Consider the following 57,671-nt stretch of genomic DNA (forward strand, 5'->3'; position numbering starts at 1 on the left):
ATGAAGAAGTATAAAATGTAAGGAAGAATGAATTTTGTTGAATAATAATAAATTTGAAAAGCCTTATGTTGAGGATTTTTTAATTTTTATTGCTGTTTGTAATATTTTCGGTATAATAGTTGCTTACTCCACGATGATGCGAATAGCGCGTACATGGCACCCGTCGTTATTGTTATTTTAGTAAAAAGGTCCAAATGATTGTTAAATTTTAAGTATCTTGGTCATCTTTTATGAAATTGAAATAAGCCATATGCGTTGTACGGACTTCAAAATAAATACGACGGTAAAGAAATAAACTAAAAGAGAAGGAAGCTATGATGGGATCTCTATGGGATTTAAGAAAACGGTTGCGAAAGGATAATCCTCGGTGGGTCATTTTGCTCATTGATATGTGGTTTGTATTGGCGAGCTATATATTTTCAAACTACGTAGTCAATAATTTCAAAGGTGTCTTTGATGTGGCACTTATGTTGAAGAAACTTGTGCTCGTGCTGCCAGTGTACTTCGCTATGTTTTTGTGTTATAATACCTTTAGGGGAATCGTGCGTCAGACAGGAATTCGGGATACCATAAAAATATTTAAAACGGTCACCTCTGCCTATATCACATTGATGTTGTTGACCCTGGTTGTTAGAGCTGTTTTCGAAAAGGGGACAGTAGAGGATGATTACCTCCGTCTTTCGTACGGGGTATTAACGATGCAGGCCTGTATTTTAATGGTGATCATGGTAGGGGCGCGCGTGGTATACCGGACGATTTTTGAGTATCTGTTCCTGCCCGCAAGAAAAGGAGAAAATGTGTTGATTTTTGGAGCTTCACGTCCCGGGCTGGTGTCTTTCTCTTTGTTGAAAGAAGATCCCCGGATCAAGTATCAGGTTGTCGCCTTTGTAGAAGATAAGGTTTCACGCATCGGAAAACGCCTTGCAGGATTGAAAATAAAGGATATTACCGAAATTACCAAGGAGTATATCAGTAAACACGAAATTACGCAGGTAATCATTGCCGTGGAAAACAATGACCCCGAACGTTTGGAATATGTCTCGGACTGGTTTCAGAATATCGGGCTTGAACTTAAAATTATGCCATCGGCAAGGATTTTGCTCAACTCCGGCGCAAAACGGGAGATACGTCCTTTAAAAATTGAAGATTTGCTCGGTCGCAAGCCCATTAAGCTGGATCACCCGGAGATTGAAGAAGAAATGAACGGTAAAGTGATCCTGGTCACGGGAGCGGCGGGATCCATTGGTTCGGAGCTGGCCCGACAGATCGCAAGACGTCATTATAAAAAGTTGATCCTATTGGATCAGGCGGAATCTGCACTATACGATATCCAACAGTCGATAAAAGCAACACAACCTGAACATCTGCATTGCATTGTGGGGGATGTCCGCAACTACGCTTTTATGCAAAATATATTTGCACAATATAAGCCGGATCTTGTTTTCCATGCTGCGGCGTACAAACATGTGCCATTGATGGAAGCCAATCCCTACGAATCTATTCAGACAAATGTACTTGGAAGTAAGAATGTCGCTGATCTATGCATGCAGTATGGTACAAAGAAAATGGTGATGGTTTCGACGGATAAGGCGGTCAATCCGACAAATGTGATGGGGGCAACAAAACGAATGGCTGAAATCTATGTGAGTAGCTGCAGCGGAAGGGCCGAAACTAGTTTTATCATTACTCGATTCGGTAATGTGCTCGGATCAAATGGTTCGGTCATACCGCTCTTTGAGAAACAAATGGCAAGCGGTGGCCCATTGACCCTGACACATCCCGAAATTACGCGTTTCTTTATGACTATCCCTGAGGCCTGTCAGCTAGTACAGGAAGCCGGTGTCATGGGAAAAGGCGGTGAGATATTTGTCTTCGATATGGGCAAATCCGTTAAAATAATGGATCTGGCCAAACGGATGATCAAACTGAAAGGTTACCGCTATCCCGAAGATATTGACATCAAGATCGTAGGCCTGCGCCCGGGGGAAAAGATCTATGAAGAGCTTTTGGCCAATAATGAAAATACGGTAAAAACACATCATCCGAAAATTATGATTGCCAAAGTAAAACACGATGAACTTATCCTGAAGGCTGAACGGATCAATGCGGTCTGCCAGCAGATTGTGGATGCAGATCAGCATCTGCCGGATTTTATGGAATTGGTGGCAGCGATGAAGCGTATTGTTCCGGAATTTAAATCTCAAAATTCAGAGTACGAAGCGTTGGATAGCACGATTGAACAGGAGTATATAAATGATGTCCCCGTTTATTCGCTTATTAAGAAAGCATAAACTTAGGTAAAGCAATCTTAGCATAATATATACAAAAGTCCCATTGACGGGACTTTTGTGTATATTATGTTTATCCCCATCGATTAAAACTTGCCAATTCGCAAAAATCAACCTAATTTTAGCGAACTATTTAATTAAGGTAATAATGTTGGACAGATTAACTCGAACGGTACGCTGTCTATAATCAAGATATATGAATAAAAAGATCTTAATCACAGGAGGCGCAGGATTTATCGGATCCCATGTCGTTCGTGAATTTGTTGTAAAGTATCCAAATTATCAGATTATTAACTTGGATGCCCTGACATATGCCAGCAACCTTGAAAATCTGAAAGATATCGAGGACCGTCCGAATTATACCTTTGTCAAAGCGGATATTACGGATCAGGCAGCGATGAATGCTGTTTTTAAACAATATCAGCCGGATGGTGTGATTCACTTGGCGGCAGAATCCCATGTCGATCGTTCTATTGCAGATCCGACAGCATTTGTGATGACCAATGTGATCGGGACAGTAAATCTGTTGAATGCTGCCCATGCAATCTGGAAGGATAATTTTAGGGGAAAACGTTTTCATCATGTTTCTACGGATGAGGTATTTGGCGCGCTGGGAGAATCCGGTTTTTTTACGGAAGACACCAAATATGATCCGCACTCACCATATTCGGCTTCCAAAGCGAGCTCGGACCATTTTGTCCGTGCTTATCACGATACCTATGGACTGCCAATTGTGCTGACCAATTGCTCCAACAATTATGGACCCAATCATTTTCCTGAAAAACTGATTCCGTTGTGCATTCATAATATTTTACACGATAAGCCATTGCCTGTATACGGAGACGGTAAATATACACGCGACTGGCTTTTTGTGATCGATCATGCCAAAGCGATTGATCTGGTTTTTCATGAAGGTAAAGATGGCGATTCGTACAATGTGGGGGGCTTTAACGAGTGGCAGAATATAGACCTGATCAAGGAGCTTTGTCGACAAATGGATGTCAAATTAGGTCGGGAACAGGGGACGGCAGCTTCCCTGATTACCTTTGTGAAAGACCGTCCGGGCCATGACCTGCGTTATGCGATTGATGCAAGTAAAATAAATGCAGAGCTGGGCTGGAGTCCGTCAGTAACTTTTGAGCAGGGCCTGTCGCTGACGATAGACTGGTTCCTGTCCAATCAGGAATGGCTGGATCATGTGACTACGGGAGACTACCAGCACTATTATAATAATCAATATCACGGCGCTTAAATATGAAATATACAGAAACGAAACTATCCGGTTGTTTTATTTTGGAGCCTGTGGTATTCGAAGATGAAAGAGGTTATTTTTTTGAATCTTATAATGAAAACAGACTGGCTACCATCTTAGGTTATAATCCGCATTTTGTGCAGGATAACCAGTCGAAATCTCAATTTGGTGTTGTAAGGGGATTGCATATGCAAGCCGGAGACCATGCACAGGCAAAATTGGTCCGTGTACTGGAGGGCAGCGTACTGGATGTCGCTGTTGATGTTCGGCCCGGCTCCCCTACTTATGGGCAGCATGTTGCCGTGGAGCTCTCCGCGGAAAATAAAAAACAGCTATTTGTTCCACGTGGGTTTTTACATGGATTTTCAGTATTGTCCGGGCATGCGGTATTCGCTTATAAATGTGACAATAAGTATAATAAAGAAGCGGAGGATGGTGTACATCCATTAGATCAGCAGCTGGCGATCGACTGGCAAATTCCAGCGGAACAGATGATCTTGTCCCAGAAAGACAAAGAGGCACAAGGCTTCGCCGCATTATCCGATAAATTGTAATATAAGAATAGCGTGCTGACCGACATAAATGCTCCTGCTCGGAGGGGATAAACAGATCAGGATGCTTTAACCATAAAAAAGATTTTGATGAAAATCGTCATTACCGGCGCTTCCGGACAGCTAGGATCTGAATTGTATGAATTATTGGTCAATGATACCGAAAAAGAGTGCTACTTTTTGGACCGTAAGCAATTACCTTTGGATCAGATTATCCTGATTCAGGATATTTTGGCTATGTATCAGCCCGATTTAATTATTCATGCGGGCGCTTATACGGCCGTAGATAAAGCCGAAGAAGAATATGAAACAGCTAATTTGGTCAATCATTTAGCCTGTGAGGAGATTGCACAATACTGTCGCCTCCATGGCAGCAAGCTGATCGCGGTTTCAACGGATTATGTGTTTGATGGTAATTCTGCTGTTCCGCTAAGCGAAGATGCACCGACAGCACCGATCAATGTCTATGGCCGGACCAAACTTGCCGGGGAACGGGCTATTCAGAAATGGTGTCCCGAGTCGATTATTATCCGGACATCCTGGGTGTATTCTGCTTATGGGAAGAATTTTGTCAAGACGATGTGTCGTCTAATGGCCGAACGCGATCAGGTAAATGTAATCAATGATCAGATCGGTACCCCGACGTATGCAAAAGATCTGGCGATGGCGATTTTGAAAATCGCTGATGCACAGGACTGGAAAGCCGGAATCTATAACTACAGCAATGAGGGGGAGATATCCTGGTATGATTTCGCTGTAGCAATACGGGATTTCCGTTCGTTTGATTGTCAGGTAAAGCCAATTCCGACGAGTGCCTACCCTACACCTGCGCAACGGCCAAAGTATTCACTGCTTGATAAATCGAAGATTAAGGCAGCCTTTGACATAGCTGTACCGGATTGGAAGCTAAGTCTGGCTAAAATGCTGGCCGAGGAAATTAAAAATTAGAAAAAAGATTATTAAGCTGAAGGCTTATACAGCCAAATTTTAAATACGAAAGTCTCAATACGAATAGCTGGATAAAAATGAAAGGAATTATATTAGCCGGTGGATCGGGAACCCGTTTGCACCCTTTAACGCTCGCCGTGAGTAAGCAATTAATGCCCGTATACGATAAGCCAATGATATACTATCCATTGTCTACGCTTATGTTGTCAGGTATCCGCGAGATATTGATTATCTCGACTCCACAGGATTTACCAAACTTTCAAAAGTTGTTGGGAGATGGCTCCCAATTGGGCTGTCGCTTTGAATACAAGGAACAGCCAAGCCCCGATGGCCTCGCGCAGGCCTTTATATTGGGGGAGGAGTTTATCGGTGACGACAAGGTCGCATTAATTCTTGGCGATAATATTTTCTATGGATCAGGGCTATCGAAACTATTGCAATCCTGCGCAGATCCTGATGGCGGTGTCGTATTTGCTTATCCTGTACAGGATCCTGAACGTTATGGCGTAGTCGAATTTGATGCTGCGAAAAATGTAGTTTCTATCGAAGAGAAACCCAATCAGCCAAAATCCAGCTATGCTGTTCCCGGGATTTATTTTTACGACAACGATGTCGTGGCAATTGCAAAAAGTATCAAGCCGTCAGCGCGGGGAGAGCTGGAGATTACGGATATCAACAAAGAATATTTGCGCCAGGGCAAATTAAAAGTCGGCATATTTGACCGCGGTACCGCCTGGCTGGATACGGGGACTATACAGTCCTTAATGCAGGCAGGACAGTTTGTCCAGGTGATCGAAGAGCGTCAGGGGATGAAAATAGGTGCAATTGAAGAGGTTGCCTATCGCATGGGCTATATTGATAGGGCGCAGTTGCTTACTATTGCTGAGCCTTTGTGCAAATCTGGATATGGTGAGTATCTGAAACATATTGTTAAATGATCACTTGATACGATGTTCATCACCGACAACCATTTATAAAATAGTCCTGTGGTATGGATCCTGTTTACACGGAATCTTCTACAGGATATTTTTTTTGCCGTAATTCAATAAAATTAAAAAGAGAACCTTTGGTTTTCTTTCAAAAATAGCTATAATTGCATATAATCCATTTTATACAAACGCAATTATACCTTATGAAAAGTCTCAATCCGCTTTCCCTGTGCACTTATTTATTCCTTATCGCGATTTTACTGCCAATAGGCTTGTCGTCTTATATCGAAAAAAATTTCTAATATATTTATGGTTTTTTTCTTTTATAAAACAATTCTTTTTTATTAGTTGTTTTTGAAGTGATACAAATACGATAGAATCTGATCTAAATTGTGCTCGCATGATTCGAATTGACATGAGTTGTGTTCAGAACATGATATCAGCGCGCATATGACTGATTATAATACGGAATAATAACAAACATATGATTACTGTAGGCATCATAGATAGTGACGAACACGCAAGACAAGAAACGCAGCGTGTACTTAACAGCAAGAATAAAGTAGCGGCAAATCAGATCGAAGTTATTTTTGATATCGGCAAGGGTCGGGTGGACCGGGCCATGACCGCACCGGATGTGCTGATCCTGGATATTGAACACCAGGAACCGCTGATCGTCGAACATGTGAAAAGTATTTTTCCCAAAACTGAAATTGTGATATTAACCAACACCTGCGATGTCAAGACTGTACGTAGTTGCTTTAGACACGGTGCTGTCGGATACCTATTGAAACAAACCTGCATGGATTCGCTTCTTGCTGCAATTAAGATTACCTTAAACGAAGGATCCTTTGTAAGTCCGGGCGTAAATAGAGCCCTAATCGAGCAAAGTTTTAAATCAAAAAAAATTGAAGAGCTGCTTACTGCACGGGAACTCCAGATTGCCAATGGGATCATCGAGGGGTTGAGCTACAAAATGATCGCTCAAAAATATACCATTTCATTGGATACGGTGCGGATTTACATCAAACGAATTTACCGAAAGCTTCAGATCAACAGCAAAGGAGAGCTGATCGCCCAATTGACAGCCTAAGATTTCGTTACATGAAGATGTGACGGTGTATATTTTAATCTCATGGAATTTAGCCTGACTTTTATGGATATTTGAATCGTATGCTATGCCAATAAGAAACCGCTGGATTTTCCTGTTTCTTTTCTGCCATGCTGTTCTTCTCCAGTCCCGGGCGAGAGGTCAGCAACAGTACGATATTGCCTATTATTTTGAACGTGATACGATCCATATTACATCTTCACGGACATTCTCCAATAAGTTAAGTATCACCAACCATACCGATAGACCGATTGAATTAAAATCCGGTGCAGATAACACGGCTGCTCTCCGGGGTCTGATAAAATTACCCGGATCGATTCTTTTAAAGCCCAAGGAAACGAAAATTTTTCCGCTAAAATATATGGCCGATCGCCAGACCATTGTTCAGGGAACACAGGCCTTTACGATCGGATTGGAATCGGATGACCACACAGTAAAAATACAGGACCGCCAGTCCTTTTATACGCACTTGGATAGGGAACAGTCTTTCCTGATACAGACCGAACAGCCGGAATATTACCTGGATCAGGCCACGGGGCAGACGCAATTTTTGGTACGGGCCGTCAACCGGGGATTGGTACCGCTGACCGTTCAGTTGCGTTTTCCCAATCTTTCTCCCGATCTGGAGATCATCGGTGAAACCCTGCCGTTCACATTGGTCGCAGGAGGACAGTCTTTGCTGACTTTTACAGCCCGTTTGCGGAAGAAAAATATAAATACGGATTTCGATGTTGATATTCAGGCCGTCGAGGGTGGCGGTAGCGTATTGGCTTCCGGTCGTATCCGTATCATGACAGTGGGTAGCGTAAAGCGTTTCTTTTCCAATATGAATGTGCAAAATCAGCCTCTGGACAATAGAGCTGCCTTGCGTTATATCAATTTGGGGCAGGATATTTCGGTTTATCAGTTACAGGGTGACGGAAAAATTGATCTGAACAACAAAGATAGATTGAGCTACCGAATGAATCTTGATTATTATCAGAATCAACGTACTTTTAACCTATACGATACCTATCTGGATTACGATACCGAAAAGTGGGGGGTGAAACTGGGGAATATTTATGAGAATCTCGATCAGTTTATCAATGGACGCGGTATAAAAGGGACTTACAAATTCGATAAGCGACGTTCCCTCAGCCTTTATGCGATCCAGAACAATTACATGTTGTTTACAGAAATGGATAATCAGGTTCCCGGCGGGGAAATTGTTGGCGTTAAATATGCCATTCAGACCGAAAAAAATCAGGAGAACAGCATTGCCTTCTTACATAGCAACAACGATTATCGCGGCGTCCGCAGTGGTCTGTTTAGTGGTAAAAGTTTTATTGATCTGGGCAATAATAATAGCCTTTTCCTGGAAGGGGGAACAAGCATCGAACAGGTTGAAAGTGGAAATAATAGGCTAGCGGTAGCAGGGGGTATAAATTACAATAAGTCTTTTGGCAACTACCAGCTTACTAGTGTCAATTATTATAGTTCACCGTACTATGTGGGACTCCGCAGAGGTCTTACCCAGACAGATTCGCGTATTACTATGTCACTGGCCAACGGTCGAAACCTTTCTGCCCGGATCAGTTATATGGATAATAGTCCAAAATACCTTGCCGGAGACAGTAACTATTTTTTTCATAATGCTTCCGGGATACAGATTTATGAGTTGGGGTACCATACCAGCCTTGGAAAACTACAACTTGAACTCAGGCCTTATTTTATGGTCCAACAGGGTACTTACCAGCATTGGGGAGGGATTGCAACTGATCCGGTAAACTGGAAGTCGAATTCCCTTCGCACGGTAGCCGATCTCAATTTTTTTACCGCGAACCACCGGTTCTCGCTGCAAACGGATTATGGATATACTTATAGGAATACCTCCAATAGACCTATTGCGCCATTTCATTCGCTCCGTGTCAATGGTAATTACACGAATACGTTTTTCGGATTTAACACATTTATTCAGATCAACCCGTACTACTTAAGTGATCTTTTGACTACCAGCGCAAATTTGAATTACAGCATTTACTCGTTGGGCCCAAATACGCAATTTTACGCCTTTAATAACCAGCTTCAGGTACAGCTATCGACCATGTATAGCTATTATGGCTTCTCCCGAAGTAATAATCTTTCGGTGAATGGCAATGTCCGCTGGCAGATAAAAGACAACTGGAATCTGACGGCTGACCTATTCTATACGGCAATAAGCGGAAAATCGCTGTTTCTTGTGGATCCGAATTTACCGCCTGACCCTAACCCGCTGAACCGTTATTCGTTTGACAATAGGCAGATCCGCCTGGGAATAGAAAAGAATTTTGGCCGACGGGCCGGACAGAAAGGTCATAAGCTGGAACTGACTTTTTTCGAAGATGACAACAATAACGGTAGCCATGATGTCGGAGAAGCCAGAGCCGGGGCCGTGCTGGTGCGGGCCGGAAAGGAAGTGGCACAGACAGACGGGAACGGACGGGTCAAATTTGTTGATATGGAGCCCGGTCCCTATAGCATACAGGTGGAGAATAGTAAGGGCTGGGTTTCGCAGGGGCCGATAAATGTATTGATGACAAAAAACCGGCGGCTGGAAATTCCGCTCATTAAAACGAGACCTTTAAAAGGACGCATTAAGGTTGTTGAGAATAGGTATCTGAAAACAAGGCCGCAACTTGGCGGAATAAAAATCTCCGCAGCAGATCGCCGGGGGAAAACCTACAGTACATTAAGTTCAGAAAACGGCGATTATGTGCTGTATCTTCCATTGGGAAATTACAGTATAACTGTTGTTACCGAAGGAATGCCTTTCTCGATCGAAAATCAAAATTGTGAAATCGAAGTAAAAGCAGATAAGGATAACATAATTCCTGATTTTAACTATCGGGATGAACGCAGAAAAGTCGGTGTTAAGCGCTTTTAAGGAGCGACGAAGCTAAAAATAATATTGGCCGTATAGGCGCCGGCCGGCTTGTTGAGGAGCATACCTGTTGCGCTGGCGGGGATACTGTAAAGCATGTTGAGATTACGGTCTATCACGGGATCGGCATTCTGGATCAGCTGCTGGGCCGTGGTGGAAAGTGTTACGGTATTCATGCCGCTCTGACCTGCCATCGGACCGATGTTCAGTACATTTAAAGGAATACTGTTGGCTCCTGAGGTAAAACTTGGCGATGTGGCGCGTACGTAAAGATTATAGGAGCTTGTTGCGCTAAGTTTTAGATGATTGGACATATTGACGTTAACACCATTTTTATAGTCGTTGGCGGTTGTAAAAGACAGGTTAACAGCCTGCTGATTGGCAACGATTTCGGCAAGGTCGCTCACCACAATAGACAGGTTTCCGTTTGACTGAGCCAGTAGGCTGCCAATGGGATAGGCTGACATTAATTTGTTCCAGGTGTAGGTCAATGGGACGGAATAAGTGCCTGCCTGTATAAAATTTGTTTTCAGCTGATTTAATCCGATGCTATAGGTATAGGTCAACGATTGACTGTTGTTTGTGGGTACAGCAATACCGGCTGTATTGGTTAATGATTGATCCGTTGTGGATAAAGCCGCCGTTGTTGTATTTGCTGTTCCTGTTAAAGTCGTATTGACCGTCGAAACAGAAGTGACCGGTAGTGCATTATAAGCTGCAGTAGTGCTAAAGTTAAATTGTGTATTCCCTGTTTTGATGCTTGGGATGTAGGGGACAGTGGTCGATAGGGGAATGACAGTATTGCTACTGATGCCATTGGCAGCGCGATAATAGCTCAGATCATTGACCAGAATGCTGGTGGTGCCGATACTGGCCGGTGGACTTATAAAAGCCGGAACACTGATTGAGAAATCCTGGCTGGGGGGTGTGATGGTACCGCCTAAAATACCGGAGGCAGTAAGCGATAGCGTAGTTTTGTAAATGCCTGAAACCCATGTTTGATTGGCGGTAACGAAACGTGAGTTGATAATAACGGGGCCTGCAGAAAGACTTACGGTAGCCAGCGCACTGATTAAAACCTGATCGGCGGTTGATAACGTGACATCATTACTTAAGCCGAGCAGCGAAAGATTGTTGATTTTTTCCAGTTTAAGGTGCGCTACGTTTAAAGGAACTGTTCCGCCTGTTGTGCTGACAAAACTGGTGTTGTTAATTGCTTTGGTGCTGATTGTCGGGAGCAGGGCAAGTAATGTAAAAGAATATTGTCCGCCGGTAAAACTTTGGATGTAATCGGTACGTCCCTGAATGTTCGCTTCTGGCAGATTAATAGTGATCTGAGCCACGGCATGGGGGATGCCATGGCTCAAGGCGGACAGTAACGCAGCGAGACTAATATGTAATTTCTTTCTCCGCAATTTTTAAATCATATTGGCTCCCCGCATCGAGTATCGCAACAGCGAGGTACCGGCCGGGGGCAAGTTTATGGGGTAGATTTACGCGAACCCATTGTTCCGAATCGGGAAGCATGGCAATTGGCAGTGCGTCTACAGAGGTCTCTTCCCCGGTTGCTATATTGGTCAGCTCAAAACGTACATAGGCATCTTTATTGATCTGACCTGTATTTTTAACCTTGACTTCCATCCGACGGGCGGCTTGCCCCTGCTGAATGGTAACGGCGCCTTTATCTTCAAAAGCTAGAAATTCTAGATCGCCGGATTTTAATCCGGTCGGCGTATGGTATACCTGGATGCCGACTTCGATCAGGACGTTCATATGGAGTCCATTTGCCTGTGCTGCTTTTTGTTCTTTGACCTGTGTAAAGAAAAGCATGCTATGGCGCTGCCGTTTCGTTGCCATATTATCCGGGATTGTCATGGAAAGATTGACCACCTTCGTTTCCCCCGGGGCGAGCTGTACAGTGTTCTCAGATAAGGTAAGCCAGGAAGCATTTGACCCGGTATTATTCCCTGTGGCGTAATACCGTTTACTGCCCAACGAGTCGCGGTCCCAATCTTTCAGATTCGCGACAAAGGAAAGTGTGCCGGTAGAGGTATTACTGAAGGTAATGGGCTGACTGACGGTCTGTCCGGCTTCGCCGGTAAAAAATATGCGCGAAGGTGAAATGGAAATACCCTGTCCGTGGACCAGGGTATCGCATATCAGGATAATAAATACGGCTAAATATCTCACAAATAAAATGTTTAGTCAGATTTTTATTGTTGCGTCGCCGTATAAGTTACTGTCGTGTTATAGGTCGATCCCGTAAGGTTTAACAACGATGCTGGATCTGAAATGGTATATTCAACCGTATATATAGCACCTTTAGATGCCGTAGAACCATTGACCAGAGCGGATGCAGTAGTGCTAAGCGGTACATTGGGAACGGGTGTGCCGCCATTGGCCGTTGAAGCCGGTACATTAACTGTAACAATATCTAGATCCGGTCCTCCAGCCGGTTGAAATGTGCCCATTGCGGTTACAGAAAGATTATAAGGCTTATTACTGATCACCGTAAAATGACTGGCTTTAGTGACCGTTTTGGATGCGGCATAATCGGCAGCTGTTAAATAATCAAAATTTACAGTTGGGTCTGCGCCCAAAGTAATGGAGATCGCATCGGTAAGATTGATGTTGACGGTAACTGGACCAGAAGTTGCTGTAGGTTTTACTTGTGCTTTTGCTTGATGACCGAAGCATATGGCGGCGACGGTAATAAAGACGATGAATAGGTTCTTTTTCATAATTTCCTCGTTTTAGGGATATGTAACGTAAGTAAAGTTAATCACGATGTGATGGAAATACAATGTGGGGCAGTCACATGATGATGTTATAAATTCATTGGTCCGTCAGCTATTTCAACCCATGTTGGCGCTAGTGAACAAGGAAATTAATGGCGTTCTTTTTGGCAGTCAGCAGAAACTATAAATGAAACAGCCTATATTTGCGCTCAAATGTCTGAATCCAGGAGAATCTATCAAATAGATCTGTTTCGCTTTATTGCAGCATCTGCGGTGGTATTGTACCATTATTTATATCGGGGATATAAAGGGGGCAACATGTCCCTGCTGCATTTCGATGAGATCGGTGAATATTTTAAATATGGGTATCTTGGTGTTGACCTTTTTTTTATCATCAGCGGTTTTGTGATCGCCTTTTCCATCAAACATCGTTCGCTGCCCAAATTTTGCTATTCTCGTTTTAAACGCTTGTATCCAATGTACTGGATCTGTTTGATCATTACATTTATGACCGTTTATTTTTTTGGGGCGCCGCGCTATCTTGTGACATTCAAACAGCTTCTGGCCAACCTGACCATGATTCAGGAACTGTTTGGACAGGGAAATATCGATGGGGCGTATTGGTCTCTCTATGTTGAATTGAGATTTTACCTTATTATCGCGGTGTTTCTTGTCATAAGTAAATTTAGGCAGGTGAGTCTCGACTATCTTGTCTACTTCTGGTTGTTATTGTCAAGCTTGCGGCTGTTTGTTGGGCCATCAGAAATTTATGATACTGTCCATCACCTTTTCATTCTGGACTGGAGCGCTTATTTTATTGCAGGAATCATATTTTGCCAAATTTTTCTGCAGGGACCTGCGGTAAAGCACTTTATTGTATTGTCCTGGTGCATGTATTTGTCGATAGATGGCGCCATTGGCCGTATTCATTGGCTGGCAAGGACCTTTCATAGCGATTTTTCACCCTATATAATTGCGGTAACCATCATTGTGTTTTATATGGTCATGTTACTCGTGTCCTGTAAGAAACTACAATGTCTCAACTCGCCCAAATTTATCAAAATTGGGATGCTGACCTATCCCTTATATCTTATCCATCAGCATATCGGTTTTATTATTTTCAACCAGCTCCATGGCTACGTCAATAAATATGCGCTTGTTTCTGCAGTTACGCTACTGATGTTGGGTGTTGCCTACATCCTCAGCGATTGGGTAGAGCCTCGTATAATGAGGCTCTTTAAGCGTTAGCGATACAACCTTGATAACGGCTATGGCTGTCGGATGAGTGCGATCGCTTTTTCCAGCACTTCATCTTTGCCGGCTTTAATCCCGTCTATCGTTGGACTTACATCCACGTCCAATTTAACTCCCACTCGCTGTGTATCATCTCCATTTGGGTAATATATCCCGATACCACTAAACATAGTCCGTATTCCGCCGGGCAAGAAAAAAGGTGACACGTTGCCATCTGCTGCCGCTGTAGTCGAACCGATAACTAGGGCATTAGGATGGGTAGAATAGGCCATAGCATGGAATTCGGCACTACTTTGGGTAATTTCATTGACCAGGATCACCACTTTTCCTTTATAGTAATCGGGATTTGTGTTCCCGGTTTTTTGATCAACCAACGTATAAAACAGGCCAGGTGTGGAAATATCACCTACGGTGATTTTTGTAAATGTGGTGGCCCTAGGTAGTAAATAGCTGCAGACATCGTGTACAATAAATTCCGATGGATAATTGCGGCAATCAATAATCAATCCTTTGGTATTTTTAACATGCTCAACTAAGTCGGAAAGATAGTTCCGCTTGGCATTTCCGTTATTGAAATAGGCAATATCCCGATCAAGCATTTTGAAACAGGTATCTGTATTCCGGTACTTGCTGTATAGTGGCATTTTGTCCATGGGATAGGTTGGTACCGATCGGTTGTAAACTTTTTTACCATCCTGAATGGTCAGTTGTAGGGTACTGTCGTTGGAACGCAACAGATTGTTGGCAATATCTCTGCGTTGCGTCGGCAAATTGGATGCCGGATAGTATTTTAATTGCTCAGCAACGATACTTTCTATGGGTTTTCCGTTGATGCTGGTCAGGATATCGCCGACTTTTAATCCGGCGATATTTCCCCTTTCCTTATCATGAAATCCTGTAATAACAGCCTTATCCTGAATAAAGTCCGCATAACATGCTGCAATACGTTCACCTCTGAATTCGTCTATAATTTTATTCTTGCTCCAGATATTGGCATGTGTGTCATGAATATTGCCGATCAGTTCTAAGGTTGTCAGGGTGTAGGCTTTTGTGTTATCTGCCGCAACCATTTTTGGAATAAATTCATCCAATACTGTTTTCCAGTCTTTTCCGATCTGCTCTTTGTAAGGAAAATAGTATTGAATAAGATTCCAATAGCGATATAGGCTCAAAATACGATAGCCGGGATCTTTCATATCCATACCGGCATATGGGTTTTCATTATTGATGACAGGGTTTCCAATGCCACTTGCAAGTTCAATATAATAGTTGCTGCCATTTCTTTTGGCTTTGCGTACTTTTTGCAGTTCCAGTTGAAGCGTAGCTGAGAAACCGGAACTGCTGATCCAGCTGAGATCAGGCCTTAATTTGATTTCTCTATGCTCCTCCTGAGTGTCTGTCTGCGTGTCGTATGTTCCCAAAGACCGAATCCATGCTGTCAGCACCTGATCGCGTTGTTGCTGATTATGGGCTGCAAGTATTTTGGGAAGCACGCGAAAAAGAGCATAATCCCAATTGTAGTTACCGGCAGCAATCTGAGGATGATAATATTTAAGAAAACCCCAGATCAGTCCCAGATCTTTTAAGGCTTTTTGCTTGTTCTGGTCTAGTTCGAAAGTACCTATGTTGGAACCTTGATCAAATTCGTGATCCTCTTCTGCGGGGATTCTTGCTGGGGCGATGGGCTCCAGCGTTGCAATATCTTTGCCATCAATCTGAATGTTGAGATTGTCGATCCACATTTTTCCTTTTCCGATCAGGATGCCGCCAAAGACAATGGCTTTGGTTTTCGTGGGATCTAAATCCAGGGTAATTTCGTACTTTGTCCAATCCTGAGTGCCTTTTATCTGCTGTTTATTCATATTGTCGAAAGCGACTTTCGGATCTATGCGCATCCAGAACCCCGCAAATCCATCACTTACATTTTCGGTCTTTAGATACCCGCTCAAGGTGATCTTTTTGCCGGGATAACTGTAGGGGATCGTGATTCCGATATTGCCGAATCCGCCCTCACCGTCTAAATGTGTAAGAGAAACAGAATATTTCCCATGCTGGACAATACCTGAGTCCAATTGACCGGCATACTGACTGTTGGATGTTATTCCCCAGCCTATTGGCCGGCCATTTTTGACCTTCTCGAAATCTAGGTTCAGCTGCGGTTTGGCCGGTTTTACCTGTGCCATGCCGTTAAAATGTGCTATACATAATAGTGGTAGTATGCTTACCCGTCTAATCTGTTTCAAAATTGATCTGATCCTGGTCATAATCTTGTTTTTGGTCTAATGATGGCTATTGGAAAAGTTAATTTAGGTGTTCGATTTTTGTGCTTCCGATGATATTCTTGTCTGTATTTTTGATTATGCTATTGAGCAGGCTTTTCCCTTTGGACTTCACATTGATCTGGTCAATCTGCACGTAACCATAACTGATCTGACTGTTGTCGAGTGTTGCATTAAACTGATGGATAACAAAATCATATAGAATAGCAAAGGAATGCCCGCTTGCCTGTATGTCAAGATTTAAATCAGGGTGCATTTTTGTACTGTCTTTGGCAGCAAAGAACTGTACATGTGAGTTTTGACGGAATAATATCGGCTTTCGTGTGGCGTACATGGTTTGATCGGCAGATTTACCCAGGTGAACGGTTGCATTACAGTCTTCAAATAAAAGCTGGACATCAGGCCGGATCCATAGGAAAAATGCCTGTGGTGGTCCAGTCGGTATCAGTTTGACAAGTAGGGTATCCTGCCGAAGTGACAGCTGAAAGTTGTCGGGATTGGGATTATATATTTTAATCCTATCCGCTGACAGAATGTTCATTTTATTCTGATCAGCAGCACCTTTTAGGAATTTAACGTATCTAATGTGCTGTGGTACCTGTTCCATTAGTTGCATGGTCGAGTTTGAATTTACCCAAAGGGCGGAAATGAAGTCTCCGGTTTTACCGAGATCTGTATTCCATCTGATCTTACCGAAAAGTTGCGGAAACCAGGTCGCGAGCAGGAGCAGGAAAAATACTCCGAACAGTAGTTTTGTTGATGTTTTCATGATCTAGGATTTATTAAATACGGTTACAAAATCTTCCAGACTGATCTGGAGCTGTTTCATTTTTTTGACAAATTGGGGAATCTCCTTTTGAATCATTTCTTGCTGTTGGTTTTTTAAAATCAGCTCCTTCGCATTTTCAGCAACAAATAGTCCCCGGCCACGCTGATTGAACAGGATCAATTCTTCTTGGAGCTGTTCATAAGCCCGCATCACAGTTCCGGGGTTGACCTCTAAGATGCCCGCCAGCTCACGCACCGAAGGTACCCGCCCGCCCTCGGGCCATTTGCCATCGAGGATATCGAGCTGGATAAGTTCAAATAACTGCTGGTAGATCGGTTTTTCTGAGTTAAACTGCATCCTTATACCTGACCCTCCTTAAAAAGCTGCTTAATAGTATATAGACCTATAATGAGTAAAAAGAGCTGATAGATCATTTGTATCATACTGCTTCCGTACGTCAGGGCTGTAATATCCGAGTTATAGGTTCGAACAGAAAGCCACATATTCACCAGATAGATGCCGCCAATGAGCGCAAAAATTCCGACAAGTCCCAGGAAATTTATCTTCCAGATGCTAAGCAAGCCAATCATGACGACAATACTGATTACAATAAGCTTGCTGAAGGAAAATAGATAAAAAGACAGTGGTATGGGGTTAAAGTAAGCGTAGGGGTCTATATAGGGATATAACTGCCCGTTCTGTGCTAAAAGCTCCATGGCATCTTTGAAAAAAATCTGACGATAAATCTGGGCAATTGCGGTATCGAGCAGGTATATTTCAGAAAATAATACCAACAACATAACGAATGTGCCTAGGATCGGAACCATGGTATTTTCCCATGCAGATAAAGGGAGCAAATTGCGGGAAACGATAGTCCGTATTCTTTTGATATATTGAAATATGACGGGGATAACGAGCAGTCCGGGTATAAATATCAGCTGTTTGAAAGTGACAGATTTGCCCGAGATAAGTTTAAAGGCGGTATCAATGGAGAGAGTTTCCTTGCTATCGCGCATAATGTGTTCATAAAAAATACTGGTCGGATAGAGGTTCCCAAGAATAGCGAGTATAAATACCAAAAGTGCCATGGTACGGAAATCTTTGCGGTAGAGGTAATAGAATTCACGTAGACCTATTCCCAAACGGGTAAAATTAAACGTTGTTTTCATAGTATTGCATATTTTTTAAAAGATCCGGACAGCCATGGATTGCGGTAAACAAAAGTTCGATATCCAATGTAGAGTCCCGTTTCGAGGGATTGGTATATAACCCATAGTTGCCCAACATACCTTCATCCTGAAAGAGCAGCTGTTCATCTTCCATAGGCGTATTGGTAAAAAGAAACTGTTGGCCGATATCGTCCAGAGATTGATTAAGCACTAACTTTTTATGATCAACGATAAGAAGGTGGTCTATCACCCGGTCGATCTCACGAAATTGATGGGTGGAAATAATCAGCAACTGTTCTTCGGAGATATATTGACTGATCAATCTCCGGAATTGCTTTTTGGACAGAATATCCAATCCATTGGTGGGTTCATCCATAAATAGGTAGGGGACTTGAGTTGCCAGGGCAAAGGCGATTTCGACCTTTTTTTGTTGACCCATGGAAAGCGATTTGTGCGAGGTATCGGGGCTCACTTCAAATATGTCAAGGTAGTACAAGTATCGTGTATGATCAAAATTCGGATATAATCTGCCATAGATATTTCCCAGACGGTGTGCAGACCAGTCAGGCGATTCAAGGTGTTCAGCTAAATAATAGACCTGCTGACGACTTGTAATCTGACGTTCCTGTGTAGAGACGTTGTCTATGTATACCTGGCCTCGATCAGGAAATAGCGAACCTGCCAATAGTTTAAGTAATGTTGTTTTCCCAGCTCCATTTTTGCCCAAAAGACCGTATATCCCGGGGCGTTCCAGATCAAGGCTTAAACTATTTAGGACCTGATCTTTTTTTGTATAGCCAAAGCTAATTTGTTTTGCTATGATCATAATTTAGTTTTAGTGTATCGTAACACCGATACACTAAAGATAGAACAGAAAATGTTGACTTCCAAATTAAATTTGTTTTTTTATTCATTTAGATAATTCATCTCATGCTAGCTTTATCTGAAATGGTATGGAATACTTTTTTTACAGTATGTTTAAGGTTGATGGAAATTATTTCGCTGTACATCTGCTGCTTATGTTTAAAAATTTCGTTTTTTATATAAGCTGGATAAGGCTCGCCGTTTAATAGCGTCGGGCTTTTCTGTTTTTTATGGTATCATGTGCCCCAAACATGGAGTCGAAATGACGTACGTACGATTTTAGTAATAATATATTTTACAAGGGAGCGATCAAGAGCCCGTAAAAGACAATTGACCGCCATTGGGTGAAAGAAGAACTGTTGAGTAGTGCGTTATCTGCCAGAAAGCTAGTAGACAATATTTCCTTGATAGATAAGGGATCCCACCGGTGAAATACGCGAAATAGCTTCGGCCGAACAGCTTGCATCGATGAGTACGATATTTGCGTCGTCACCGGGCTTTGGCCATTGCTGCTGCCCTTTGTCATCTAATGGAATCGGGCCTGCTGTTGCCAACTTCAACATACGTGACAGACCATACTCAGTAACCTGTCCGTATACCTGGGCCGCCATATTGGCTTTTTGCAGAACACTTCCTGTCCCAAAGGTGTTCCAGTGATCGACAATGCTGTCGTTTCCGGTCATCACGGTGACCTTGTTTTCCAAGAGTGTTGGGATAGGCATAATCAAGCCAGCAAAAGGAATTGTAGAGACAATGCCGATCTGCGCTGCACCGAGCTGTTCCGCGATTTCCTGTTGTTTGGCTTTCTCGAGCCTTCCTAAAACAAAACAGTGACTGAGGTAGGTCTTTCCTTTTAATGCAGGATTTTCATTTACTTTTTTGATCAGATACTCCACTGTCTTCAATCCGGATTCGCCAGACTCATGCAAATGGATGTCAATTCCCTTGTTATGATCCAATGCCAACTGAACAGTGAAATCCATGGTTTTCTCGATGGCACCGTCAATGGTAAAGGGATCCACTCCACCGATAAAATCAATATTGGTTTTTGCAGCTTCTTTGAGGTAGGGAACAGAATCCGTGTAGTATACCCCATGTTGGGGGAAGGCAACCAACTCGGCCCCGAAACTGTTTTTCTTATTTTCCAGTGCAAGTTGTAGGTGATGCAAGGAATCTAATTTTGATGTAGGCTCTATATTGACGTGGCTGCGTGCGAAGGCTGTTCCTTTGGATTGCAGTAGTTCAATAAGCTTTTCTGCCTTATAAGTCGAGTTTTTCAGCAGTTCCGGAAGCAGCTGCTGCTCTAGTGCGATCATTCCTTTGACACCTCCGGCACCGCGGCGTACAGCTTGCCATTTATCCCCATAAAATGTTTTGTCCAGATGGATGTGCATATCGCTAAACGAAGGGAGCATCAGACGGCCTTTTGCATCTATGGCATTGGCATCGGTACTATTGGGGCCAATCTTTTTGATTTTTCTGCCTTCGATCTGTACAGTAAAAAGACCGGTTTTTGTTGCGATGACATTGCCAGTTCCATCATATTCAAAGCCTGTTTCCAATAAAACATTCTTTAGCGTATAACTTTTTTTGCCTTGACGCCCAGCTATAACTTCCTGCTGGGTAAACTGGCTACGGTCTTCTGCATGGAGCATGTTTGGGATCAATGTTGCTCCGGCAAGTGCAAAAGCAGAATTCCGGATAAAATCTTTGCGTGTAAGCGCTATTGGTTTCATTATTTCCTGTTTACGATACAATCTAACAGATCCATACAATGGATCGCCTCCTACAAAGTTATAGATCGAAACCTTTAGTATTACTGGGTAATTTCTGCCATTTCTTGTGCGATTTATCTTTTTTCCCGAAAATCACTTGGACTTACACCCGTCTGCTGCTTAAAAAAATTCGAAAAATAGGCTTGATCCGCAAATCCCAATTCGAATGTGACCTCTTTAATGGATGATTCCGTACTTTGAAGAAGGCGTTTTGCTTCTACACAGATCCGTTGATGGATGAGCTGGGTGGCGGATATTTTCAAATGTTTTTTGCACAGAATATTGAGGTAATTGGGGGAGATATGTAGCTTCTCGGCATAAAAAGCAACTAATTTCTGTTCCCTGAAAAATTCGTCTATCAACATATTAAATTTGGCAAGACGGGGGACGGATTGATAGACTTTAAATTCGGTAAATACATGCTCTGCTTCCCTGCTGACGATGGCGGCGATCACGGCGGCACGTGCTGTAATCAGGGGAATCAATGAATGCTCACGCTCCAGCTCTTTTTTGACCGATTCAAATTCGTAATGTAGCAGAAAGAAGGCTTCTTTAGTAAGGTCAATCACTGGATGGTTCTGGTAGTTGGTAAAGGAAAAGCGAAAGAAGGGCGCGAAATGCTCAAAAAATGAGCGTTCGATCATCAATTGGTAGCCAATTGTACCAGCATAAACGTGCCACTTATGCATTTGGCCCGGGAATAGCACATGTACCTGATGATTTTTAATCGGGTAGTCAATCGAATCAATCGTATGTACACCAGATGCGGTATCAAATAAATTGATAATAAAAAAATCGTGCTTATGGGGTTTTTCTATCAGCTTTTCGCCATGTAATTCATTGAAGAGCAGTTCTTCCCGGCCGGCGGTCTGTTCTTTGCGAAAACCGTCCAATCCAATGACCGGTGCCCGGCTATTAGCATTTCGTTTATCCATAGTACAATGTCTCAGACCTAAAATACGAAAAGCCCATAGCATTTGGAGCAATGGATTAAAATAAATCGGTTGATACCGACCGTCATGGTGCAGCAAACAACAATAGTCATTTTCCCAATTCTTTCCTAAATTCGGAATACATTTGTAATGGGTAAGGAAAAGTTGAACCAGGGATAGAGGTGAGATTTGGTTAAAAAAACAATTGTCCAATGAAAGTACTTATAATTGAAGATGAAGCGGAATTGAGGGAAACGTTGAAAGGCTCTCTTGTCAAAGAAGATTATATCGTAGAGACTGCAGGCGATTTTAGATCGGCGATGGATAAAGTCTCTGTCTATGACTATGATTGCATTTTGCTGGATATCATGCTTCCGGGAGGGAGTGGATTGCAGGTCTTGGATCTGCTTAAACAGGAGGGTAAATCGGACAATGTCATTATCATTTCTGCGAAGGATTCCTTGGATGACAAGCTGCGGGGGCTGGAACTTGGAGCCGATGACTATCTGACCAAACCCTTTCATATCGCCGAGTTAAATGCCCGGATTAAAGCGGTATTGCGCAGAAAACAACGCGATGGCAAAAATACATTGGCAATGGGCAATCTGCTGCTGGATCTGAATGATCGTAATCTTTCGATTGCCGGTGAACCTGTCGCGCTGAATAGAAAGGAGTTTGATATCCTTAACTATTTTTTGCTGAATAAAAACCGCCTGGTCAGTAAGAGTGCATTGGCCGAGCATGTTTGGGGAGATAATACCGATCAGGCAGATAACCTCGATTTTATCTATTCCCAGATTAAAAATCTTCGAAAGAAATTTTTGACAAAACAGGCGAATGTGGATTTTGAAGCAGTCTATGGAATAGGCTATAAACTTGTGGAAAAATGAAATTAGCTAATCAGACGCTCAAATATCTCTCCGTCTCCGTGCTGATGGTTATTGCACTGTGGTCGACCATTTTTTATTTGTTTATGCTGGAAGTGATCCACGATAATATTGATGAGGAATTGGAAAATCAAAAGCGCTTAATTATTCAGGAGCTGGCTTCCGAGGCAATTGTATCTCCGGATCTGGAATTTGGAATTAACAATTATAAGGTACGTGAAATTCCCGAACAGCAAGCGATCAAAATGCAGAATGTATACAAAGATACCATGTTGTATAAGCAGGATGATGATGATCCCGAACCAGAACTGGAGCCTGTGCGCATGCTGACAACGGCGTTTGAGCATAAAGGGCATTACTACGAACTTTCAATTATTAATTCGATGATCGAGGAGAGCGACCTGATCAAAAACCTGTTTTACTCTGTTCTGATTTTATTTTTCCTGTTGGTGGTCAGTATTGTCTTGATCAATAAGGTAGTTATTGAGCGATTATGGAGCCCCTTGTATTATTTTTTAGATCAGCTGACCAAATTTCGCCTTGGGAAATCGGATGACAAGCCAAGCATGGATACGAATATTGTGGAATTTAAAGACTTGCAGCTTGCCGTAACAACATTAATCCGACATAATGAGGAAATCTACGAACAGCAGAAACAGTTTATCGGAAATGCCTCGCATGAATTGCAGACACCTTTGGCGATAATGATCAATAAACTTGAAATGATGGTTGAGACAGAGGGCCTGCAGTCTGAACAGGCAAATGCAATTGCCGAGGTATTAAACACTGCGGAGCGGCTGGTACGATTGAATAAGTCGCTATTGCTGCTTACCAAGATTGAAAACAGGCAATTTTTAAACAACGAGGATCTTTCGCTTAATACGCTTGTGACAAACATCGTCGAGGAACTTGAAGATATGGCCACATTTAAAAATATCACGATACAGGTGCAGCAACAACTGGAACTTAATCTAAGCTTAGATAGTTCCCTGGCCAATATCATGGTGTCAAATTTGATCCGCAATGCTTTGTTCCATAATATAGAGGGTGGGGAAGTCGATATTACGATCACTGAAAATGCGCTGCTGGTTGCAAATACAGGTGTTGAGGGGCCTTTGGATGCTGAACAGGTATTTTCAAGATTTTATAAATCGGATGCTTCTTCAAAGGGTACGGGGCTGGGCCTTGCAATTGTTCAGGCCATCTGTCATCTCTATGGATTTGAGGTTTCATACCATTATGACCAAAGCAAGCATATATTTAAACTGAATTTTCCCTCGGCATAATTTTCATTCCCAAATCTTTACAGAATCAGGGCTTTACTTTGTAATACATTAAAAATAGTAAAGTCATGAACGTTAAAATGATATTAAGTGCAGGTATTCTTGCATTCTCAACAATTGGAGCTTTTGCGCAGGATATTCCCCAAAGTCAGGTGCCTGCTGTCGTGGTAAATAGTTTTCAGCAAAAATTCCCGAAAGCAAAAGGGGTTGACTGGGAACTGAAAGCGGGTCTTTATGAAGCCGAATTTGAAACAGGTTTGTTCGGAACAGACCACGAAGTCTGGATTCAGGGCAACGGTAAAATTGTGCGCCATAAGGAAGAACTTGCAAAAAATGATTTACCAAAGGCTGTGATTGCCCATGTGAAAAAGGAATTTCCGGGCTATCGTATCGACGATGTCAAAAAGATTACGGAGGAGCAAAAGGTTACCTATGCATTCGACGTGAAAAGTGGATCCAACGAATGGAAACTTGTTGTGGATCCCAAAGGGAATGTATTAGGAAAGGTAAGGGATTAATGATTGAAAGATTTATTGTAACGGAATATCTTCCTTAGATCTGTGTTTCCTGGTATTCAATTGTTTTGGCTCGGATGTCAATTTTTACCTTGTAAAACAGTCTGGATTGTGTTTTGTTGTAATAATAAATCTGATTTTCTTTTACCCAATTCGGTTTCGAAATCGAATCATATAGAGAGGAAGTACTTATTTGTTGTAGATGGTTATCAATTTGACGAATTGCTTTATTGTTGAGTTTGATTTTATAAATCAAATCGTAGTCCCGGAGTTCGTCATCGTAATCATCGCGTAAAACTTCTATATCACCTTCAAGGCAGAATCCAAGCAATGCTTCTACACGCTCTTTGCTAGGCTTTCTCCAATTGAATAGATATAACCAAAAGATAAAAATAGGAATCAGGAGGCTCAAAAAGATCCAGCTTACCCATTTTGATTTATTCGTGAATTGGTAGAAGATCAATAGTATTAGTCCTATCAGAATTGTAAAAAATAGGGCTAAAAAAACATTCATAAATTGTTATTAATTTGTGTTAACTACGAATTGTATGTAGCGAATATAAAAAATTTAGAAAAAAACACCTAGTTAGTGTTCGCAACTAGGTGTTTTTTATAAAATCGTCTTGTCTTTAAATTAGTCTTCGCCCTCTTCTGCATGGAGTTCGAAAGACAATTTCACTACATCATCACCGGGAAATTTGGCTGCGTAATCCGAGAGGTTCCAATCGTCACGCGTGATTTTTGACTTTATCGTTGAATCGCTGAATTTGCGAAGAACATAGGAAACTTCTTTCTCGCCTTCATTGTCTTTCCCAGCAGTAAAATAGGTTATGATACCCGTGGTTTCAGTAGCGCCATTCACGATTGTGCCGTCCTCATATTTTGTTTCTCTGGTCTGAAATATCGCTCCGCTTTCATTTGTGCTTTTTGAATTCAAGACAAAAGCTGCACCAGAAAGGAATGCTTTGTAATGATCTGCAGTTGCTTTGTCTTTGATGTACTGCCCCTGAATTTCTTTACCGCTGGCATCAAACTGTTTGAACTCGATTTTATAAATTCCTGCTGGTTTAAGATGAGCGTGTCCAGCTAGCGCTTTGCCGGTACCATCGAAGCTGACGGTCGTAGGTTCGACGTTTTCTTTGTCAGCAAGGTCATGAAAATGATTGCCATGTGCTTCACCTTTAACTTCTGTAAAAATCAGTTTATAGCTTGCTTTAACATCTGCGGCCTGTATGGTCAATGGCGACTCCAAAGTTGCCGTATTTCCGGCTTTGTCGGTTACCATAAAGTGAAAATGATATTGACCGGCAGGAGCTTCGGATGGGATGTCCATGTGCTCATGAAAAGTCGCATTTCTTTTGCCCACATATTTCTCGTCGGTATAAACTTTAGCAAACTTGAAGTTACCTCCGCCCTCCTGGTGGATCTCGATAACAATTTTGTCGATGAGTGCCTCTGCCATAATATCACCTTCTAGGTGGAGATCCGAGCCTGCTTTTACGGTTTTATTGTTGTCGGATCCGATTTCCATGGTGCCGATCTCGGGTTTCGTTGAAACAGGAACATCAGCATCGTCTTTCTTACAGGAAGACAGGAAGCCAAAGAAAAGTGCTGTAAACAGTAATAGGAAGTTAATGTTTCTAGTTTTCATCTGCATTGGATTTAAAATTTATGATATAAAATAATTGAAGTATAGTTGCGTGTTAATAAAGCGTTATTCAACGATGCGTACGCTGATTCCACGTTGTGTGCTCCAGCCGGATTGATCCGTCACCTGAATCATAAAATGATAATTTCCGGGATCGATGTCCGCAGGGACGTCGATCTGAAGTTGGGCATCATACTGTTGTGGCTGCCCGGGTATATTGACGGACTTGACAAGAACAAATGGTTTGACCGGTTTTTTGAGGGGTTCTAATGTGCATTCCTCTACCTCGGTACTGTGGGAGTGATGGTCAAAATTATGATGCACGTCAATGCTATAACTGCCCAGGGCGACATTGTCGGATAGTTTTGCGTGGAAGGTAAAACTTGATCCGCGTTTGATGGGACTACACTGCTTTGGAAAAGCTGTTGCTGCACTGAGATCAATGGTTGGTTTTTCGGTGTCAATATTTTCCTTATCCTTTTTACAGGCGATGGTAAAGGCCAGCATCAAGGCCATTAGTGCATAAGGTTTCAGTTTCTGCGTCTGTGTATTCATTTTTATCATGATTTTAATCAATTAGTTGTGCTGTGATTGGATGAATATGTTGATTAGCTTGGGTTTTCCTTCCCGAATGGTATGCCAACCGATAGGACGATATTTCGTCCCTGTTCCGGGAGCGATATCAGGCGGTAAAAACTGGTATGATCCATATATTTGGTGTTAAACATATTCTGGACCTGTAAGCGCAATTGCAGCGCTGATTTGCCCCATGTCAACTGTGTTCCCGCTCTGAAATTGAAGACTTGGTAACCTGCTGTTTTTTCTTCGGGTGGGACAATATGGTCTTGCCCGGTGGTCCATTTACAATCCAAAGAGATGTAAGGCTCCTGAAAATGCGTGCTGCTTTTGGGAAACCAACTGAGGTCGACCAAAAGTGAAGGCGCAGGTGAGAAGGGCAATGTGTAGCCTTTCTTGCTGCCGGATAATTGCTCGGATCGAACATATTCACCCAATAATTCTACTTTCCAGTGAGTTAAGGGGCGATATTCCATTTTTAGTTCAGCTCCATAACGACGTACTTTGCTTTCGCCATACTCAAATATTTGATTACCGGCTCCATAATACTGATCATAACCGGATGTAGGATTGAGGTAGATATAATTTGCAAAATAATTGAAAAAAGGTGTGAAAGCAAGGTATATATTTCTCGAACGCCGGGCCAGCGAAAAGTCGGCTTGATAAGATTGCTCGGGTGAAAGCGATGCGTTACCTTTTTCATAACTGAAATAATGATAATTTACCCCGTTGGCGGCGAGTTCCTGTGCAATAGGAACCCGGAAACTTTTACCAACATTCAGTTTGGTTTCCCATGAGCCGATTTGTCGTGTTACCCCTAACGACCAGACCAAGCTATTGAAACTACGGCGAAGTTCATCTGCCCTGACGACATGAACCGATTGATTGTTTTCCAGCATGGATGCAAACCAGTCCTGATAGGGCGAGGTATGTATATGGCTATAGTCATAACGTAAAGCACCATAGAGCATCGTTTGATCGTTGATCGGATATTGGTCATGGATAAAAGCTCCCAGGGCTTGCTGTTTGTACGATGGGATCAGGAAACTCCAGCCAGCTATCTTATTATGCTGGTATTCCGCATTCCCCCCGACGGTGAGCCGGTGATTGCCCAGGGTGAACTGGTCTTTCAGCGTAATATTAACAATCTCTTTATCATAGCGCCGTTCAAGATGTATGGGAGTGTTCATATCCTGAGGATAAACGGGGGGCATATACCCGTGTGCGGTATAGTTGTTGAATTCTTGGCGATAATTTCTTTGATAGCCAAGATCCACCCAGATCTTGTGGTTGCCCTGTACGATATAATTTCGATTGATGAGCTTAAAATGATTAACCTGCTGGCTTGGGTAGAGAATGTCCCGGTCGGATTGGTCGTACAAGGCGGTATTCACTCCCCGTGGCTCTAAACCATGTGCATTGGCAAAAAATCCTATTCTAGTATGATAATTGCTTAGATAGACAATGGAGGAAAATCGTTCGGAGTTATATCCACCCCTTAGCTGAAAGCTGGTCTCCCGTCCGGCTGTATTGCGTACCTGACGATCCTTTAACCGGACCGCATAATTGTACACATAGACTGTGTCAGTTGGTACGCGATAGTCGGCATAATCCAGATGGGTGACACCGCCACCAAAGACCCAATTGCCTTTCCGGCCCTGTAGTTGCAGGGATCCACCATAGGTAGCATTGTTTGATTTAGTCAATAAATTGACAATACCTTTCAGCCCATTTCCTTGTAGTTCGGCTGGTGGCGATAGTCGGATGACACCGCCAATGGCATCCGACCCGTACATAAATGAGCCGGCTCCCTTAATGATTTCAGCAGTGCCGATGCTGTATTGATCAATTTCCAATCCATGATCCAAACCCCATTGCTGCCCTTCGTGCTTAATCCCATTTTCTACGGTGGCTACCCGATTAAAGCCCAGGCCCCGAATCTGTGGTTTGGATTGACTGGCACCTATACCTATCGCATTGACGCCGGGTAACCGGCTTAAGGTTTGCATCAAACTGCCTGCCTGGTATTTCTGTATGGAATCGCTGCTTAAGACATCCACAGATAGGACGCCCTCCGCAGCGTGTTTATAACGTTTTCCCTCAACATATACCTCCCGTAGTCCAATGTTTTTGACCGCTTTCTCCTGTGCAAAAGCGGAATGTAGCATACTATAGGTGAGTAATAGAGTGAAAACCGTACGCCTGTTCATCAATTATTGAGTTGTTTGTAAATTATATATTGCAATTAAGTTGCAACAAATATAGGTAAAAAGATTTTAAAAGCAACTGTGTTGCGTAATAAGGGTGTGATAATAAATCCCTGAAATCAGCGATAAAAAGAAGTCTGTAGGTCAACTATCTTTGAGTAAGCTGATTATCGGGTTGCTGCGGCAGTTTTTTCGAGGTCAATACGTAATGAGCAGAATGGAGCGTTTATAAATAGAAAAACAAATAAACTATAAAATATATCAACAATGATGAAGCAATTTATGACAGGCATCCTGACCGCTGCGGTACTGACGATGTCAAGTTGTGGTTCAGGAACCAAAGATCCCGCAACTTACAACAATTCAATTATCACGGTCATCAATGGAAGTGAAAAGCATATCACCGATATGAATGCTGCCATGAATGCCTCCGATTATGCAAAGGCGGAGCAGGTCCGTTCGGATTGGGAGAAATCCTTGAATGAAGATATCAAGAAAGTGGAGGATCTCGGTGATTTCAAAGGCGATGCCAATTTTCAGAAGGCGGTACTCGATGGTCTCAACGGTTATAAAAAGATCGTTACCGAAGACTATCCAAAGCTGATCGAGTTGCGCAAAAACAAGACTCCAGATGCAGCCACAGAATCCGCCCTGCTGGATAATATCAATAAGGCTTTTGAAAACATGGGTAATGGCGTGAACAAAGCATCCACGGAATTTGAAAGTAAATATAAGGGATAAGCGCCATATCATTTAATCAACAAAGGAGTCGTATCATATTTTGATGCGACTTCTTTTTGTTGTGGAAGGGTATAGCGTTTGTCTGGAACTGAAGCATTAAAAGAGATGCAAATAAAATGTTAAAGCTGAAGGACTTTTCATTGATTCTCGTATTTTTATGTAGATTTATGCGACAAAATGCTGGTGTAAAACCTGTGCGATCAGTTAAATTTTTGTGATGGTGGCGGGAATACCGACGATCTGTATGATTAGGGAGGATTCCCTATACTTCGAAAGATAATTTAATATATTATATCTAATGAAAATTATTTCAATTTTATCCAATGCTGTCACCTTGTGTTTTCTATGCTCAGCGACGGCACTTTGGGCTCAGGGGGATCAAAAGAAGCTAGATTACCTGGTGTTGATGAATGCTGATACCTTGTATGGGAAGATTTCATCTGTAAAGGACAATAAACTTAAATTTGAAAATCTACAAAAGGAAAAGGTGGCATTTACTCCTGACCAAGTTTATCGTGCGTACTGGCAGTCCAAAAAGAAAGTATATGCACCATCCTATGTAGAAAAAGGATTGGAAGTAGTCCCCGGAACAAGCCCAAAAATGTATCGCATACAGAAGGGAAACGATCAGGGGCCAACTTTTGCGGAAGTGCTCGCCGATGGTGAAATAATGGCCTATTATGTTTCAGAACTAAAATTTAATGGCGGTGCCGCAGTAAATGTTAGTGGCGGCGGTGCCGGAATGATGCCAACGATATTGGTTAATAAGAATAAATATGCATATGCACTGAAAAAGGGGACTGGCGAGGTCGCTGAAATCAATAGCAACAATAATGGCCTATTTAGCAATGCTAAAAAGAAAAGACAGATTACCTTCACACAGTTAATTAATGATGAGCCAGAGCTACTTGCTGAATTTGAAAAAGAGCAAAAGTATAATTATGATGTATTTATTAAATACATTATGCGATACAATGAGCTGCAGCAGGCAAAAGCATCTCCTTCAGACCAATCGAGACTGTTTATTTACTAATATTTATCTTTTTTGATAAAAAACAAAATATGGCGCTTATTATTTTTATTGTCCTGACCATTATTGCTGCTTATGGTTTTTGGCTTTTGTTTGAGAAAGCAGGGCGTCGTGGCTGGGAGGGTATTGTTCCTGTTTATAGCCAATGGATTCAAGGACAGATAACCGGTCGGCCTGTTTGGTATATTATATTGTTGATCATTCCGATCGTGAATGTCTTTGTCTTTTATAATTTATACCTGGATTTTATCCATTGTTTTGGCAAAAGGAGATTTTGGGAAAACTGTGCAGCTGTATTAGTCCCCTTTGTCGTATTGCCGCTCTGGGGAAGGGACAAAAACGTTCAATTTCTAAATGGACTTTATGCTAAAAAACTGAAAGCTTCAGCTGAGGGCACACAGCTGACAAAAGAGGATAAACTGAGGCTGCTGCATGAATCCTACAATGAATTTAAAATCAAATATCCCTATAAGAAATCTATCTTGCGAGAGTGGGCGGATGCTATTGTCTTTGCAACGGTTGCCGCAACGCTGATCCGCGGTTTCTTGCTGGAAGCTTTTATGATCCCTTCGGGTTCTATGCAACAATCGCTTTTGATCGGCGATTATTTATTTGTCAGTAAGTTGAATTATGGACCCCGTATTCCCAATACGCCGATTGCTTTTCCTTTTGCACATCATACCATGCCTTTATTTGGTGGTAAAGCATTTTCTGCACTGATCGAACTTCCTTATAAGCGGTTGCCCGGTTTTCAGGAGATCAAACGTAATGATGTTATTGTTTTTAATGCACCTGCCGGAGATACTGTCGCGATAGAGAATCAGGATCAGCCTTATTACGATCTGGTTCGCTCGATGGGTTACGAAGCCGTCCATCAACAGTTTACGATTCAAACACGTCCAGTGGACAAGCGGGAGCATTTGATCAAACGCTGTGTTGGAATGCCGGGTGATAAAATCAGCATGCGCGATGCTGTACTCTATGTAAACGATCAACCCGGCTTCGTTGCTCCAGAAAGTCAGATGGATTATATTGTGATTACTGATGAGACAGGCCTGGATGAACAGCGAATGCGCGATATGGGGATCGAAATCGCACAGGTTCAGCCCGGAGTGTATATCCTTTTTCTAACACCTGAGCAGGTTAACATGGTGAAATCTTGGTCTAATGTTAAATCCATGCAGATGAACCTGCGCAAACCAGGGGATCCGGAAGCTAATACATTCCCGAATGATCCACAGTACAAATGGAATTACGATAACTTTGGACCTTTTGTGATTCCAAAAAAGGGGATGAAAGTTGCTTTGAATGCGCAAACATTCCCGCTTTATGAACGCGCGATCCGGGTCTATGAAAAAAACCGTCTGGAAAAGAAGGCAGATGGTTTATACCTGAATGGCAACAAGGTGGATTCCTATACGTTCAAAATGGACTACTATTGGATGATGGGGGACAATCGGCATAACTCGTTGGATGCAAGAGATTGGGGCTTTGTGCCGGAAGATCATATTGTGGGTAAAGCTTTATTTACCTGGATGAGCTGGAATACAGATGGGAATGGATTTTCTAAAATACGCTGGAACCGGATTTTCAAGGGGATCAATTGAGAAAACAATTCCAAAAAAATAATTGAAATAGGAGCGCAAGAGCGAACTTATTTCAATTATTTATGAATGACATCTAAAAAAGTAAAGAAGCGTCTTATACTGAAACCCTTAAAATCATCTGCAGGAGCCTGGCCCTCCCCTCTTAACGAAACAGCACATACCAGCCTCAGCATCCGCGATCATTCATCCTTATGCTTAAGCTGGTCTTTTAGGAAGAATAGCCAACTATTTTTAAAAAATATTTCTTGTTTTTATACCGTATTAGCATTGTATCCGATTTCCCATTATATGTTTTGTGGGCCAGTGACTTAGGATTAATGACACTTGGTATTTAAGTGTATTGTGGTTTGTTGTAAATATCTAATTTACAGTGCTTTACATTTTATTTTTATTGTTTTTTTGATCTTATCGAACTAATTTAGCAGCCATAAATAACCCAATTAACAATTATTTGAACGCTAAATTTCCAGAAATTATGGCCAAAAAATTAACGCTCTTGATTTCAAGTGTATTTGCCTGTACCTATATGGCAACCGCACAAAATCGGACGGTCAGTGGTACGGTGGTAGATAGCCAAGGGAAGCCGATACCTCATGTCTCCATTAAGCTTAAAAATCGTTCGGGAGGAACAACTACTGATGATCAGGGAAGATTTTCTATTCCGGTCTATCCGAAATCAACGCTTGTATTATCTAGCGTCGGATTCCTCAATAAAGAACAGGAAGTCAACGAGCAGGCTTCGCTGAATATTACCTTGGAATCCGGAAATACCGAATTGACAGAGGTTGTTGTGATCGGTTATGGAACGGCATCCCGAAAGGATGTTACTGGTTCTATTGCCAGTGTAAAAGCTGAGCAGCTGGAAAATGAGAACCCACAGAGTGTGGCGGATCTGCTAAAAGGGAATATTGCAGGTCTGAGTGTTTCGCAAAATACCTCGGCAAAAGGTGGAGGAGATCTACTCGTTCGTGGTAAAACAACGCTGAGCGCCTCTACCTCGCCGTTGATAGTCCTGGACGGGATCATTTACAACGGGCAACTCTCCGATATTAATCCTAATGACATACAAACCATAGATGTACTCAAAGATGCGAGTTCACTGGCCGTATATGGAGCCAAAGCTGCGACAGGAGTAGTCGCTATAACGACTAAAAAGGGTACAAGCGACAAGCCGGTATTGACAGCCAATACAAATTGGGGACTGGCAACGCTTGCACGCAATCAACGGGTGTATAGTGGCCCCGAATTCCTAAAATGGCGTGCAGATGTGGGCCGGGCTGGAGGTACTAGGCCTTCTTATTTTTACGATGACCCACGCAACATTTCTGCCGGGGTCACTTTAGACCAATGGCTTTCGGGAGGAAATCAAGATTTGGATCCTGTGGATATCTGGTTGGATAGGCTGGGATTGGTGGCAAATGAAAAAGCAAATTATGTAGCCGGTAAGACTGTGGATTGGTATGATGAAATTTTTAGAACGGGCATACGGCAGGATCATACCGTTAGTATGAGCGGACGAAAAGAAGATGTCAACTACTACATGTCTGTCGGCTACAATAAAAACCAGAATCTGATCGAAGGTGGTGAGTTTAGCACCTTTCGGGCACGCTTAAACCTAGAGGGTAAGGTGACCAATTTTTTGCGTATGGGAGCCAATGTGCAGTATGCAGATCGTGATGAAGGGGCCATAGAGGCAGATTGGGGGCAATTGACAAATCTTTCCCCCTACGGTGATAAATATAATGCAGACGGCACTTTAAGACGCATTCCCACCGATGATAGTGGGCTGAACGCGCGAAATCCCTTTCTCAACATGACTTATAACGATCGGATGGATAAGCAAAATACTTTATTTGCAAGTTTGTTCGCCAAAGTCAACCTGCCTTTTGGAATTACCTATCAGTTTAACTTTAGCCCCGGTATTGACATGTACCGCACCTTTAACCATGGTTCTTCGGCCAATCCAAATGTCACCATCGTCGGGGGAACCGCAAGCCGGGATCAAGAAACCCGGTACAATTGGCAAATCGACAACTTATTAAAGTGGAACCGAAAATTTGCAGAAATCCATAGCCTGGATGTCACGCTATTGGCAAATGCCGAAAAGTATCAGACTTGGTGGACACAGGCGGCGAATCAGGGCTTCGTCCCGAATGATTATCTGGGGTATCATAATCTCGCCAGCGGAACCCTGCCGTCCGTCAATAGTGAGGATAAGGTGTATACTGGGGATGCGCTTATGGCCCGGGTCAATTATAGCCTAATGGACCGCTATAATTTGACACTGTCTGTTCGGAGGGATGGCTACTCGGTCTTTGGCAGGAATAGCAAGCGCGCAACTTTCCCAGCGGTTGCAGCAGCATGGACGTTCACCGAAGAATCCTTTTTGAAGAATTTATCTTGGCTTAATTATGGTAAATTAAGACTTTCTTACGGAATCAACGGGAATCGTGACCTGCGCAATCCAGACAACGGAACAGTAGATCCATATGCCGCTTTATCACAACTAACCATCAATAAATATCAGACCGTGGACGCGAATGGCGCGCCTGCAGAAGTGAATACGGTAGTCGTTAATTCCAGGCTGGGCAATCCGGACTTAAAGTGGGAGCAGACGACCTCGCTCAATGCAGGTTTGGACTTTTCGGTACTAAAAGATCGGCTAAGCGGTTCAATCGACGTGTACAGCAAAAAGACAAATGACCTCTTGGTCAAACAATCACTTTCTAGCGTTTCGGGGTATCAATTTGTTTATTCCAACTTGGCCGAAGTGAAAAATAAAGGCCTCGAAGTGAGTTTAACAAGCCGAAATTTGGTGGATGGTCCAGTAAAATGGAATTCTAATTTTATCCTTTCACTCAATAGAAATAAAATAGTCCGCCTGGCGACCCCAAGTGATGATCGTGGAAATGGTTGGTTTATAGGTCAGGATATCGATGTGATCTGGGATTATAAGGTATCGGGGGTGTGGCAGGAAAATGAGATGGAAGAGGCTAAAAAGTACACGAAGGCAAGCATCCGACCGGGTGACTTTAAACTTGAGGATCTAAATAGTGACTATGTATATAACGACGATGACAAGCAGTTTATCGGTTATACCTCACCCCGTTTTACCTGGTCTGTCCGCAATGAATTCAATTTGTTTAAGCGTATAGACTTCTCCTTCCAGTTGATTTCCAATTGGGGACAAAAAAAACTATTCAATCAGGCAAAGAACAATCCCGGAAGTGTGGGCTTCATGCGCTCAACATCCTACATTCAACCTTATTGGACGCCAGAAAATCCAATAAATGACTATGCACGCTTGGGCAGCGGTGCTAACGGAACCAGTTTTAATGTTTACAGGAAAAATAGCTTTATTCGCCTGAACAACATATCGCTTGCTTATTCTTTGCCAGAGCAACTCGCAGAACGATTTAAATTAAGGAACCTAAAAGTATACATGAATGTCAATAATGCTGCAGTGTATGCCCCCGTGTGGAATTATTGGGATCCCCAGAATAATGGCCCTACTCCAAGGTATTACACACTTGGATTGAATGTATCACTTTAATTTTTACGACAACATGAAGAAGATAAATATTAAAATAACGACCCTAATTGCATGTATGGCGTTGATGGCCACCCACGGATGCAAAAAAAGTTTTTTGGATTCAGACCAGCTATCCCAGTATTCACCCGACAACTTGGATAATGTGGATGCGCTCAAAGCTGTGCTCAATGCACTTGGAAAAGCCTCAAGAGGGGAGTTTTTTGGTGATTCCGCTCCGTTATTGACAGAATCACTGTTTTCAGACGTTGCAGTAGACGGGACAACGGACAAAGCAACTCCGGCGCAGAATCTGGTATCCCTGATCACGCCGGATGCCAACCTCAATAGTGATGATTTTAATAAAATAGGCTGGTACTGGACCAATTTTTTTGCTGCTGTACGTTCAGCCAATACGATAATAAGCAATATAGATCGGCCAGCTTACAGCTCAGAAGCGCAAAAGAATGAAATCCTCGGATCGGCATATTTCTATCGGGCTTATTTCTATTATCGCCTGGTGCACGAGTTTGGAGATGTACCGCTGCAGCTGAAGGACCTTACTGCGCCGAAATATGATTTCTATTCGACCAAAAGAGAAGTGATATTGAAAAAGATGAAGGAAGATCTTGAATTTGCGCAGCAATGGGTGAAGGATGGCGTGAATAAAGGGGAGGTCACGAATGGAGCAGTCAATCATTTGCTGGCAAAAATAGATTTGGCGCTGGGTGATTTTGACGGTGCCATTGCAGCAGCAAGTAAGGTAATTGACGGTGGAAAGTATACCTTAATGAAAAACCGTTTTGGAAGTACAGCTGGGGATCTTTCTAAGAATGTGATTTGGGATCTCCATCGCATGGACAACAAAGCGATTCCTGCAAATAAAGAAGCATTATTTTTGGTGATCGATCGCCAAACATTGCAAGGCCGGACGGATCTGGGCTCCCAATTGATGCGAAACACCGTGCCTGCCTGGCACTTTGCAAACCTCAAAATACCCCAAGGCGGTTTACAGGCTATGGTAGATGGTGTAAATGCTGAAATTCCGTTGACACGCATATATGGACGGGGAATAGGACGGTACCGCGGAACGTATTACAGCACCAAAGAAATATGGACCGATCAGACCGATTATCGGCATGCCAAAGGGATGTGGATGGACATGACGGATCTTGTCTATAATAATCCTGCAATAAAAAACTCCACAGATCCGCAAATCAGTAAACTCTATGGTCAGCCGATCCAGCAGTATACCGCGGAAAACATCAATAAGGTCTTTACCAATGGCTCTTTGGATACCATCCGTCACTGGTTTGGCTGGCCGCATTATAAGGTGTTTATCAATTCAACCAATCAATATGCCGAGGATCCCAACTGGAATCCACCCCGCGGAACGAATACAGATTGGTATGTGTTCCGATTGGCTGAAACCTACTTGCTACGGGCGGAGGCCTACATCTGGAAAGGACAACAGGCTCAAGCCATGGCCGATATCAACGCGATACGTGGACGCGCGAATGCAGAGCTGCTGCAAAATGCCGCGCGGACCAACATCGGTACAGTACTGGATGAAAGAGCACGTGAACTGTTTTGGGAAGAACCACGAAAAACAGAGTTGACACGGATTGCTTATATTTTTGCGCAGACTGGCATTGCTGCTTATAACGGAAAAACCTATAGCATGGCTAATTTTGCCCAGAACAACTTCTTCTACGACCGCATTATCGAAAAAAATTCATTTTATCGCAATAAGGTTCCCACCGTTCAAGGTGTTCACTATGAAATTGCCCCGTACCATGTCCTATGGCCGGTGCCAGCATCAGCACAGCGTTTCAATACAAATGGCATGATCAATCAGAATCAAGGCTATGCAGGAGCAGAAAATAATGTGCCGGCACTAGACAAAATAGTGGAATAAAGACAGCAGGCAGCGTAAGCTTTAGTAGAAAAAGCTTGCTGATAATTTGTTATTTTGATCTTCTAAAATGATTCCGGATAGGATTGGTGTATTCACACCGATCCCTATCCGGTCTTAAAATAACCGAAGGAAAGTGAGAAGACCAGCTATGCGTACCGAAAACAAGAGAAGAATGCGTGTGTGTGTGTTTATGTTAGCTATAGCGCTTTTTCAAATAGCAAATCTATTTGGACAGGAAGCTATTAGCATAGATAGACAGACAGCCGAACACATCTTTAAGACAGCAGAAGTATTCTATATGGAAGACGGTACCAATAGGCTGTCATTTGAGGAAATTAAGTCGGCGGGACTATCAAAACAGTTCGTTCCTAACGAACGGTATTACCCCAAAAACTTTAATCGTTCTTCGACTTATTGGTTTAGGGTGAAGCTACATTTTGGACAGCAGCTACCCGGAGAGCGGGTCATTGAATTATTCGATCAGACTGCAGATCTGGTGGAAGCATTTATTCCGAATGGAACAGGCGGTTTTGTGCACTACCAGACCGGGGCCTCCATTCATTTTGAAAATCGCCATTTTATGCACAAGAACTTTGAGTTTTTGATTCCTGCATTGGAAAAAGGAACCTACGAAGCTTATTTTAAGGTGCGCTCAAGACAGATGGTCAATGTGATTCTGGTCTATCGTACCATGGAAAGATTTGTGCAGTACACCTTGACCGAGTATTTTACTTTTGGCCTGTTCTACGGAATGATTATCCTCTTTAGCTTTAATAATCTACTGATGTATTTTGCCGTAAGGGGACGTCAATACCTTTATTATGTCTTGTATATATTGTGTGTCGGCCTTTATGAGATGTCTTCGGATGGAATCGCATTTCAGTATCTATGGCCCGAGAATCCATGGTTCAATCAATATGCGACCGCCCTTTTTGTCTGTTGTGTCAGCGTTTTTGCGCTTTTGTTTACAAAGTCCCTGCTGCATGTCAAACAAAAGGAGCCTAGACTTAATAAGCTGTTGGATGCGGTAATTATTTTAAGAGTATTGTTTTTTGTGTATTGCCTATGCTTCAATCAAAATTGGTTTATCTACAAATTCGTAGAAATCGTTCCGCTATCGGTCGCTTTTTTTTCAGGAATATGGTTATGGCGAAAAAAATATCGTCCCGCTCGTTATTTCGTCCTTGCTTATGCCTTACTCTTCCTGGGATTTGTGCTGAAAGTAATTTATGTATTGGGGTACGCGCGTTTTCTACCCAGCTCAATTGGTCATTACAGCATAACATTTGGTTTTGTTATGGAGATGACTTTCCTGTCGTTTGCCATTCGCGATAAAGTCCGTCTGCTGAAAAATAAAAAAGAGCGTGCACAAAAGAGAGTCATTGAGCAAATGCAGATCAATGAGAAACTCCATGAAATGCACAACAGTGATTTGGAAAGAAAAGTGAAGGAGCGAACATTGGAAGTCATGCAAAAATCCGAAATTATTGCCGGTCAGAATCGTGAGCTAAAGGAAATGAATAGCCTATTAAAGGCCCAGTCAGAGGAAATAAACCGAATGAATCAATTGTTGACCAAGGATAACAAAAACCTACAGACCAATATTCAGCGGATTACTGACGACCGCGTACTTTCGAAGGAAATGAACTTTGAGGAATTCGGGGCAAAATATCCGGATAAAGAAACCTGCTATAGGGTATTGTCCGAATTGAAGTGGAAAAAAGAATATTGCTGCATTAAATGTGGTTACACGAATTATTGCATCGGCAAAACGCCTTATAGCCGCCGATGTACCAAATGTACCTATGAGGAATCTGTATTGAACAATACGATTTTCGAAAATGTGCGCATCCCTATCAATAAGGCGTTTTATCTCGTTTATCTCGTGCATTTTCATCAGGGAGAAATTTCCTCTTATAAGCTTTCCCAAAAATTGGGTATCAGACAAAGTACCTGTTGGAACTACGCGAGCAAAGTGAAAAATATTCTGACAAGCAACACAAAAAAACATAAAAAGAATGAAAAATCCGGATGGACAAAACTCGTGCTAAATGGAGTGGATCAATCGACATAAAAAATTTACATAGAATATTCAGTTTATGAATCAATACTGATGACTTAAGGCCATATAAATGCGCTAAAACAATTAATAGACGAATAAAAATAACGTGGATATTCCATGTAACTAGGCAAAGCGGATTAATTAGATATGAATAATATATATAAACAGCTCTCCATCTTATTTTATATAGGATATATTTTTTTCTCTTGGAATGCCAATGCTCAAACCATACAGGGTGGAAGAGTTTTGATCGATTTTTCATCCAACTGGCAATTTAGGAAAGAAATAAGTCCCCCAAAGCCTGTTACAAAGCAGAAAACGGGCTGGGAAACAGTCAATCTACCTCACTCCTGGAATGTTGAGGATGTCATGGATGATATGCCGGGGTATTACCGTGGCGCTGCAGAGTATCAACATAGCTTAGATTGGAGAACAGAATGGCTGCATAAAAGAATCCTTTTACATATCGGAGCGGCGAATCAGGAAGCTATAGTAATTGTCAATGGCAAAAAGGTTGTGACACATCGTGGTGGCTATACTGCTTTTCAGGTCGATATTACGGATAATCTCGATCGAAGGGAGAATGCAAAAAATTGGATCCAAATCAAGGTCAGTAATCGTTATAACCAAGATATTGCGCCATTAAGCGGAGATTTTACCTTTTTTGGCGGTATCTACAGAAAAGTATTTCTGGTCTTATTGGACCAGGTTCACTTTACCGACCCACAATATGGCAGTACCGGGCTACAGGTGAGTGCAAAAGTGAATGCACAGGAAAATGCCGTTATTAACCTGAAGGGCAAGATTCAAAACTGTTCAAAATCCATTCGGGATGTATTTATCGAAACGATACTTGTGGATGCCAAAGGGGCGGTGATTAAAAAAATGCGTGAAAAGGAAAAATTGAAACCTAATGCGCAGAAGAATTTCCAGATAGACATCACAGGTATTCAGGCCCCAAGTCTATGGTCGCCTGAATCGCCCTATCTCTATCGCCTATCGACGCGTATTTACGATATTAACGGTAAGCTGCTGGATCAATTGGACAATCCCGTAGGTTTTCGTTGGTTTTCATTCGACCCGGTAAAAGGGTTCTTTCTAAACGGGCAGCCCTTGAAATTAATTGGCGCTAGCCGCCACCAGGATTTTGAAGGACTGGGCAATGCCGTTTCAGATACGGTACAGGTAAAAGATCTAGTCCGGTTGAAGGCCATGGGCGGCAATTTCCTGCGCGTTGCACATTACCCCCAAGATCCTGCGATATTGAAAGCCTGTGATAGCTTGGGGCTACTGGCATCGGTAGAAATCCCGCTTGTCAATGAAATTACAGCGAGTGCTGCTTTTGCTGAGCATAGTTTCCAGATGCAACGGGAAATGATCCGCCAATACTTTAACCATCCCAGCATTATCGTCTGGGGCTATATGAACGAGATTTTTCTCCGCCCCCATTTTCCAAAAGATAAAGAACGGCAGGAGGCCTATTTCAAATCCGTTTTATCACTGGCGCAGGCATTGGAAACACTTACACGTGCCGAAGATTCAATACGATACACCATGATCGCCAACCACGGTAATTTTGATCTCTACCATCGGACAGGCCTGACCAAAGTTCCGATGCTTGTCGGGTGGAATCTCTACCCGGGATGGTATGGCGGCAAAATTGCTGATTTTGGCAAGCAATTGGAGCATATCCATCAGCAACTCCCCGATAAACCGCTATTGGTCACCGAATATGGTGCGGACGCTGACTATAGGATATATGCCGATAGACCGATCCGGTTTGACAAAAGTGTAGAGTATGCGGTGATGTACCATCAAGGTTATCTCAACGAAATTTTGCGTAAGCCGTTTGTTGCTGGTGGCGCTGCGTGGAATCTTTCAGATTTTAACTCGGAAACACGGGAAGAAAGTATGCCGCATATCAATACCAAAGGCTTGTTGACCTGGGGTAGAAAAGCAAAAAACACCTATTTTCTATATCAGGCATACTTAAGTAAGGAATCATTTGTAAAAATCGGGGTAACCCATGGTAATAAATGGGGAGCGCGGTCTGATTCGAGCACCGCTAGGGTGGGGTCTGGATGGTTAAAAGTACCCATATTTAGTAATGCCGATTCGGTTAAGCTATTGTTGGATGGTATCGTTATGGGCGTGAAAGTTCCTGTAGACCGGGCGATATCGTGGCCTCTAAAATTAAAAAGGGGCACACATGAAGTGGAAGTAGTGGCCTTTCATGCGGGGGAAGCCACGCGTATGGACAAGATGACCCTAGATTGTGAAGTCATACCCTATGATCTGAACGAAGATAAAGGCTGGCAAGAGTTATATATAAACGTTGGAGATAACCGCCAGTATATCGATTCACTGGGATATAGATGGTTTCCGGACCAAGCTTATAGAAAGGGAAGTTGGGGATATATTGAAGGGGAAAAATATCGCTTAAAAAATACTGGACGAGAAAACCTGGGGAGCGATACTAATATCCATGGTACTTGGGATGACCCGCTGTTCCAGACACAATTGCAGGGATTAGCGCACTATCGGTTTGATCTGTCGCAGGGTGTTTATGAAATCGAATTGATCTTTGCCGAATTAGAGGGGCCAAATCACAAAGAAAACCTTGTTTACGATCTCGAACAACGTGAGAAAGTAAGGGAACAAAAATCCATAGAACGAGTTTTTGATGTCCAAATTGGCGGCCAGACAGTTGCTACTGACCTCAATGTGCTGGATGAGGTCGGGCCATTTAAGGTGCTGCGCCGAAAATACCCCGTACAAGTGAGGGATGAAAACACGCTCGTGATTTCATTTATTCCCAAAAAGGGAGAAACCATCCTAAATGCAATTCGACTAAAAAGAGTCGTAAATATTCAATCAATAAAAGAATAGACTTATGCTACGATTTAGAAATTACATGATTCCTCTTGTCACATTGTTGATGATACAATTAGCTAGTGGAGCGTCCGGACCACGCCCTGATACGAAGGCTTTTCCTGAGACTGTAACAAGACTTACCTTGCATCGGAGTGGTCTATTGCATAGGCAAGAATCAGCTGAGGCTACAAGTACCGTAGGGGTGGCAGATCAGGAAATTGCCGTGCGAAAGGGCCACTTATACCTAGATTTTAGCAAAAAAGTGGCGGGTAAAAAGGTAAAATCCCCCTTTTTAATCCGACGGGCCAAGGGCAGGCTTGGGGATTATCAAACCATCGCGAAAGTCAACCAGCCTAAGTTTATCGATAAAGCTATCCAAGGAAATCCATATGATTATTATTATGAGATACAGACGGTAAAAGGAGAGACTGTTGCACATTTGGGTATGGAAATTCAGCTCTTTGGTGAAAATACCTTTATTTATAGTCCTACAGATGATAAACAACGTGTAGGTTTGGAGGTGAATCAGCTTCATGACCAGATGTTCGGAAAAGAATTCAGCCCTAATCGTTATGCCCTGCTTTTTAAGTCCGGTGACTACCGGGAAGCAGGTCTCTTAAGGATTCCTTTTTATGTGCAGATTGCGGGCTTGGGGAAAGTCCCTTATGATGTTGCAGTTTCCAATATCCATACACCGCCACATCTTGCGGAGGGAAATGGTACCTGCACCTTTTGGCGGTCGGCAGAAAACTTGTCCGTCATTGGCCCGGAGAGCTACGAGGAAGAAGAGACATTTAAATGGGCTGTCTCGCAGGCGGCTCCCCTACGCCGTATTTATTCCACACGCGTTGTACGCAATCAATGGGCAAATGGCTGGGTAAGCGGCGGATATACCGCTGATTGCTATTTTGAGGCAGCGGCAGGGTCAAAAAATCAACAACAATGGTATACGCGAAATTCATTCTTGAATAAAGGAAGGGGGAAGTTTGAAGAAATTAAATATAATTATTGTTTTCAAGGTGTGGACTTTGGTCCGTCTGTTGACACAAATACCTATCAAAATAATTGGGCAAAAGGCGGGAATGTGACCCTGATTCCGACCACGCCTATAATTCGCGAAAAACCTTTTGTCTTTTTTGATAAGGATGGGCGATACAAGGTTTTTCGTCCGGCATTGAAGCACAAACATAGGGGAGTATCCTATTCCAGGGATGCGATAGGAGAAGGCGAAGTGATTGATATCGAAAAAGATTTTTATGTGGCTAAGCCAGGAACTTCAGCACAGGAAATGAACCGACAGTTGCGTATAGGAAAGCACCTGCTGATAACACCGGGTATGTACAGTTTGTCCGAGCCACTGCATATTACCCAGGCGAATACGATCCTATTAGGCCTTGGTTTGGCAACCTTGATTCCTGGAGCCGAAAATCCATCTACAGCGATATTGGTCGATGATGTTGACGGGGTAACTGTTGCCTCATTGATGTTCGATGCACATTATAGTTCACATAGCCTGATTCAAGTCGGCGGGCGAAAAACTTCAGTTAGACATGATCGTAATCCGACCTTGTTGGCGGATCTTTTTCTGCGCATCGGAGGTTTTAGGGCAGATAAAGTGCATGTGGATCATTCGGTTATTATCAATAGCAATGATGTGATCGGTGACCATTTTTGGTTGTGGCGTGCAGACCATGGTGTCAAGGGCAGTGTAGGCTGGGGTATTAACACCACACGGAATGGTCTTGTTGTTAACGGTGATTATATGACAATGTATGCCCTATTTAACGAGCATTTTCAGGAGTACCAGACCTATTGGACCGGAAATCATGGGCGAACGTATTTTTTTCAATGTGAAAGCCCTTATGATGCACCGGATCAGGATGCATATCGAAGCGAAAATGGAACACGGGACGGATTTGCAGCTTACAAAGTTGCTGAAAACGTAAACCAGCATGAAGCTTACGCGTTTGGGATATATGATGTATTGGCGAATCCGATCAGAATTGAAAGTTCGGTGGAAGTTCCGGTAAAACCTGGCATGAAGTTCAAACATATTTGCAACAACAACCTGTCCAATGGCCCAAATCGGGGATATGGTTATGTCATTAATCAGATTCAAAAAAGTACATACAATACCTGGCGGGATAATAGGGTGTACGTGGTGGAGTACAATCTAATACAGACACAAAGTAAAGATTAACACAAAATTTACTCAATCGTTTGTGTTGTTATAGCGCAATCGGTTGAGTATGTTTTTTTTATAATATTTATCGGAATAGTTATTTTATTTTCAGCCTATTTTTTGCGATCAGAATATTTTTGAGATATCTTCACTGTAGTAAAGACGTCCAGAATTGGTTATTTAAGGTAGAACTTCGACTATGATGAACCTGATCTTGACGTAAATCAATCGAAAGGTTGAATATAGATCTCAAAATGTATAACCTATTGTAATAAATTATGAAAAAGAAACAAATACTGCTCTTTGGATTGGCGTTTCTGATGTGCTCGAATCTAATGGCTCAAACTGCACAAGATTTTAAACAAACGTATGCCGACCTATCGGTTTTTGAAGATGCTTTGGCGCTAAAACTAAGAAAAGGGATTAAGAAAAAGCAGATTGATCTCATCGGTGATACAACCTTGCGGCGAGTAGCCTTGTCCATGCTGGAGGGGAAATACAATAGGGAGTACAAATACGCGACTTACGCTGCTTTGCTTGATCCCACAACGTTGGGTCATCAATTAGGCATAGGGGATGGATATAGCAAATATGAGAATATAACTGGGGTATACCTTTCAAAAGGGCGACATATTGTTATCGTCGATGGTATTGCAACTGGCAAAGAAGTTAGTTTGGTGGTGCCCAATTGGTTGCGTAAAGCGCCGAATCCCGAGCAACCTACAGAAGATCCGAAAGGATGGGGACTGGAAAAACAAGCGTTCAGATTACAGAATGGAGTGAATATTATCCAGCTCAATGATTATGGAAGTTTAGCGTATATCGACTATTTCTCGGATCAACCTGAAAATGAAAGCCCGATTACGGTTCATTTTCCTACAGGACAAGTAAATGGTTATTTTGATGTCAGAAAGCATAATAATAAGGACTGGGATAATCTGATTGATCAGGCTGTGTTTCCAATCATGGATGCAAAGGGCGAACATATTCAAACAGCTTATCCTGTAGAAGCAATGAAAAAATATGCTAGTGGGAAAGGCGTGGAGCTAATTAACAATTATGATTCTTTGGTTTTTAGACAACATCGATTGATGGGGTTGGAAAAATATAAGAAAGTACCTAAGAATCGTATACTTGCTCGGGTAAATTACAATTATTACATGTTTCGTGATGGAGATGGTGTTGCGTATATGGGTGACAAGGTCGGTTATGCGATGGGTATGGTTGTTGATCCTGCTTCAGTAATTAAAGGAGATCCCTGCTGGGGATTTAGTCATGAAGTAGGACATGTGCATCAGACACGACCAATGTTTAATTGGGGAGGATTGGGCGAAGTGAGCAATAATCTGTTTTCTTTGTATGTAACACGATCATTTGGTAATAAAACACGGGTTTCGGAGCAGAATAACTTTGAAAAGGCGAAAGCCAGTATTATTGAGAAGAAAATTTCTTATTTATCCGACCCTGACGTATTTAATCGTTTGATTCCTTTCTGGCAATTACAATTATATTTCGAGGGAATTGGAAAACATCCGGATTTTTATGCGGACCTGTTTGAAGCTTTTCGTAAACAGAATAACAGCAAACCTTCGCGGAGAGGACGCTCGGACTGGAGTTCCGATCGAATGGCGGGAGAGCGGAATCCAGCAGTTCATCAATTAAACTTCGTCAAGACAGCATGTGAGGTTGCCAAAATAGATCTGACTGATTTCTTTGATAAGTATGGCTTCTTTTATGTGGGTACATTGGAGTATGATGACTATGGAAAGTATACGTATACCATGACCCTTAAAATGGTTGATGAATGCAAGAGGGCCATTAAAAATATGAACTTGCCCCAACCTAAAGTTGATCTTACAACGTTAAGAGATAATTGGTAATTAATAGATAAAACTCCGAACAACACTAATTGGTTCGGAGTTTTATATTTTTAAGCGCATTCCTTCTTATAAAATATTTACTTTTTTCTCCAAAAAACTGCATTTCCCGCGGATTCGTCCACGTATTATGATGTTTTTTATATTTTCTGACGCTGCGGTTCGGATATTTACATTGAATTAGGCTTAGATAGGGCTTAGAATGCAGATTCTAGCCGTGTAAATCCGGATCGCAAATATACTGTTTCCACGGTAAAACGTGAACTTAAGGCAGACTCACCGCGGATATAGCACAGACGGATAGCAATACTGTCCCAACTAAGGCACACCTGAGGTCTTAGGTCTTTTCTCCGTGCGGGCGGTGGGCTTGGAAATAGGATGTATTTGCCTTTGGAAATACCAGTTCTGATATTTTTTAGGGATAAGTCCAACATTAAAATAGGGATAGTTTATTATTAGATTAGGTTATCGTTAGATATTGATTAGATCTTTACTAAACAAAACCTAAGTAATACCTAAACTAAACCTAAACAAACCCTAACTAAACCACGGATTTTTGCTCACCTTGATTACCCGCTTTTGCATTGTCTTTCTACGGTCGCGGCTGTTTGTTTCCGGGTTAATGCCTGCCCGTGATTCGGTCTCCCCGGTCCCTCGGAGCTGGTTTCCGCCTCTTTTTCCGCTGGGGACTGGGACATAGCCGTCTCGCAAGCCCTCCGTCGGGGCATCAGGATACTGTAGATAATGGTAACCCATGCCCAAGTTTGTTTTGCACTTCATGTCCTTTCTCCGGTGCTCCGTTCAAGGATGTAAGTGACCGACCTGGGATTTCACGGCGTTCTGTATCCTCTTCCAGTCCTCCGGTCGCCGCCCCTGCCCCCGTTGTGCCCCAGAGCCCGCCGCAGATCCGCGGATAACCGGCCATTTTCGTCCCCCGGAGCCCCCAAGATCCTGTTTCACAAAAAGAATCTTGCACCGTTACAGCCAGTTAGCAGCAAAATGAAATAAATAAGAACAAAAGGCTTGGAAGTTTGTTAGTAAACTCCCTATCTTTGCACCACTCCGCAAGGGAGGGACGGTTACTTCGAAAGAAGGAACCATGAAAAAAAGAAGGGTTTAAGAGGGGTCGGCAGGATTTAAAATCCCGCTGAGTTTATTTTAAACGCGGAAATCGAAGAAAGGGAAAAGAAAAAAAACTTTAAAAGTTTTTTGGAAGTCCGGAAAAGATTTCTACCTTTGCAGTCCCAACGGAAACGGAGGGAAACAAAAAAAGATAAAGAGGGGCTGGTGCCCATCGGAATATAGCGGATACGGAAGTTGAAGCGAGAGAAGTTCTTTAAGAAAACACAATCATGTAAGCGTGACGGGTAGACAGACGAAAGTCGAAAGTCATGAACAAATTCAAGAATAGTTCAATTCGGTCCAAGATCAGAGATATAAAAAAAGAATTCTGATTATTATAAATAGTTGGAATCAAAAACTTCATTTTACAATGGAGAGTTTGATCCTGGCTCAGGATGAACGCTAGCGGCAGGCCTAATACATGCAAGTCGGACGGGATTTAACTTAAAGCTTGCTTTAAGTTAATGAGAGTGGCGCACGGGTGCGTAACGCGTGAGCAACCTACCTCTATCAGGGGGATAGCCTCTCGAAAGAGAGATTAACACCGCATAACATCAACAGTTCGCATGTCCGGTTGATTAAATATTTATAGGATAGAGATGGGCTCGCGTGACATTAGCTAGTTGGTAGGGTAACGGCTTACCAAGGCGACGATGTCTAGGGGCTCTGAGAGGAGAATCCCCCACACTGGTACTGAGACACGGACCAGACTCCTACGGGAGGCAGCAGTAAGGAATATTGGTCAATGGGCGGAAGCCTGAACCAGCCATGCCGCGTGCAGGATGACTGCCCTATGGGTTGTAAACTGCTTTTGTCCAGGAATAAACCCAGATACGAGTATCTGGCTGAATGTACTGGAAGAATAAGGATCGGCTAACTCCGTGCCAGCAGCCGCGGTAATACGGAGGATCCGAGCGTTATCCGGATTTATTGGGTTTAAAGGGTGCGTAGGCGGCCTGTTAAGTCAGGGGTGAAATACGGTGGCTCAACCATCGCAGTGCCTTTGATACTGACGGGCTTGAATCCATTTGAAGTGGGCGGAATAAGACAAGTAGCGGTGAAATGCATAGATATGTCTTAGAACTCCGATTGCGAAGGCAGCTCACTAAGCTGGTATTGACGCTGATGCACGAAAGCGTGGGGATCGAACAGGATTAGATACCCTGGTAGTCCACGCCCTAAACGATGATAACTCGATGTTGGCGATAGACCGCCAGCGTCCAAGCGAAAGCGTTAAGTTATCCACCTGGGGAGTACGCCCGCAAGGGTGAAACTCAAAGGAATTGACGGGGGCCCGCACAAGCGGAGGAGCATGTGGTTTAATTCGATGATACGCGAGGAACCTTACCCGGGCTTGAAAGTTAGTGAAGGATGCAGAGACGCATCCGTCCTTCGGGACACGAAACTAGGTGCTGCATGGCTGTCGTCAGCTCGTGCCGTGAGGTGTTGGGTTAAGTCCCGCAACGAGCGCAACCCCTATGTTTAGTTGCCAGCATGTGATGGTGGGGACTCTAAACAGACTGCCTGCGCAAGCAGAGAGGAAGGTGGGGACGACGTCAAGTCATCATGGCCCTTACGTCCGGGGCTACACACGTGCTACAATGGATGGTACAGCGGGCAGCTACATAGCAATATGGTGCTAATCTCTAAAAGCCATTCACAGTTCGGATTGGGGTCTGCAACTCGACCCCATGAAGTTGGATTCGCTAGTAATCGCGTATCAGCAATGACGCGGTGAATACGTTCCCGGGCCTTGTACACACCGCCCGTCAAGCCATGAAAGTTGGGGGTACCTAAAGCATGTGACCGCAAGGAGCGTGTTAGGGTAAAACCGATAATTGGGGCTAAGTCGTAACAAGGTAGCCGTACCGGAAGGTGCGGCTGGAATACCTCCTTTCTAGAGTATCGCGGACCGGTACTCGTCACGTTACATATGATTGAAAAAGAATAAAACATCAGAAGAAAGTGCCCGCCCCGGATGGAGCGGTCCCTGAGAGAGATAGATGAACAGAATAGCTAGTCCCGTAGCTCAGTTGGTTAGAGCACTACACTGATAATGTAGGGGTCAGCAGTTCAAATCTGCTCGGGACTACGAAATTAAAAAGGGGAATTAGCTCAGCTGGCTAGAGCACCTGCCTTGCACGCAGGGGGTCAACGGTTCGAATCCGTTATTCTCCACGTTCTTAGTACATAGTATCAAGTATTTAGTATGAAGATGACGGTATAGCGATATATAGGAGTCTAAATACTAACATCTAACTACTGGTTACTAAAAAAAGAGTTCTTTGACATATTGAAAGAGAAAAAAAATTACAAGAGAAGACAACAGTAGAGACAATACGTGTATGTGTCTGATGTAAAGAGGAGACCCCCGGTGAATGCCGGACGAATCTTTGCGTAGCATACGGGTATATATATCAAAAGCAGCCGCATAGTAGCAAAAGGCTATGCCGGTGAAGAAAGTAAATAAGGGCACACGGGGGATGCCTAGGCTCTCAGAGGCGAAGAAGGACGTGATAAGCTGCGATAAGCTCTGGGGATCGGCAAATGCGACTTGATCCAGAGATTTCCGAATGGGGCAACCTGACTATTTGAAGAATAGTCGTATAAAACGCGAACGCGCTGAACTGAAACATCTAAGTAGGCGTAGGAGAAGAAAATAACAATGATTTCCCAAGTAGTGGCGAGCGAACGGGAAAGAGCCCAAACCGATCATGTTACGGCATGGTCGGGGTTGTAGGACCACGAGATTGTACAATGCTATGAACTGGAAGCAGGTGGGAAACTGCGCGACAAGGGTGAGAGCCCCGTACAGGTAAAGAATATTGGCATAGTGGTATCCTGAGTACCGCGGGACCGGAGAAATCCTGTGGGAATCCACCAGCACCATCTGGTAAGGCTAAATACTCCTGAGAGACCGATAGTGAACCAGTACCGTGAGGGAAAGGTGAAAAGAACCCCGAACAGGGGAGTGAAAAGAACCTGAAACCGTGTGCTTACAAGCGGTTGGAGCAGAGAGATTCTGTGACAGCGTGCCTTTTGCATAATGAGCCTACGAGTTACTCTTGTCTGGCAAGGTTAAGTCCTTCAGGGACGCAGCCGAAGCGAAAGCGAGTCTTAATAGGGCGCATAGTCAGATGAGGTAGACGCGAAACCTTGTGATCTACCCTTGGGCAGGTTGAAGTTGCAGTAACATGTAATGGAGGACCGAACCGATAAACGTTGAAAAGTTTCCGGATGACCTGAGGGTAGGGGTGAAAGGCCAATCAAACTGGGAAATAGCTCGTACTCCCCGAAATGTTTTTAGGAACAGCGTCGGCATGGAGTCTGATAGAGGTAGAGCTACCGATTGGGTGCGGGGGAGTCAAATCCTACCAAATCCAGACGAACTCCGAATGCTATCAGATATGGCCGGCAGTGAGGCTTTGGGTGCTAAGGTCCAAGGCCGAGAGGGAAAGAACCCAGACCATCAGCTAAGGTCCCCAAATCCGTTCTAAGTTGAACTAACGAGGTCCGGTTGCCCAGACAGCTAGGATGTTGGCTTGGAAGCAGCCATTCATTTAAAGAGTGCGTAACAGCTCACTAGTCGAGCGGCCGGGCGTGGATAATAAACGGGCATCAAGAACGGTACCGAAGCTATGGATTTGCATTGAAAGATATGCATCTGGTAGGGGAGCATTCCATCGCCGGGGAAGCACAGTGGTAATGCTGTGTGGAGGTTATGGAAAAGCAAATGTAGGCATAAGTAACGATAAGGCGGGTGGGAAACCCGCCCACCGAAAGACCAAGGTTTCCTGATCAACGTTAATCGGATCAGGGTCAGTCGGGACCTAAGGCGCACCCGAAAGGGGCAAGCCGATGGACAACTGGTTAATATTCCAGTACTCTTGATAACTGCGATGTGGTGACGGAGTAGTGACACTGCCGCGAACTGACGGAATAGTTCGTTGAAAGGCGTAGGTATTGGAGTTGTAGGCAAATCCGCAACTCTAGCTGAAACCCAATAGTACAGCAAAGCTCCGGTGGCGCTGATAGAGCAGGTAAACAGACTTCCAAGAAAACCCGCTAAGCTTCAGGTTATGAAGACCCGTACCGCAAACCGACACAGGTGGTCGAGGAGAGAATCCTAAGGTGCTCGAGTGAGTCATGGCTAAGGAACTCGGCAAAATGGCCCTGTAACTTCGGGAGAAGGGGCGCTGTCTCAGTGATGAGCAGCCGCAGTGAAAAGGCCCAGGCGACTGTTTAACAAAAACATATGGCTTTGCAAAATCGCAAGATGAAGTATAAGGCCTGACACCTGCCCGGTGCTGGAAGGTTAAGAGGGGATGTCATCGCAAGAGAAGCATTGAATCGAAGCCCCAGTAAACGGCGGCCGTAACTATAACGGTCCTAAGGTAGCGAAATTCCTTGTCGGGTAAGTTCCGACCTGCACGAATGGTGTAACGATCTGGGCGCTGTCTCAGCCATGAGCTCGGTGAAATTGTGGTATCGGTGAAGACGCCGATTACCCGCAACGGGACGGAAAGACCCCATGCACCTTCACTATAGCTTAACATTGAGATTGGGTACAGGATGTGTAGGATAGGCGGGAGATATTGAAGTGGCTTCGCCAGGAGTCATGGAATCACCCTTGAAATACCGCCCTTTCTGTATCCGGTTTCTAACTCCATCATGTGGAGGACATTGTTTGGTGGGTAGTTTGACTGGGGTGGTCGCCTCCAAAAAGGTAACGGAGGCTTTCAAAGGTAAGCTCAGTACGCTTGGTAACCGTACGCGGAGTGCAATGGCATAAGCTTGCTTGACTGTGAGACCGACAAGTCGAACAGGGTCGAAAGACGGACATAGTGATCCGGTGGTTCTGTATGGAAGGGCCATCGCTCAAAGGATAAAAGGTACGCTGGGGATAACAGGCTGATCTCCCCCAAGAGCTCATATCGACGGGGAGGTTTGGCACCTCGATGTCGGCTCGTCACATCCTGGGGCTGGAGAAGGTCCCAAGGGTTGGGCTGTTCGCCCATTAAAGTGGCACGCGAGCTGGGTTCAGAACGTCGCGAGACAGTTCGGTCCCTATCTGTTGTGGGCGTTGGAAGTTTGAGTGGATCTGACCTTAGTACGAGAGGACCGGGTTGGACAGACCTCTGGTGAACCTGTTATGCCGCCAGGTGTACGGCAGGGTAGCTACGTCTGGAATAGATAAGCGCTGAAAGCATCTAAGTGCGAAACTAGCCACGAGATGAGACTTCCTTATAGGGTCGTAGGAGATGACTACGTTGATAGGCCATAGGTGTAAAGGTTGAGAGACCAAAGCCAAGTGGTACTAATAGCCCGAAGCTTTCTCAAGCAGACAGACACTGTTGTCTTCCTCTTTAATTTTTGAAACAAAGGAAACAGAACTCTTTCAATATATATGTCAATATAGAGTGAGCTATAGGATGGGTATACACTTTCAGAGGAAAGTCTAAATACTCATGTCTGACAGCTTGATACTATAAAAAAACTTTAGGTGCCTATATCGGCGGTGTCTACCTCTTCCCATTCCGAACAGAGCAGTCAAGCCCGCCAGAGCCGATGGTATTGCCGTAACAGGTGGGAGAGTAGGTCGGTGCCTTTTTTTACACGGAAGCCCTTGCTGGAAACAGTCAAGGGCTTCTTTCGTTTGGATGCTCCCCAAGGACCTTTATTTATCCTCCGGTCCATTTCCTGCCTTTGCCGGTACCATGCCCCCGCTCCATGTTCGCTATCAAGAAGCGGCGGGCCGAGCAAACTCCGGGAAACGGGTACGCAACTAGGGACCCGCAAAGCAGTCTCGGCCACCTAATTGTATACTGCTGTGGAGCAAAAGAGACTATGTATTGAATTATGTTTATAAGCACCCGGCCTGGAAAGTGGTAAGCATGTAGGTAGGCTGATCGAACGATACAAAGAGAATTCATCTGGGGGTGGGAGCTTCTGCCTAAATGTTGACTCCGTATTGATTGATAAGAACGCTGTCTCTGTATGTAGTATGATAGAACTGCTGGAAAAGATATTTGTGCCCACTTGATGCTAAAGAAAATATGACGAACAAAAAAGGTTTAGAAGATATCGGCATTGCCGGTGGATCCTCACATCAGAAAATGGGCATAACACGGCAGAGTGGGGTGAAATAGGTATCGGGAAGCAAACGATCCGCAGTGTGAAATACGAGGGTAGGAATTTTTACAGATGTTAGAATGTGGTCGTGGAATATAGTGTAAGGGCGCAGTATTCACTGTCGCCCTTTGATAGCTGGTTAAGCCAATACGGCTTGATTTTTCTAAAATAGTTGATGCTTCTGGAAATGTAAAGGATCATTGCACTACTAATAGGATCTATGACATTGTTGCTAAAATTTGCACAAGGGTCGACAGATTAAAAGGCTTGACCATCACCCCATCGAAATGATGCGTCTGTCCCTCAGGTACCTGTGTGATCACCTGTGACGTGTCTGATGTCAATGCAATGACTTTACTTTTTAATCCCTGAGTGGTATTGTTTCCTTTAACTGTATTCAGTATGTCCCAACCACTCGGACCTTTCATTCTAAGGTCGGTGATCACAATGTCACTTGCATGTTTTTGCAGATAGTCTATCGCATGTTGGGGATCCTGAAAAACCTGTACATTTTTGAAATTTTTCAAGGCTTGTTTAACAAATAAATTATTGATCGCATTATCATCAATAATCACAAAACGTAAGTTTTCTGGTAGATTGTCCTGTAGGGAAATTTGATTCGTGCTTTTCTTTTCATCGGTAATAGGAACGATCAACGTAAATGTTGATCCTTTTCCTGGCTTACTTTGTACGCTTAAGGTCCCCTTGAGCTGCTCAGTCATAAGCTTGGAAATATGTAATCCCAATCCAAAACTGTTTTTGGACTTCAGGTCGGACATATAATATTGTTCAAATATATGTTCCTGATCTTTAGCAGGGATGCCTTTTCCAGTATCAATAACTTGGATATGAAGGGTTTTCTCTGCTTCGGAACTGATAAAAGCTTTTATCTCTATTTGCCCTTTATCGGTATACTTAATTGCATTACTCAGGAGATTGGATACAATTTGGCGCAATCGATATGCCCCGCTCTTGATTAAATTATCCCGGTCAATGTTAATATGACTGATGAGCTGAAGACCTTTTTTATCGGCTTGGGCTTGCTGCATTTTTATCAGATTGGCAAGGAGGTTGGTCGGTGAAAAGTATTCTTCCTTAATTTCCAGCATGCCTGCTTCTAATTTGCCAAGATTGAGGATATCCTCAACCGTATCGTTGATAACTTGGATGTCCTGTGTAATGGAATCCAATAGTGCTGGATTAATACGATTATTAGATGTATTGTTTTTTAATAAGTCAATAACGCTGATCAGTGAATTGACCGGCGTCCTTACATCATGGCTCACATTGGCAAGTATACCTGTTTTTTCCTTGGCTGTGCGTAGTGCATAATCTCTCGCAGCGGTGATTTTACGCTCATAAATGATGGTATTGTAATGATAGGACAGAATTAGGGTTACCATAATAATCATGAGTATAATTGATGCAATAACCTGCTTCCCGAAGATGGCGGAATTTTTCTTGTACAAGGTGAAATCCTGTATTTCGGCGGCCCGTAAAGACTCATCTTCATGTGTCTTTATTTTGAGCAAAGCAGTGCTGATGGTACTAAAAAGCGCATAATTCGATTGCAGCAGCTGTCTTTCCTTAACTTGGAGTTCGGTGAAAGACCGACGAATTTTGCTGAAATCTTGTTTATAAAAGGATTCATTCTGCTCGATCAAGTTTTGGATCTGGCCGTGGATAGCTTTGATCTGATTAACATTAAATTGCTGTTCAAGTTTGTCAGCAACTAATGTGTCATTTTTTGCTTTGAAAATCCGGGTGAAGAGTTTTTCTTTTTTTCTGACAATTGTATCTTTTTTTCTGACATTTAAGGCAGTATCTCGTAGTATTTTACTGACCACAGAATCCGCATCTATCCGGTTGCTTATCGGACGCAACGTACGACTGGTTTTAGTCAAAAGAGGCAGGGAATCTTTTGCCAGGAAAATCATGTTATCAACAGATTTCTTTATACGCGCGAATTCGTCGGAGAGATGGATGTTCTGCTCCAAGGGTGTATTGGTCGAAAAAGAAATCCCCTTTTTGGAAGAGAGGGTCGAGAGAGAGTCAATATAAAAACGGAGGCTATCGAGTTTTTTCGTATAGTTTGCTAAATTTTCAGCACTGAAATCCACGGTATAGGAGCGAAACGCATTACCGGCGTCATTGTAAGACGCAAAAAGCTCATAAAATAAGCTGGTTAACTGATTTTTAGAACTGTAAGCTTTATTTAGGCGGGCCTCTGTTTTTTGATATTCAATATATTGATAGGTGAATATCGAGCCGATATACACCAAAGAAAGAATCAGGAAAGCAATTAAAATTGTCCTGAAAATAAATATTTTTCTATTATTTTTCACGTCGTTATTCTTTCAACCAATAAATTAATTATAGCCTCTTTATTTTGTATGGAACTCAAATTTAAGACTTAAAAATGAAAGCCGCTGTGTAGTGCTGTCAATTAATCGCTACATTTTGAAAAACTTACACAATCATTTAATTGAAGAGGGTGCACCCATAGTACAATTTTTATTTTCTATTTACAGGTGAAAACGTAAGAACAAATTGTCATCTGATGAAAAAGATCATTATTTCAGCAATGTGTCGTTGATTACTGGCAGGCAAGCCGTGCGCAATCTCATTAGAGCACGGATAAGGGGTGCTGGTGGTGTAGATTCGAAAGGAAATTTTATGTTTAATCTGTCGCCGAGTGTTCCTTTCAACAAGATTGAGAAAAAATAATACATTCTATTGCTCCATTGGATGAAGCAGCAGCCTTGGTAGCTGCTTTTTTATTGCTGTTCAGGCGAATGCTTTGGTCTTATGAAAATAGGCATGTTGTTTAAATGAAATTGAGCTTAGAGGCGCTGTTTTATAAAAAAGTTGATGATTTATTTTAATAAACATTCTGTAAAATATCAAAAACGGATTAATTTTCAGTCTCTTTTGTTCAATTTCATTTTTATTTTCAGAATCTTTTGTTTAATTTCCTATAATAATCCATGATCTTTTGTGATTTTTTTACAAAAGACATGATACCAATAAACCGTTAGTAATTGTTTGTAAACTATTATCTAAACCTTCATCTTAATTATGAAAAAGAATTATCTTTTTTGCCGAAAAGTCAGACCATTAAGTCTCCTAGGGCTTGGTCTTTTGTGCTCGTCCCCCAATTTATTTGCGAGCAACCTGAAATCGAACTATTTTCATGTCGATCAACAACAAATTTCAGGGAATGTAAAAAATGAGAAAGGTGATCCACTTGCAGGTGCTACCATTACCGTAAAGGGTAGTACGGTACAAGCTTCGACGGATGTTAACGGTAACTTTTCTATTCGCGCCAAACAAGGCGATTTTTTGGTGATCAACTATCAAGGCTACACACGACAGGAAGTCGCGGTAGGTAGTGGCGCTGTCGCCGTAACGATGCTGAGCAACTCGGAGTCATTGGAAGAAGTGGTTATCGTAGGCTATGGTAAGCAAAAAAAAGGGAATTTAACCGGGGCTGTGGCTGCTGTAAATTCTGAACAACTGAAAAACATTTCCCCGTCCAATCTGTCCAATACATTGGCGGGAAGGGCTGCTGGCGTGAATGTGACCAATACTTCAGGAATGGCTGGAGCTTCCTCTTCGCTGCGTATCCGTGGAGCCGCTGTCGAACCTTTGTATGTTATCGATGGTGTGGTACGTGATAAAGCGGCCTTTGATGCCTTGGAAGCCAATGAAGTAGATCAGATG

Annotated in this window: 38 protein-coding genes, 2 tRNA genes and 3 rRNA genes (1 of these 43 cut by a window edge); 26 read left to right on the forward strand and 17 right to left on the reverse strand. The window is 43.0% G+C overall.

All coding sequences use genetic code 11. The features are described 5' to 3' along the window. Positions 1-314 precede the first annotated feature (314 nt). The 7 genes from ABTV71_RS01460 to ABTV71_RS01490 all read left to right on the forward strand — a co-directional run bounded on the left by ABTV71_RS01460 (position 315) and on the right by ABTV71_RS01490 (position 9,981). The gene (locus ABTV71_RS01460; RefSeq protein WP_245971461.1) at positions 315-2,291 is read left to right on the forward strand and encodes a polysaccharide biosynthesis protein; all 1,977 of its coding nucleotides are present in this window, start codon (positions 315-317) and stop codon (positions 2,289-2,291) included. 193 nt (positions 2,292-2,484) lie between these two features. Beyond that, positions 2,485-3,540, forward strand: coding sequence for a dTDP-glucose 4,6-dehydratase (gene rfbB, locus ABTV71_RS01465; protein WP_433902045.1), 1,056 nt, complete (start codon positions 2,485-2,487; stop codon positions 3,538-3,540). A 2-nt stretch (positions 3,541-3,542) separates the two neighbouring features. Continuing rightward, positions 3,543-4,094, forward strand: a complete 552-nt coding sequence (gene rfbC, locus ABTV71_RS01470; protein ID WP_433902046.1) for a dTDP-4-dehydrorhamnose 3,5-epimerase — start codon at positions 3,543-3,545, stop codon at positions 4,092-4,094. An 87-nt stretch (positions 4,095-4,181) separates the two neighbouring features. Next, a complete protein-coding gene (gene rfbD, locus ABTV71_RS01475) occupies positions 4,182-5,039 on the forward strand; it encodes a dTDP-4-dehydrorhamnose reductase (protein WP_433902047.1) in 858 nt (285 codons plus the stop codon). Positions 5,040-5,116: 77 nt separating this feature from the next. Continuing rightward, complete coding sequence (gene rfbA, locus ABTV71_RS01480; protein ID WP_121126927.1) at positions 5,117-5,977, forward strand: glucose-1-phosphate thymidylyltransferase RfbA; 861 nt, start codon at positions 5,117-5,119, stop codon at positions 5,975-5,977. A gap of 475 nt (positions 5,978-6,452) precedes the next feature. Beyond that, positions 6,453-7,061: a LuxR C-terminal-related transcriptional regulator gene (locus ABTV71_RS01485; RefSeq protein WP_433902048.1), complete on the forward strand. Its 609-nt coding sequence runs from the start codon at positions 6,453-6,455 to the stop codon at positions 7,059-7,061. A gap of 85 nt (positions 7,062-7,146) precedes the next feature. Beyond that, on the forward strand, positions 7,147-9,981 hold the full coding sequence (locus ABTV71_RS01490) for a hypothetical protein (protein ID WP_433902049.1): 2,835 nt from the start codon (positions 7,147-7,149) through the stop codon (positions 9,979-9,981). Here ABTV71_RS01490 and ABTV71_RS01495 read toward each other — a convergent pair. From ABTV71_RS01495 to ABTV71_RS01505, 3 genes are read right to left on the reverse strand one after another with little or no spacing between them, the layout of a single operon-like run. Next, positions 9,978-11,393: a hypothetical protein gene (locus ABTV71_RS01495; RefSeq protein ID WP_121126930.1), complete on the reverse strand. Its 1,416-nt coding sequence runs from the start codon at positions 11,391-11,393 to the stop codon at positions 9,978-9,980. The two genes, ABTV71_RS01490 and ABTV71_RS01495, sit on opposite strands and share 4 nt — an antisense overlap. After that, positions 11,368-12,168 carry a hypothetical protein gene (locus tag ABTV71_RS01500; protein ID WP_433902050.1) on the reverse strand — a complete coding sequence of 267 codons (801 nt, stop codon included), beginning with the start codon at positions 12,166-12,168 and terminating at the stop codon, positions 11,368-11,370. Before ABTV71_RS01500 ends, ABTV71_RS01495 begins: the two co-directional genes overlap by 26 nt. Positions 12,169-12,191: 23 nt before the next feature. Continuing rightward, positions 12,192-12,719, reverse strand: coding sequence for a hypothetical protein (locus ABTV71_RS01505; RefSeq protein WP_433902051.1), 528 nt, complete (start codon positions 12,717-12,719; stop codon positions 12,192-12,194). A gap of 210 nt (positions 12,720-12,929) precedes the next feature. Between ABTV71_RS01505 and ABTV71_RS01510 the strand changes: the two genes are divergently transcribed. Beyond that, positions 12,930-13,964, forward strand: a complete 1,035-nt coding sequence (locus ABTV71_RS01510; protein WP_433902052.1) for an acyltransferase family protein — start codon at positions 12,930-12,932, stop codon at positions 13,962-13,964. Between the two features lie 20 nt (positions 13,965-13,984). Here the strand turns inward: ABTV71_RS01510 and ABTV71_RS01515 are convergent, their stop codons facing one another. The 7 genes from ABTV71_RS01515 to ABTV71_RS01545 all read right to left on the reverse strand — a co-directional run bounded on the left by ABTV71_RS01515 (position 13,985) and on the right by ABTV71_RS01545 (position 21,761). After that, positions 13,985-16,234 (reverse strand): S41 family peptidase, encoded by a 2,250-nt coding sequence (locus ABTV71_RS01515; protein WP_433902053.1) that lies wholly within the window; start codon positions 16,232-16,234, stop codon positions 13,985-13,987. Positions 16,235-16,271: 37 nt separating this feature from the next. After that, positions 16,272-17,018, reverse strand: a complete 747-nt coding sequence (locus ABTV71_RS01520; RefSeq protein WP_433902054.1) for a hypothetical protein — start codon at positions 17,016-17,018, stop codon at positions 16,272-16,274. A gap of 3 nt (positions 17,019-17,021) precedes the next feature. Continuing rightward, the gene (locus ABTV71_RS01525; RefSeq protein ID WP_121126936.1) at positions 17,022-17,375 is read right to left on the reverse strand and encodes a GntR family transcriptional regulator; all 354 of its coding nucleotides are present in this window, start codon (positions 17,373-17,375) and stop codon (positions 17,022-17,024) included. 2 nt (positions 17,376-17,377) lie between these two features. Next, the gene (locus tag ABTV71_RS01530) at positions 17,378-18,187 is read right to left on the reverse strand and encodes a hypothetical protein (RefSeq protein ID WP_121126937.1); all 810 of its coding nucleotides are present in this window, start codon (positions 18,185-18,187) and stop codon (positions 17,378-17,380) included. Then, positions 18,171-19,013, reverse strand: coding sequence for an ABC transporter ATP-binding protein (locus ABTV71_RS01535; protein WP_433902055.1), 843 nt, complete (start codon positions 19,011-19,013; stop codon positions 18,171-18,173). Before ABTV71_RS01535 ends, ABTV71_RS01530 begins: the two co-directional genes overlap by 17 nt. 424 nt (positions 19,014-19,437) lie before the next feature. Continuing rightward, positions 19,438-20,787: an amidohydrolase gene (locus tag ABTV71_RS01540; protein WP_433902056.1), complete on the reverse strand. Its 1,350-nt coding sequence runs from the start codon at positions 20,785-20,787 to the stop codon at positions 19,438-19,440. A 113-nt stretch (positions 20,788-20,900) separates the two neighbouring features. Then, entirely contained in the window at positions 20,901-21,761 is an 861-nt protein-coding gene (locus ABTV71_RS01545; RefSeq protein WP_433902057.1) for a helix-turn-helix domain-containing protein, read from the reverse strand. Between the two features lie 209 nt (positions 21,762-21,970). Here ABTV71_RS01545 and ABTV71_RS01550 point away from each other — a divergent pair, with 209 nt between their 5' ends. From ABTV71_RS01550 to ABTV71_RS01560, 3 genes are all read left to right on the forward strand, one after another. Then, positions 21,971-22,648 carry a response regulator transcription factor gene (locus ABTV71_RS01550; RefSeq protein WP_121126941.1) on the forward strand — a complete coding sequence of 226 codons (678 nt, stop codon included), beginning with the start codon at positions 21,971-21,973 and terminating at the stop codon, positions 22,646-22,648. Beyond that, complete coding sequence (locus ABTV71_RS01555; protein ID WP_433902058.1) at positions 22,645-23,931, forward strand: sensor histidine kinase; 1,287 nt, start codon at positions 22,645-22,647, stop codon at positions 23,929-23,931. Before ABTV71_RS01550 ends, ABTV71_RS01555 begins: the two co-directional genes overlap by 4 nt. Before the next feature lie 65 nt (positions 23,932-23,996). Next, the gene (locus ABTV71_RS01560; RefSeq protein ID WP_220700171.1) at positions 23,997-24,446 is read left to right on the forward strand and encodes a PepSY-like domain-containing protein; all 450 of its coding nucleotides are present in this window, start codon (positions 23,997-23,999) and stop codon (positions 24,444-24,446) included. A gap of 34 nt (positions 24,447-24,480) precedes the next feature. Here ABTV71_RS01560 and ABTV71_RS01565 read toward each other — a convergent pair whose 3' ends face one another. The 4 genes from ABTV71_RS01565 to ABTV71_RS01580 all read right to left on the reverse strand — a co-directional run bounded on the left by ABTV71_RS01565 (position 24,481) and on the right by ABTV71_RS01580 (position 28,877). Further along, on the reverse strand, positions 24,481-24,957 hold the full coding sequence (locus tag ABTV71_RS01565; RefSeq protein WP_433902059.1) for a hypothetical protein: 477 nt from the start codon (positions 24,955-24,957) through the stop codon (positions 24,481-24,483). Between the two features lie 120 nt (positions 24,958-25,077). Continuing rightward, entirely contained in the window at positions 25,078-26,094 is a 1,017-nt protein-coding gene (locus ABTV71_RS01570) for a DUF4625 domain-containing protein (RefSeq protein WP_433902060.1), read from the reverse strand. A gap of 63 nt (positions 26,095-26,157) precedes the next feature. Next, entirely contained in the window at positions 26,158-26,646 is a 489-nt protein-coding gene (locus tag ABTV71_RS01575) for a DUF4625 domain-containing protein (RefSeq protein WP_433902061.1), read from the reverse strand. Positions 26,647-26,699: 53 nt separating this feature from the next. Beyond that, on the reverse strand, positions 26,700-28,877 hold the full coding sequence (locus ABTV71_RS01580) for a TonB-dependent receptor (protein WP_433902062.1): 2,178 nt from the start codon (positions 28,875-28,877) through the stop codon (positions 26,700-26,702). Positions 28,878-29,141: 264 nt separating this feature from the next. Here ABTV71_RS01580 and ABTV71_RS01585 point away from each other — a divergent pair, with 264 nt between their 5' ends. The 9 genes from ABTV71_RS01585 (at position 29,142) to ABTV71_RS01625 (ending at position 46,697) form a co-directional block, all read left to right on the forward strand. Continuing rightward, positions 29,142-29,615, forward strand: a complete 474-nt coding sequence (locus tag ABTV71_RS01585; RefSeq protein WP_433902063.1) for an LIC11966 family surface protein — start codon at positions 29,142-29,144, stop codon at positions 29,613-29,615. 298 nt (positions 29,616-29,913) lie between these two features. Continuing rightward, complete coding sequence (locus ABTV71_RS01590; protein WP_433902064.1) at positions 29,914-30,648, forward strand: hypothetical protein; 735 nt, start codon at positions 29,914-29,916, stop codon at positions 30,646-30,648. Between the two features lie 29 nt (positions 30,649-30,677). Next, positions 30,678-32,252 (forward strand): signal peptidase I, encoded by a 1,575-nt coding sequence (gene lepB / locus ABTV71_RS01595; protein ID WP_433902065.1) that lies wholly within the window; start codon positions 30,678-30,680, stop codon positions 32,250-32,252. Positions 32,253-32,727: 475 nt separating this feature from the next. Beyond that, positions 32,728-35,805 (forward strand): SusC/RagA family TonB-linked outer membrane protein, encoded by a 3,078-nt coding sequence (locus ABTV71_RS01600; RefSeq protein ID WP_433902066.1) that lies wholly within the window; start codon positions 32,728-32,730, stop codon positions 35,803-35,805. A gap of 13 nt (positions 35,806-35,818) precedes the next feature. Then, the gene (locus ABTV71_RS01605) at positions 35,819-37,699 is read left to right on the forward strand and encodes a RagB/SusD family nutrient uptake outer membrane protein (RefSeq protein WP_433902067.1); all 1,881 of its coding nucleotides are present in this window, start codon (positions 35,819-35,821) and stop codon (positions 37,697-37,699) included. A gap of 133 nt (positions 37,700-37,832) precedes the next feature. Then, entirely contained in the window at positions 37,833-39,773 is a 1,941-nt protein-coding gene (locus tag ABTV71_RS01610) for a 7TM diverse intracellular signaling domain-containing protein (RefSeq protein ID WP_433902068.1), read from the forward strand. A gap of 135 nt (positions 39,774-39,908) precedes the next feature. Beyond that, complete coding sequence (locus ABTV71_RS01615) at positions 39,909-42,650, forward strand: glycoside hydrolase family 2 TIM barrel-domain containing protein (RefSeq protein WP_433902069.1); 2,742 nt, start codon at positions 39,909-39,911, stop codon at positions 42,648-42,650. 4 nt (positions 42,651-42,654) lie between these two features. Beyond that, a complete protein-coding gene (locus ABTV71_RS01620) occupies positions 42,655-44,835 on the forward strand; it encodes a hypothetical protein (protein WP_433902070.1) in 2,181 nt (726 codons plus the stop codon). Between the two features lie 260 nt (positions 44,836-45,095). Further along, on the forward strand, positions 45,096-46,697 hold the full coding sequence (locus tag ABTV71_RS01625; RefSeq protein ID WP_433902071.1) for a M60 family metallopeptidase: 1,602 nt from the start codon (positions 45,096-45,098) through the stop codon (positions 46,695-46,697). A gap of 534 nt (positions 46,698-47,231) precedes the next feature. Here ABTV71_RS01625 and ABTV71_RS01630 read toward each other — a convergent pair. Continuing rightward, the gene (locus ABTV71_RS01630; RefSeq protein ID WP_433902072.1) at positions 47,232-47,450 is read right to left on the reverse strand and encodes a hypothetical protein; all 219 of its coding nucleotides are present in this window, start codon (positions 47,448-47,450) and stop codon (positions 47,232-47,234) included. Further along, positions 47,422-47,670 (reverse strand): hypothetical protein, encoded by a 249-nt coding sequence (locus tag ABTV71_RS01635; RefSeq protein ID WP_433902073.1) that lies wholly within the window; start codon positions 47,668-47,670, stop codon positions 47,422-47,424. Before ABTV71_RS01635 ends, ABTV71_RS01630 begins: the two co-directional genes overlap by 29 nt. Before the next feature lie 513 nt (positions 47,671-48,183). On the opposite strand from ABTV71_RS01635, the gene ABTV71_RS01640 reads away from it, so the two are divergent. The 5 genes from ABTV71_RS01640 (at position 48,184) to rrf (ending at position 53,427) form a co-directional block, all read left to right on the forward strand. Continuing rightward, positions 48,184-49,713 (forward strand): 16S ribosomal RNA (locus ABTV71_RS01640). A 121-nt stretch (positions 49,714-49,834) separates the two neighbouring features. Then, a tRNA-Ile gene (locus tag ABTV71_RS01645) sits at positions 49,835-49,908 on the forward strand. A 12-nt stretch (positions 49,909-49,920) separates the two neighbouring features. Then, positions 49,921-49,994: transfer RNA gene (locus tag ABTV71_RS01650), tRNA-Ala, on the forward strand. Positions 49,995-50,272: 278 nt separating this feature from the next. Continuing rightward, positions 50,273-53,156: ribosomal RNA gene (locus ABTV71_RS01655) — 23S ribosomal RNA — on the forward strand. Positions 53,157-53,315: 159 nt separating this feature from the next. Then, positions 53,316-53,427, forward strand: a 5S ribosomal RNA gene (rrf, locus tag ABTV71_RS01660). Together the 16S, 23S and 5S rRNA genes with 2 tRNA genes alongside form the textbook arrangement of a ribosomal RNA operon. Positions 53,428-54,166: 739 nt before the next feature. On the opposite strand, the gene ABTV71_RS01665 is transcribed toward rrf, so the two are convergent. Beyond that, complete coding sequence (locus ABTV71_RS01665; RefSeq protein WP_433902074.1) at positions 54,167-56,293, reverse strand: ATP-binding response regulator; 2,127 nt, start codon at positions 56,291-56,293, stop codon at positions 54,167-54,169. Positions 56,294-57,026: 733 nt separating this feature from the next. Here ABTV71_RS01665 and ABTV71_RS01670 point away from each other — a divergent pair. Further along, positions 57,027-57,671, forward strand: the 5' portion of a protein-coding gene (locus tag ABTV71_RS01670; protein ID WP_433902075.1) for a SusC/RagA family TonB-linked outer membrane protein. It continues 2,655 nt past the right edge of the window; only the first 645 of its 3,300 coding nucleotides appear in the window; its start codon is at positions 57,027-57,029; the stop codon falls past the right edge of the window.

The sequence above is a fragment of the Sphingobacterium puteale genome (assembly GCF_050986225.1).
GTDB classification, from domain to species: domain Bacteria; phylum Bacteroidota; class Bacteroidia; order Sphingobacteriales; family Sphingobacteriaceae; genus Sphingobacterium; species Sphingobacterium puteale.

Bases quoted from the DNA above. Each gene is read 5' to 3' on its own strand.
- rfbD (WP_433902047.1), top strand. From the start codon at position 4,182: ATGAAAATCGTCATTACCGGCGCTTCCGGACAGCTAGGATCTGAATTG.
- ABTV71_RS01545 (WP_433902057.1), bottom strand. From the start codon at position 21,761: ATGGATAAACGAAATGCTAATAGCCGGGCACCGGTCATTGGATTGGAC.
- ABTV71_RS01525 (WP_121126936.1), bottom strand. From the start codon at position 17,375: ATGCAGTTTAACTCAGAAAAACCGATCTACCAGCAGTTATTTGAACTT.
- ABTV71_RS01625 (WP_433902071.1), top strand. From the start codon at position 45,096: ATGAAAAAGAAACAAATACTGCTCTTTGGATTGGCGTTTCTGATGTGC.
- ABTV71_RS01540 (WP_433902056.1), bottom strand. From the start codon at position 20,787: ATGAAACCAATAGCGCTTACACGCAAAGATTTTATCCGGAATTCTGCT.
- ABTV71_RS01490 (WP_433902049.1), top strand. From the start codon at position 7,147: ATGCCAATAAGAAACCGCTGGATTTTCCTGTTTCTTTTCTGCCATGCT.
- ABTV71_RS01535 (WP_433902055.1), bottom strand. From the start codon at position 19,013: ATGATCATAGCAAAACAAATTAGCTTTGGCTATACAAAAAAAGATCAG.
- ABTV71_RS01615 (WP_433902069.1), top strand. From the start codon at position 39,909: ATGAATAATATATATAAACAGCTCTCCATCTTATTTTATATAGGATAT.
- ABTV71_RS01510 (WP_433902052.1), top strand. From the start codon at position 12,930: ATGTCTGAATCCAGGAGAATCTATCAAATAGATCTGTTTCGCTTTATT.
- ABTV71_RS01620 (WP_433902070.1), top strand. From the start codon at position 42,655: ATGCTACGATTTAGAAATTACATGATTCCTCTTGTCACATTGTTGATG.
- ABTV71_RS01630 (WP_433902072.1), bottom strand. From the start codon at position 47,450: ATGGGTTACCATTATCTACAGTATCCTGATGCCCCGACGGAGGGCTTG.
- ABTV71_RS01570 (WP_433902060.1), bottom strand. From the start codon at position 26,094: ATGAAAACTAGAAACATTAACTTCCTATTACTGTTTACAGCACTTTTC.
- ABTV71_RS01575 (WP_433902061.1), bottom strand. From the start codon at position 26,646: ATGAATACACAGACGCAGAAACTGAAACCTTATGCACTAATGGCCTTG.
- ABTV71_RS01460 (WP_245971461.1), top strand. From the start codon at position 315: ATGATGGGATCTCTATGGGATTTAAGAAAACGGTTGCGAAAGGATAAT.
- ABTV71_RS01505 (WP_433902051.1), bottom strand. From the start codon at position 12,719: ATGAAAAAGAACCTATTCATCGTCTTTATTACCGTCGCCGCCATATGC.
- rfbB (WP_433902045.1), top strand. From the start codon at position 2,485: ATGAATAAAAAGATCTTAATCACAGGAGGCGCAGGATTTATCGGATCC.
- rfbA (WP_121126927.1), top strand. From the start codon at position 5,117: ATGAAAGGAATTATATTAGCCGGTGGATCGGGAACCCGTTTGCACCCT.
- ABTV71_RS01550 (WP_121126941.1), top strand. From the start codon at position 21,971: ATGAAAGTACTTATAATTGAAGATGAAGCGGAATTGAGGGAAACGTTG.
- ABTV71_RS01555 (WP_433902058.1), top strand. From the start codon at position 22,645: ATGAAATTAGCTAATCAGACGCTCAAATATCTCTCCGTCTCCGTGCTG.
- ABTV71_RS01520 (WP_433902054.1), bottom strand. From the start codon at position 17,018: ATGAAAACATCAACAAAACTACTGTTCGGAGTATTTTTCCTGCTCCTG.
- ABTV71_RS01580 (WP_433902062.1), bottom strand. From the start codon at position 28,877: ATGAACAGGCGTACGGTTTTCACTCTATTACTCACCTATAGTATGCTA.
- ABTV71_RS01600 (WP_433902066.1), top strand. From the start codon at position 32,728: ATGGCCAAAAAATTAACGCTCTTGATTTCAAGTGTATTTGCCTGTACC.
- lepB (WP_433902065.1), top strand. From the start codon at position 30,678: ATGGCGCTTATTATTTTTATTGTCCTGACCATTATTGCTGCTTATGGT.
- ABTV71_RS01560 (WP_220700171.1), top strand. From the start codon at position 23,997: ATGAACGTTAAAATGATATTAAGTGCAGGTATTCTTGCATTCTCAACA.
- ABTV71_RS01515 (WP_433902053.1), bottom strand. From the start codon at position 16,234: ATGACCAGGATCAGATCAATTTTGAAACAGATTAGACGGGTAAGCATA.
- ABTV71_RS01530 (WP_121126937.1), bottom strand. From the start codon at position 18,187: ATGAAAACAACGTTTAATTTTACCCGTTTGGGAATAGGTCTACGTGAA.
- rfbC (WP_433902046.1), top strand. From the start codon at position 3,543: ATGAAATATACAGAAACGAAACTATCCGGTTGTTTTATTTTGGAGCCT.
- ABTV71_RS01605 (WP_433902067.1), top strand. From the start codon at position 35,819: ATGAAGAAGATAAATATTAAAATAACGACCCTAATTGCATGTATGGCG.
- ABTV71_RS01585 (WP_433902063.1), top strand. From the start codon at position 29,142: ATGATGAAGCAATTTATGACAGGCATCCTGACCGCTGCGGTACTGACG.
- ABTV71_RS01565 (WP_433902059.1), bottom strand. From the start codon at position 24,957: ATGAATGTTTTTTTAGCCCTATTTTTTACAATTCTGATAGGACTAATA.
- ABTV71_RS01590 (WP_433902064.1), top strand. From the start codon at position 29,914: ATGAAAATTATTTCAATTTTATCCAATGCTGTCACCTTGTGTTTTCTA.
- ABTV71_RS01485 (WP_433902048.1), top strand. From the start codon at position 6,453: ATGATTACTGTAGGCATCATAGATAGTGACGAACACGCAAGACAAGAA.